At 66.5% G+C, this 56,821-nt stretch carries 50 protein-coding genes (1 of these 50 cut by a window edge); 33 read left to right on the top strand and 17 right to left on the bottom strand.

Annotated elements, in window-relative coordinates:
• Together AB4Y44_RS32910 and purN are read right to left on the bottom strand one after the other, a co-directional pair.
• Positions 1–319: the 5' end (the start) of an RsmB/NOP family class I SAM-dependent RNA methyltransferase gene (locus AB4Y44_RS32910; RefSeq protein WP_368701885.1), read on the bottom strand. The gene continues 1,073 nt to the left of window position 1, outside the view; 319 of the gene's 1,392 nt are visible here — the first part of the coding sequence; its start codon is at positions 317–319; its stop codon lies beyond the left edge, outside the window.
• Entirely contained in the window at positions 316–975 is a 660-nt protein-coding gene (gene purN, locus AB4Y44_RS32905; RefSeq protein ID WP_342921101.1) for a phosphoribosylglycinamide formyltransferase, read from the bottom strand. The genes AB4Y44_RS32910 and purN overlap by 4 nt, the downstream gene beginning before the upstream one ends.
• Positions 976–1,165: 190 nt before the next feature.
• On the opposite strand from purN, the gene AB4Y44_RS32900 reads away from it, so the two are divergent.
• The 6 genes from AB4Y44_RS32900 to dut all read left to right on the top strand — a co-directional run bounded on the left by AB4Y44_RS32900 (position 1,166) and on the right by dut (position 8,534).
• Positions 1,166–2,161: a bifunctional riboflavin kinase/FAD synthetase gene (locus tag AB4Y44_RS32900; RefSeq protein WP_342921102.1), complete on the top strand. Its 996-nt coding sequence runs from the start codon at positions 1,166–1,168 to the stop codon at positions 2,159–2,161.
• Positions 2,162–2,302: 141 nt separating this feature from the next.
• Entirely contained in the window at positions 2,303–5,152 is a 2,850-nt protein-coding gene (gene ileS / locus AB4Y44_RS32895) for an isoleucine--tRNA ligase (RefSeq protein WP_368701884.1), read from the top strand.
• Positions 5,152–5,667 carry a signal peptidase II gene (gene lspA, locus AB4Y44_RS32890; protein WP_342921104.1) on the top strand — a complete coding sequence of 172 codons (516 nt, stop codon included), beginning with the start codon at positions 5,152–5,154 and terminating at the stop codon, positions 5,665–5,667. Before ileS ends, lspA begins: the two co-directional genes overlap by 1 nt.
• An 86-nt stretch (positions 5,668–5,753) precedes the next feature.
• Positions 5,754–6,983, top strand: coding sequence for a bifunctional phosphopantothenoylcysteine decarboxylase/phosphopantothenate--cysteine ligase CoaBC (gene coaBC / locus AB4Y44_RS32885; protein WP_368701883.1), 1,230 nt, complete (start codon positions 5,754–5,756; stop codon positions 6,981–6,983).
• A 67-nt stretch (positions 6,984–7,050) separates the two neighbouring features.
• Positions 7,051–8,055 carry an LLM class flavin-dependent oxidoreductase gene (locus tag AB4Y44_RS32880; RefSeq protein WP_368701882.1) on the top strand — a complete coding sequence of 335 codons (1,005 nt, stop codon included), beginning with the start codon at positions 7,051–7,053 and terminating at the stop codon, positions 8,053–8,055.
• 32 nt (positions 8,056–8,087) lie between these two features.
• Complete coding sequence (gene dut, locus AB4Y44_RS32875; RefSeq protein ID WP_028205273.1) at positions 8,088–8,534, top strand: dUTP diphosphatase; 447 nt, start codon at positions 8,088–8,090, stop codon at positions 8,532–8,534.
• A gap of 54 nt (positions 8,535–8,588) precedes the next feature.
• Here the strand turns inward: dut and AB4Y44_RS32870 are convergent, their stop codons facing one another.
• The 3 genes from AB4Y44_RS32870 to clpS all read right to left on the bottom strand — a co-directional run bounded on the left by AB4Y44_RS32870 (position 8,589) and on the right by clpS (position 12,834).
• On the bottom strand, positions 8,589–10,004 hold the full coding sequence (locus tag AB4Y44_RS32870; RefSeq protein ID WP_368701881.1) for an amino acid permease: 1,416 nt from the start codon (positions 10,002–10,004) through the stop codon (positions 8,589–8,591).
• A 227-nt stretch (positions 10,005–10,231) separates the two neighbouring features.
• The gene (gene clpA / locus AB4Y44_RS32865) at positions 10,232–12,523 is read right to left on the bottom strand and encodes an ATP-dependent Clp protease ATP-binding subunit ClpA (protein ID WP_069262762.1); all 2,292 of its coding nucleotides are present in this window, start codon (positions 12,521–12,523) and stop codon (positions 10,232–10,234) included.
• Positions 12,520–12,834 carry an ATP-dependent Clp protease adapter ClpS gene (gene clpS, locus AB4Y44_RS32860; RefSeq protein ID WP_028213389.1) on the bottom strand — a complete coding sequence of 105 codons (315 nt, stop codon included), beginning with the start codon at positions 12,832–12,834 and terminating at the stop codon, positions 12,520–12,522. The genes clpA and clpS overlap by 4 nt, the downstream gene beginning before the upstream one ends.
• A 585-nt stretch (positions 12,835–13,419) precedes the next feature.
• Between clpS and cspD the strand changes: the two genes are divergently transcribed.
• Positions 13,420–13,626, top strand: a complete 207-nt coding sequence (gene cspD / locus AB4Y44_RS32855; RefSeq protein ID WP_017776809.1) for a cold shock domain-containing protein CspD — start codon at positions 13,420–13,422, stop codon at positions 13,624–13,626.
• 79 nt (positions 13,627–13,705) lie between these two features.
• Here the strand turns inward: cspD and AB4Y44_RS32850 are convergent, their stop codons facing one another.
• Positions 13,706–15,310, bottom strand: coding sequence for a multicopper oxidase family protein (locus AB4Y44_RS32850; RefSeq protein ID WP_368701880.1), 1,605 nt, complete (start codon positions 15,308–15,310; stop codon positions 13,706–13,708).
• A 278-nt stretch (positions 15,311–15,588) separates the two neighbouring features.
• On the opposite strand from AB4Y44_RS32850, the gene AB4Y44_RS32845 reads away from it, so the two are divergent.
• Complete coding sequence (locus AB4Y44_RS32845) at positions 15,589–15,792, top strand: hypothetical protein (RefSeq protein ID WP_368701879.1); 204 nt, start codon at positions 15,589–15,591, stop codon at positions 15,790–15,792.
• Positions 15,793–15,946: 154 nt separating this feature from the next.
• Here AB4Y44_RS32845 and icd read toward each other — a convergent pair whose 3' ends face one another.
• Positions 15,947–17,203, bottom strand: a complete 1,257-nt coding sequence (gene icd, locus AB4Y44_RS32840; protein ID WP_368701878.1) for an NADP-dependent isocitrate dehydrogenase — start codon at positions 17,201–17,203, stop codon at positions 15,947–15,949.
• Positions 17,204–17,609: 406 nt separating this feature from the next.
• Here icd and AB4Y44_RS32835 point away from each other — a divergent pair, with 406 nt between their 5' ends.
• From AB4Y44_RS32835 to AB4Y44_RS32785, 11 genes are all read left to right on the top strand, one after another.
• A complete protein-coding gene (locus AB4Y44_RS32835; protein WP_368701877.1) occupies positions 17,610–18,191 on the top strand; it encodes a pseudouridine synthase in 582 nt (193 codons plus the stop codon).
• Positions 18,192–18,535: 344 nt separating this feature from the next.
• A complete protein-coding gene (locus tag AB4Y44_RS32830) occupies positions 18,536–18,736 on the top strand; it encodes a hypothetical protein (RefSeq protein WP_028213393.1) in 201 nt (66 codons plus the stop codon).
• A 310-nt stretch (positions 18,737–19,046) separates the two neighbouring features.
• Positions 19,047–19,487, top strand: a complete 441-nt coding sequence (locus tag AB4Y44_RS32825) for a DUF192 domain-containing protein (protein ID WP_342921252.1) — start codon at positions 19,047–19,049, stop codon at positions 19,485–19,487.
• 304 nt (positions 19,488–19,791) lie between these two features.
• A complete protein-coding gene (fusA, locus tag AB4Y44_RS32820) occupies positions 19,792–21,900 on the top strand; it encodes an elongation factor G (protein WP_342921112.1) in 2,109 nt (702 codons plus the stop codon).
• 141 nt (positions 21,901–22,041) lie between these two features.
• A complete protein-coding gene (locus tag AB4Y44_RS32815) occupies positions 22,042–22,548 on the top strand; it encodes a cupin domain-containing protein (RefSeq protein WP_368701876.1) in 507 nt (168 codons plus the stop codon).
• Between the two features lie 58 nt (positions 22,549–22,606).
• Positions 22,607–23,623: a HoxN/HupN/NixA family nickel/cobalt transporter gene (locus AB4Y44_RS32810; RefSeq protein WP_342921114.1), complete on the top strand. Its 1,017-nt coding sequence runs from the start codon at positions 22,607–22,609 to the stop codon at positions 23,621–23,623.
• Positions 23,624–23,867: 244 nt separating this feature from the next.
• On the top strand, positions 23,868–25,544 hold the full coding sequence (locus AB4Y44_RS32805; RefSeq protein WP_368701875.1) for an ABC transporter substrate-binding protein: 1,677 nt from the start codon (positions 23,868–23,870) through the stop codon (positions 25,542–25,544).
• A 32-nt stretch (positions 25,545–25,576) separates the two neighbouring features.
• Entirely contained in the window at positions 25,577–26,599 is a 1,023-nt protein-coding gene (locus AB4Y44_RS32800) for an ABC transporter permease (protein ID WP_342921116.1), read from the top strand.
• Between the two features lie 5 nt (positions 26,600–26,604).
• A complete protein-coding gene (locus tag AB4Y44_RS32795) occupies positions 26,605–27,489 on the top strand; it encodes an ABC transporter permease (protein ID WP_368701887.1) in 885 nt (294 codons plus the stop codon).
• Positions 27,486–29,582 carry a dipeptide ABC transporter ATP-binding protein gene (locus tag AB4Y44_RS32790; protein WP_368701874.1) on the top strand — a complete coding sequence of 699 codons (2,097 nt, stop codon included), beginning with the start codon at positions 27,486–27,488 and terminating at the stop codon, positions 29,580–29,582. Before AB4Y44_RS32795 ends, AB4Y44_RS32790 begins: the two co-directional genes overlap by 4 nt.
• 540 nt (positions 29,583–30,122) lie before the next feature.
• Positions 30,123–31,001, top strand: coding sequence for a hypothetical protein (locus tag AB4Y44_RS32785; RefSeq protein ID WP_368701873.1), 879 nt, complete (start codon positions 30,123–30,125; stop codon positions 30,999–31,001).
• A 237-nt stretch (positions 31,002–31,238) separates the two neighbouring features.
• Here the strand turns inward: AB4Y44_RS32785 and AB4Y44_RS32780 are convergent, their stop codons facing one another.
• The gene (locus AB4Y44_RS32780; RefSeq protein ID WP_368701872.1) at positions 31,239–32,084 is read right to left on the bottom strand and encodes an aldo/keto reductase; all 846 of its coding nucleotides are present in this window, start codon (positions 32,082–32,084) and stop codon (positions 31,239–31,241) included.
• Positions 32,085–32,242: 158 nt separating this feature from the next.
• On the opposite strand from AB4Y44_RS32780, the gene AB4Y44_RS32775 reads away from it, so the two are divergent.
• Positions 32,243–32,989 (top strand): GntR family transcriptional regulator, encoded by a 747-nt coding sequence (locus AB4Y44_RS32775; RefSeq protein WP_342921120.1) that lies wholly within the window; start codon positions 32,243–32,245, stop codon positions 32,987–32,989.
• 21 nt (positions 32,990–33,010) lie between these two features.
• Here the strand turns inward: AB4Y44_RS32775 and AB4Y44_RS32770 are convergent, their stop codons facing one another.
• Positions 33,011–34,438 (bottom strand): CoA transferase, encoded by a 1,428-nt coding sequence (locus AB4Y44_RS32770; RefSeq protein WP_368701871.1) that lies wholly within the window; start codon positions 34,436–34,438, stop codon positions 33,011–33,013.
• A 144-nt stretch (positions 34,439–34,582) separates the two neighbouring features.
• On the opposite strand from AB4Y44_RS32770, the gene AB4Y44_RS32765 reads away from it, so the two are divergent.
• On the top strand, positions 34,583–35,833 hold the full coding sequence (locus AB4Y44_RS32765) for a citrate synthase family protein (protein ID WP_368701870.1): 1,251 nt from the start codon (positions 34,583–34,585) through the stop codon (positions 35,831–35,833).
• A gap of 24 nt (positions 35,834–35,857) precedes the next feature.
• On the opposite strand, the gene AB4Y44_RS32760 is transcribed toward AB4Y44_RS32765, so the two are convergent.
• The gene (locus tag AB4Y44_RS32760) at positions 35,858–36,238 is read right to left on the bottom strand and encodes a DUF2917 domain-containing protein (protein WP_368701869.1); all 381 of its coding nucleotides are present in this window, start codon (positions 36,236–36,238) and stop codon (positions 35,858–35,860) included.
• Positions 36,239–36,464: 226 nt separating this feature from the next.
• Between AB4Y44_RS32760 and AB4Y44_RS32755 the strand changes: the two genes are divergently transcribed.
• The 3 genes from AB4Y44_RS32755 (at position 36,465) to AB4Y44_RS32745 (ending at position 41,023) form a co-directional block, all read left to right on the top strand.
• Positions 36,465–37,922, top strand: coding sequence for a PLP-dependent aminotransferase family protein (locus AB4Y44_RS32755; RefSeq protein WP_368701868.1), 1,458 nt, complete (start codon positions 36,465–36,467; stop codon positions 37,920–37,922).
• A 97-nt stretch (positions 37,923–38,019) separates the two neighbouring features.
• Positions 38,020–39,495, top strand: coding sequence for a multidrug transporter subunit MdtD (gene mdtD, locus AB4Y44_RS32750; RefSeq protein WP_342921125.1), 1,476 nt, complete (start codon positions 38,020–38,022; stop codon positions 39,493–39,495).
• Positions 39,496–39,751: 256 nt separating this feature from the next.
• Positions 39,752–41,023 carry an EAL domain-containing protein gene (locus AB4Y44_RS32745; protein WP_368701867.1) on the top strand — a complete coding sequence of 424 codons (1,272 nt, stop codon included), beginning with the start codon at positions 39,752–39,754 and terminating at the stop codon, positions 41,021–41,023.
• 24 nt (positions 41,024–41,047) lie between these two features.
• Here the strand turns inward: AB4Y44_RS32745 and AB4Y44_RS32740 are convergent, their stop codons facing one another.
• Positions 41,048–42,160, bottom strand: coding sequence for a sigma-70 family RNA polymerase sigma factor (locus AB4Y44_RS32740; protein WP_368701866.1), 1,113 nt, complete (start codon positions 42,158–42,160; stop codon positions 41,048–41,050).
• Between the two features lie 175 nt (positions 42,161–42,335).
• Here AB4Y44_RS32740 and clpP point away from each other — a divergent pair, with 175 nt between their 5' ends.
• Positions 42,336–42,980 carry an ATP-dependent Clp endopeptidase proteolytic subunit ClpP gene (gene clpP / locus AB4Y44_RS32735; protein ID WP_368701865.1) on the top strand — a complete coding sequence of 215 codons (645 nt, stop codon included), beginning with the start codon at positions 42,336–42,338 and terminating at the stop codon, positions 42,978–42,980.
• A gap of 25 nt (positions 42,981–43,005) precedes the next feature.
• Here the strand turns inward: clpP and AB4Y44_RS32730 are convergent, their stop codons facing one another.
• On the bottom strand, positions 43,006–43,656 hold the full coding sequence (locus tag AB4Y44_RS32730; protein WP_368701864.1) for a TetR family transcriptional regulator: 651 nt from the start codon (positions 43,654–43,656) through the stop codon (positions 43,006–43,008).
• A gap of 63 nt (positions 43,657–43,719) precedes the next feature.
• On the opposite strand from AB4Y44_RS32730, the gene AB4Y44_RS32725 reads away from it, so the two are divergent.
• Positions 43,720–44,295: an isochorismatase family protein gene (locus AB4Y44_RS32725; RefSeq protein WP_342921129.1), complete on the top strand. Its 576-nt coding sequence runs from the start codon at positions 43,720–43,722 to the stop codon at positions 44,293–44,295.
• Positions 44,296–44,401: 106 nt separating this feature from the next.
• Here AB4Y44_RS32725 and sodB read toward each other — a convergent pair whose 3' ends face one another.
• Together sodB and xseA are read right to left on the bottom strand one after the other, a co-directional pair.
• Entirely contained in the window at positions 44,402–44,980 is a 579-nt protein-coding gene (gene sodB, locus AB4Y44_RS32720) for a superoxide dismutase [Fe] (RefSeq protein ID WP_368701863.1), read from the bottom strand.
• A gap of 399 nt (positions 44,981–45,379) precedes the next feature.
• Positions 45,380–46,756: an exodeoxyribonuclease VII large subunit gene (xseA, locus tag AB4Y44_RS32715; RefSeq protein ID WP_368701862.1), complete on the bottom strand. Its 1,377-nt coding sequence runs from the start codon at positions 46,754–46,756 to the stop codon at positions 45,380–45,382.
• A 558-nt stretch (positions 46,757–47,314) separates the two neighbouring features.
• Between xseA and lpxK the strand changes: the two genes are divergently transcribed.
• The 5 genes from lpxK to AB4Y44_RS32690 all read left to right on the top strand — a co-directional run bounded on the left by lpxK (position 47,315) and on the right by AB4Y44_RS32690 (position 51,443).
• Entirely contained in the window at positions 47,315–48,394 is a 1,080-nt protein-coding gene (gene lpxK, locus AB4Y44_RS32710; protein ID WP_342921131.1) for a tetraacyldisaccharide 4'-kinase, read from the top strand.
• Positions 48,375–48,578: a Trm112 family protein gene (locus tag AB4Y44_RS32705; RefSeq protein ID WP_042266182.1), complete on the top strand. Its 204-nt coding sequence runs from the start codon at positions 48,375–48,377 to the stop codon at positions 48,576–48,578. Before lpxK ends, AB4Y44_RS32705 begins: the two co-directional genes overlap by 20 nt.
• Positions 48,579–48,737: 159 nt before the next feature.
• Positions 48,738–49,541 carry a 3-deoxy-manno-octulosonate cytidylyltransferase gene (kdsB, locus tag AB4Y44_RS32700; RefSeq protein WP_368701861.1) on the top strand — a complete coding sequence of 268 codons (804 nt, stop codon included), beginning with the start codon at positions 48,738–48,740 and terminating at the stop codon, positions 49,539–49,541.
• A gap of 300 nt (positions 49,542–49,841) precedes the next feature.
• On the top strand, positions 49,842–50,504 hold the full coding sequence (gene adk / locus AB4Y44_RS32695; RefSeq protein WP_368701860.1) for an adenylate kinase: 663 nt from the start codon (positions 49,842–49,844) through the stop codon (positions 50,502–50,504).
• Between the two features lie 180 nt (positions 50,505–50,684).
• Positions 50,685–51,443: a 3-hydroxyacyl-CoA dehydrogenase gene (locus tag AB4Y44_RS32690; RefSeq protein WP_368701859.1), complete on the top strand. Its 759-nt coding sequence runs from the start codon at positions 50,685–50,687 to the stop codon at positions 51,441–51,443.
• Between the two features lie 77 nt (positions 51,444–51,520).
• Here AB4Y44_RS32690 and AB4Y44_RS32685 read toward each other — a convergent pair whose 3' ends face one another.
• Positions 51,521–52,360, bottom strand: coding sequence for a SirB1 family protein (locus tag AB4Y44_RS32685; RefSeq protein WP_035513442.1), 840 nt, complete (start codon positions 52,358–52,360; stop codon positions 51,521–51,523).
• A 5-nt stretch (positions 52,361–52,365) separates the two neighbouring features.
• Positions 52,366–53,916 carry a murein biosynthesis integral membrane protein MurJ gene (gene murJ, locus AB4Y44_RS32680; protein ID WP_368701858.1) on the bottom strand — a complete coding sequence of 517 codons (1,551 nt, stop codon included), beginning with the start codon at positions 53,914–53,916 and terminating at the stop codon, positions 52,366–52,368.
• A gap of 420 nt (positions 53,917–54,336) precedes the next feature.
• Here murJ and rpsT point away from each other — a divergent pair, with 420 nt between their 5' ends.
• Complete coding sequence (rpsT, locus tag AB4Y44_RS32675; RefSeq protein WP_069262794.1) at positions 54,337–54,609, top strand: 30S ribosomal protein S20; 273 nt, start codon at positions 54,337–54,339, stop codon at positions 54,607–54,609.
• Between the two features lie 141 nt (positions 54,610–54,750).
• Here the strand turns inward: rpsT and AB4Y44_RS32670 are convergent, their stop codons facing one another.
• Positions 54,751–55,098: a DUF3579 domain-containing protein gene (locus AB4Y44_RS32670; RefSeq protein ID WP_368701857.1), complete on the bottom strand. Its 348-nt coding sequence runs from the start codon at positions 55,096–55,098 to the stop codon at positions 54,751–54,753.
• Between the two features lie 625 nt (positions 55,099–55,723).
• Between AB4Y44_RS32670 and argF the strand changes: the two genes are divergently transcribed.
• Positions 55,724–56,653 (top strand): ornithine carbamoyltransferase, encoded by a 930-nt coding sequence (argF, locus tag AB4Y44_RS32665; protein WP_342921136.1) that lies wholly within the window; start codon positions 55,724–55,726, stop codon positions 56,651–56,653.
• Positions 56,654–56,821 lie beyond the last annotated feature (168 nt).

Raw genomic sequence — 56,821 nt, 5'->3', positions numbered from 1 at the left:
TCGCGACGTGCTCGAGCCAGGTCGTCTCGGCGTCCGAGACGAACGGACGGATCGCCGAGCGGCCCGCCGTTGCCATGAGGCCGAGCAGCGTGAGGCGGCGCGTCGGGCTGCCCGTGCCGCTTTCGGCCAGGTGCGCGAACTCCATGCGCCGGCGCAGCACGGCGAACACGGCTTCGGCGATCACCCCGCGCTCGGCGTGGCCGAGCTTCGGATGCTCGCGGAAGAAGCGGCTCGTCACGGCGTCGGCCGGGCCCGTGAATTTCAGGACGTCGGCGAGCAACGTTTCGGTCTGTCCAATCAGAAAACCATGCAGTCTCATGCGCCCTCCCCGGCGGCTTGCGAGTCGTCAAAGAAGAGCCACTGTGGCTCGGCCGGCGTGAGCGTCACGCGTTCGCCGTCGAGCGCGAGGCGCCCTTCGACGAACCAGCGCACCGCGCGCGGATACATCAGATGTTCGGTCTTGAGCACGCGCGCGGCGAGTGCCGCGGCGTCGTCGCCCGTGCGCACCGGAACCACCGACTGCGCGACGATCGGACCATGATCGAGTGTGGGCGTGACGAAATGCACCGTCGCGCCGTGCACGCGGCAGCCGGCGTCGAGCGCCTGCTGGTGCGTCTTGAGGCCCGGAAACATCGGCAGCAGCGAGGGATGGATATTGAACATCCGACCCGCATAATGGCCGACGAAGGATTCAGTCAGCACGCGCATGAAACCCGCCAGCACGACGAGGTCCGGCGCGTAGCCGTCGATGACTTGAGCGAGCGCCGCGTCGAAGCTGGCGCGATCGGGAAACTGGCGGTGGTCGACGACCGCCGTGGCAATGCCGTTCGAAGCCGCGAACGCGAGGCCCGCGGCGTCAGGACGGTTGGCAATCACGGCGGCGATGCGCGCGCCCCAAGCTTCCCGCGCGCAGGCGCGCACGATGGCTTCCATGTTGCTGCCCCGCCCCGAAATCAGGATGACGAGATTTTTCATCCGCGGATTTTATCATCGGGGGGCCGGCTCAACGCTCGTGCGGCGGCGATCGTCGCCTCGTGCGTTTATAATCTTCTGTTTCGTCGCGGTCCTTGGGGCCGCGAGTGGCCGGGTCAGTCGGCCAGCAGTCGATCATTGGCACGCGCGCTGCGCCAGCGCGCTTTTCGAGGTTCCACCAGGTTCCGCTATCGTGAGAGTCTTCCGCGGTCTTCCCAATGCCGAAAGCCGCGCGCCCTGCGCGCTGACCATCGGCAATTTCGACGGTGTCCACCGCGGGCATCAGGCATTGCTCGCGCGCGTGCGCGCGGCAGCCGACGCGCGCGGCCTGCCCGTCTGCGTGATGACCTTCGAGCCGCATCCGCGCGAGTTCTTCAACCCGGCCAGCGCCCCGCCGCGCATCGCCATGCTGCGCGACAAGCTCGAAGCGCTGCGCGAGAACGGCGTGGACCGCGTGGTGGTCGAGCATTTCAACCACACGTTCGCGAGCCAGTCGCCCGAGGCGTTCGTCGAGCGCATCATCGTGGGCGGGCTGCACGCGCGCTGGATGATGATCGGCGACGACTTCCGCTATGGCGCAAAGCGCGCGGGCGACTTCGCTTCGCTGCAGGCCGCGGGCGCGCAGCACGGCTTCGAAGTCGAGCAGATGGCGACCGTGGCCGACCCTTCGGGCGTGCGCATTTCCAGCTCCGCCGTGCGCGCGCAACTGCACGCGGGCGACCTCGACGCCGCGCGCGCCTCGCTTGGGCGCGGCTATCACATCAGCGCGCACGTCACGCACGGCCTGAAACTCGGGCGCGACCTGGGCTTCCCCACGATGAACCTGCTGATCGGCCACAAGCGGCCGGCGCTCAAGGGCATTTTCGTCGTGATGGTGCATGGCATCGCCGATCATCCGCTGCCGGGCGTCGCGAGCCTCGGCCTGCGCCCGACCGTGGACGACTCGGGCCGCGTGCTGCTCGAAGTGCATCTGCTCGACTGGCACGGCGACGCCTACGGCAAGCTCGTGCGCGTCGAATTTCTCAAGAAGCTGCGTGACGAGGAGAAGTTTCCCGACCTCGAAACGCTCACCGCCGCGATCGCTCGCGACGTGGCGAACACCCGCGCGTGGTTCGCCGCCGCGGGCGCAGGCGTGGCCGGCGGCGCTTCCACCGGCTTCGCCACCTCGGCCACCGACCGAATTAGGTGACCTGCGGCCCGCGTTCGCGGGCTGCCCCGCCCCCAGGCGCCGCGTGCCCAAAGCACGGCATGCAGCGCCCGAGGCGACGGTTGCGCGGCATCGGCCGCAATGCTGACGCCATGCATCCCCCGAATTCCACGTGATCTCACCATGAGCGACAAGAAAGCATCCTCCGGCAAGCCGCAGAAGTCCGAATCCAGATACCCCGTCAACCTGCTCGACACTCCGTTCCCGATGCGCGGCGACCTGCCGAAGCGCGAGCCGCAATGGGTCAAGGAATGGGAAGAAAATCAGGTCTACGAGAAGATCCGCGCGGCTTCGAAGGGCCGCAAGAAGTTCATCCTGCACGACGGCCCGCCGTATGCGAACGGCGACATCCACCTCGGCCACGCGGTGAACAAGATCCTCAAGGACATGATCGTCAAGGCGCGCAATCTCGCGGGCTTCGACGCGGTCTACGTGCCGGGCTGGGACTGCCACGGCATGCCGATCGAAATCCAGATCGAGAAGCAGTTCGGCAAGACACTGCCCGCTCAGGAAGTGATGCAGAAGGCGCGCGAGTACGCGGCCGGCCAGATCGAGACGCAAAAGAAGGGCTTCAAGCGCCTGGGCGTGCTCGGTGACTGGAACAACCCATACAAGACGATGAACTTCGCGAACGAGGCCGGCGAGATCCGCGCGCTCGCGAAGATCATCGAGAAGGGTTATGTGTTCCGGGGCCTCAAGCCCGTGAACTGGTGCTTCGACTGTGGCTCGGCGCTAGCCGAAGCCGAAGTCGAATACAAGGACAAGACCGACCCGACCATCGACGTGCTGTTCACGTTCGCGCAACCGGCCGAAACGGCGGCCGCATTCGGCCTGCCCGCGCTGCCGCGCGAGGAAGGCGGCATCGTGATCTGGACCACCACGCCCTGGACGATTCCGTCGAACCAGGCACTCAACGTGCACCCGGAGATCGACTACGCGCTCGTCGACACGCAACGCGGCCTGCTGATCCTCGCCGTCGAGCGCGTGCAAGCGTGCATGAAGGAGTTCGGCCTCGAGGGGAAGATCGTCGCCACGACGAAGGGCGAGAAGCTCTCGCTGCTGCGCTTCAATCACCCGCTCGCGTCGGCGCACCCGGGCTACAAGCGCACCTCGCCGATCTATCTCGGCGACTACGTCACGACCGACACCGGCACGGGCATCGTGCACTCGGCGCCCGCCTACGGCGTGGAAGACTTCGTGTCGTGCAAGGCGCACGGCATGGCCGACTCGGACATCATCAGCCCGGTGATGGGCGATGGCCGCTACATCGAATCGCTGCCGCTGTTCGGCGGCCTCTCGATCTGGGCCGCTAACCCGAAGATCGTCGACGCACTCGACGCCGCCGGCACGCTCCTGCGCAGCGAGAAGTACCTGCACAGCTACATGCACTGCTGGCGCCACAAAACGCCGATCATCTACCGCGCGACTTCGCAGTGGTTCGCGGGCATGGACGTTCTGCCTGCGGACGGCGGCAAGACGCTGCGCGAAACGGCGCTCGAAGGCATCGAGGCCACGGCGTTCTACCCCTCGTGGGGCAAGCAGCGCCTCTATTCGATGATCGCCAACCGCCCGGACTGGACGCTCTCGCGCCAGCGCCAATGGGGCGTGCCGATGGCGTTCTTCGTGCACAAGGAAACCGGCGAGCTGCATCCGCGCACGCTGGAGCTGCTCGAGCAGGTGGCGCAGCGCGTGGAGAAGGAAGGCATCGAAGCGTGGCAGACGCTCGACCCGCGCGAGCTGATCGGCGACGACGCCAACCTGTACGAAAAGAACCGCGACACGCTCGACGTGTGGTTCGACTCGGGCACGACGCACTGGCACGTGCTGCGCGGCTCGCACAAGGACGAACTGCAGTTCCCGGCCGACCTCTACCTGGAAGGCTCGGACCAGCACCGCGGCTGGTTCCACTCGTCGCTGCTCACGGCGTCGATGCTCGACGGCCGCCCGCCCTACAACGCGCTGCTCACGCACGGCTTCACCGTCGACGGCGAAGGCCGCAAGATGTCGAAGTCGCTCGGCAACGGCGTCGATCCGCATGAAGTGGCGAACCGTCTGGGCGCGGAAATCATTCGTCTGTGGATCGCCTCGACCGACTACTCGGGCGAGCTGGCCATCTCGGAAGAAATTCTCAAGCGCGTGACGGAAGGCTATCGCCGTATCCGCAACACGCTGCGCTTCCTGCTCTCGAACCTCTCGGACTTCGACTTCGAGACGCACGCGCTGCCCGCGAGCGACTGGCTCGAGATCGACCGCTATGCCGTCGCGCTCACGCATACGCTGCAAAACGACGTACTCGCCCACTACGACCGCTACGAGTTCCACCCGGTCGTGGCCAAGCTCCAGACGTTCTGCTCGGAAGACCTGGGCGGCTTCTACCTCGACGTGCTGAAGGACCGCCTCTACACGAGCGCAGCGGACTCGAAGGCTCGCCGCGGCGCGCAAACGGCGCTGCATCACATCACGCACAGCCTGCTGCGCATCCTCGCGCCGTTCCTGTCGTTCACGGCCGAAGAAGCGTGGAAGGTGTTCCAGCCGCAAAGCGAAACCATCTTCACCGAAACCTTCCACGCCTTCCCGGACGTCGAAGGCGCACCGGAGCTGATCGCGAAGTGGACGCTGCTGCGCGAAGTGCGCGGCAACGTGACGAAGGCGCTCGAAGAGGCGCGTGTGGCGAACCAGATCGGCTCGTCGCTGCAGGCCGAAGTGCGCATTCTCGCGAGCGGCGCGCGCTACGACGCGCTCGCCTCGCTCGGCGACGACCTGAAATTCGTGCTGATCACCTCAGCGGCGGAAATCGTGAAGGTCGATAGCGAAGCCGAGGAAGGCGTCGAAGTGGTCACCTCGAAGTACCTCAAGTGCGAGCGCTGCTGGCACTACCGCGAGGACGTCGGCGCGAACGCGGAGCACCCGGGCCTGTGCGGCCGCTGTGTCGTGAATCTGTTCGGCGACGGTGAAAAACGGAGCGCGGCATAATGGCAAAAACCCTGCCGAAGCAGTCCAGGTCGAATGGCGCGGGCGGCACGCTAGCGCCGTGGCTGGGGGTCGCGGTGATCGTGATCCTTGCCGACCAGCTCACGAAAATCGCCATCAACAAGGTGTTCAGCTACGGCGAAGGCCGCGCGATCACGCCGTTCTTCAACCTCGTGCTGGTCTACAACAAGGGCGCGGCATTCAGCTTCCTGTCGGCCGCGGGCGGCTGGCAGCGCTGGGCGTTCACGCTGCTCGGCGTGGTGGCGGCGCTCGTGATCTGCTATCTGCTCAAGCGCCACGCCACGCAGAAGCTCTTCTGCACGGCGCTCGCGCTCATCATGGGCGGCGCGCTCGGCAATGTGATCGACCGCCTGCTGTACGGCCACGTGATCGACTTTCTCGATTTCCACGTGGGCGGCTGGCACTGGCCGGCGTTCAACCTCGCCGATAGCGCGATCTGCATCGGCGCGGCGCTGCTGGTGTTCGACGAATTGCGGCGCGTGCGCGGCGCGCGCTGAGTGTGCGGGCTGCACACGCAACTTCGTGACATGGGACCGGAGTCAGGCGCTAACGCGCCAGCTCTGGTCGACATAGGAGCTGTGACTTGAACACGTCCGCTGCAAACCCAGGCGAACTGGCCGGCCGCCACCTCGTGCTCGGCATGACGGGCGGCATTGCCTGCTACAAGATCGCCGAGCTCACGCGCCTGCTGACCAAGGCCGGCGCGACTGTGCAGGTCGTGATGACCGAGGCGGCCACGCAGTTCATCACGCCGGTCACCATGCAGGCGCTCTCGGGCCGCCCCGTCTACACGAGCCAGTGGGACGGCCGCGTGCCCAACAACATGGCGCACATCGATCTCTCGCGCGAGGCCGACGCCATCGTCATCGCGCCCGCCTCGACCGACTTCCTCGCCAAACTCGCCCACGGTTTCGCCGACGACCTGCTCTCCACGCTGTGCGTGGCGCGCGACTGTCCGCTGCTGGTCGTGCCCGCGATGAACCGGCAGATGTGGCAAAACCCGGCCACGCAGCGCAACGTCGCGCAACTGCGCGCGGACGGCATCGAAACGCTCGGCCCCGATTCCGGCCCGCAGGCGTGCGGCGAGATCGGCGACGGGCGCATGCTCGAACCCGAGGCCGTGTACGAGGCGATCGTCTCGTTCTTCGCGCCGAAGGTGCTCGCGGGCCGCAAGCTCCTGATCACCGCCGGCCCGACCTTCGAGCCGCTCGATCCCGTGCGCGGCATCACCAACCGCTCGAGCGGCAAGATGGGTTTCGCACTCGCGCGCGCCGCGCAGCAGGCAGGCGCCGAGGTGCATCTGGTCGCGGGCCCGGTCGCGCTGGAAACGCCGTGGGGCGTGTATCGCGAAGACGTGCAAACCGCCCGGCAGATGTACGACGCGGTCATGCGCGCCGCGACCGACGCCGATGTCTTCATCGGGGTGGCGGCCGTGGCCGACTGGCGCGTCGATCATGTCGCCGAGCACAAGATCAAGAAGACGGCCGAGCACCGCATGCCGACGTTCGCGTTCGTCGAGAACCCGGACATCCTCGCCTCGGTCGCGGCCTTGCCGAATCCGCCGTACTGCGTGGGCTTCGCCGCCGAAAGCGGCGACCTCGACGTGCATGGCGAAGAAAAGCGCGCGCGCAAGAAGGTGCCGCTGTTGATCGGCAATCTCGGCCCGCTCACCTTCGGTCAGGACGACAATGAAGTCGTGCTGTTCGAGGCGGGCGGCCGCAAGCCGCTGCCGCGCGCGGCCAAGCAGGCGCTCGCGCAGACGCTCGTCGCCGAAATCGCGCGGCGTCTGCCGGACCCGAGCATCATCTCGTGACGCGCGCGCCGGCGCATCCGCGTGCCGGCGTGCGGCGCCGCGAACCCAGGCAAGGAGCAGTACTGCCATGACACTGCTTTCGGTACTCGACCAGTCGCCCGTCATCGCCGGGCACAGCGCGGCGGACGCCGTCGCCGCCACCATCGAGCTTGCACAGCTCGCCGACGACCTCGGCTACACGCGCTACTGGTGCGCCGAGCATCACGGCCTGCTGGGCGTGTGCAACCCGTGCCCCGAAGTCATGCTCGCGCGCCTCGGCAGCGTCACGAAGCGCATCCGCATCGGCTCGGGCGGCATCATGCTGCCCTATTACAGCCCCTTCAAGGCCGCCGAGCAGTTCATGATGCTCGAAGCGCTCTTTCCGGGGCGCATCGATCTCGGTGTCGGGCGCGCGCCGGGCGGCGACATGCGCACTGCACAGGCCGTCGCCGCGGGCACGTACAACCGCGGCGACCTGTTCGCGCAGCAGGTGCAGGATCTCGTCGGCCTGATGGATGGCACGCTCCCCGCCGATCATCTCGCGAGCGGCGTCGTGCTGCAGCCGCAGATCCAGACGCGCCCGCAGCTCTGGGTGCTCGGTTCGAGCGACTTCGGCGGCAACCTCGCCGCGCAGCTCGGGCTGCGCTTCTCGTTCGCGCACTTCATCAACGCGCACTTCGGGCATCTGGTGGCCGAGGCGTATCTCGACCGCTTCAAGCCGGGCCACGAAGCGAAGCCGTATCTCGCCTGCGCCGTGTTCGCGATCTGCGCCGACACCGAAGCCGAGGCCGCCGACCTCGAAAAGGCCGTCGACCTGCGCCGTGTGCAGATGGCCTACGGCCTGAACGCGCCGATCCCGAGCCTCGAACAAGGACGCGCGCAGGAGTACGGCGAGCGCGAGCAGATCGTGATCGACCGCGAGAAGCCGCGCAGCGTCATCGGCACGCCCGAGAGCGTCACCGAGCGCCTTCTCGCCACCAAGAACAACTTTCGCGCCGACGAACTGATCGTGCTGACCGTTGCGGGCAGCTACAAGGCTCGTCTGCGCTCTTATGAACTGCTCGCCGAGGCGTTCCAGCTGCCTCGCGCCTGAGCGATCCACCACCGCCCCCTCACCCTGACTTCATGAAAATCGACATCAAGATCCTGAACGAGCGCATGCGCGACCAGCTGCCCCACTACGCCACGCCGGGCAGCGCCGGCCTCGACCTGCGCGCGTGCCTCGACGCGCCGATCACGCTCGAACCGGGCGAAACGAAGCTCGTGCCGACGGGCCTCGCCATCCACGTGGCCGACCCCGGCTACGCGGCGCTGATCCTGCCGCGCTCGGGCCTCGGCCACAAGCACGGCATCGTGCTCGGCAATCTGGTCGGCCTGATCGACTCGGACTACCAGGGCGAACTGATGATTTCGACCTGGAACCGCGGCCACACCACCTTCACGCTCAACCCGCTGGAGCGCCTCGCGCAGCTGGTGATCGTGCCGGTCGTGCAGGCGCAGTTCAACATCGTCGACGACTTCGAGGCGAGCGAGCGCGGCGCGGGCGGCTTCGGCAGCACGGGCAAGCACTGACCCGGGCGGTTGCGCCGGCAACAAAAAAGCACGCCTCGGCGTGCTTTTTTGCAGTTAGACGGAAGCTTCGGTTTGCTGCGCCGCGCCGGGACGCCGGCGATACCAGAGCGCGTACACCACCACGAGCACCGCGAGAAACGCGAGGCCGTAGGCCAGCGTCATGCGGAATTCGCGCGTGAAGGCCGTGCCGGCCAGAATGCCGAGCATCAGCAGCGCGCCCAGCACGCTCGTGAACGGGAAGCCCCACATGCGGAACGCGAGCGGCGCGCCGCCTTCGCGCGCCTGGCGCACGCGGAAAAAGATCTGCGTGACGAAGATCATGAACCACGTGAACATCGCGCCGAACATGGCGATCGACATCATCAGCGTGAATGCTGCCTGCGGCCAGAGCGCGTTGAGCACGGCCGCCACCGCAATGCCGATGGTGGACAGCGAAAGCGCCGCCGTCGGCACGCCGTGACGCGTGAGACGCCCGAACGTCGCCGGCGCGTAACCCGCGCGCGCGAGGCTGAACATCATGCGCGTGGTGATGTAGAGCTGGCTGTTCATGGCCGAGAGCGCCGCCACGAGCACGATGAAGTTGATCGCACCCGCCGCGTAGGGCACGCCGGTTGCGGCCATGACCTTCACGAACGGGCTCTCGTTGCCGCCCGCCTGGGTCCACGGCACGATGGCGAGCATGAGCGCGAGCGTGAGCAGGTAGAACAGCACGAGGCGCAGCACGGTCGCGCGAAACGCTCGCGTGACGGCGCGCTGCGGGTCCTGCGCCTCGGCAGCCGCCACGGCGATCGTCTCCACGCCCAGGTAGCTGAAGAGCGAGACGATCGTCCCCACCCACACGCCCCACCAGCCTCGCGGCAGCAGGCCGCCGTGCGACGTGTAGTTCGCGAAGCCCACCCCGGAGCCGGCTGGCGCGCGCCATACGAACCATGCCCCCAGCACGATGAACGCGACGATGGCCGCGATCTTGAGGCTCGAAAACAGATATTCGATGGTGCCGTACGCGCGCACACTCATTGCGTTCACAACGATCAGCGCTGCTGAAAATCCGACGATCCAGTAGAGCCCCGGCACGTGGGGAAACCAGAATTTCATGTAGACGGCGATTGCCGCAACCTCGGTGCCCACGGCCAGCACATACGCCGACCAGTACGCATAGCGCACGACGAAGCCGGCGAGCGGCCCGATGTAGTGCTCGGCATACGCGCCGAACGAGCCCGATACGGGATGCGCAACGGTCATCTCGGCGAGCGCGCCCATCAGCAGCAAGGCGATCAGCGCGCCGATCGCGTAGGAAATGAGTACGCCGGGACCGGCGAACGAAATCGCGAAACCGCTGCCGAGAAAGAGCCCGGTGCCGACTGCGCCGCCGATGGCGATCATCGTCATCTGCCCGGCGGACAAGCCCTGACGCAGCCCTTGTTCGCGCTCGACGATGGCTTCGAACGCGCCCGATTTACGTGGTACCACTGTTACACCCCTGCTTTGCGCGAGACGCTGCTCAGCGCCGCGCATCGAGAAAAATCGCCCCGGCGGGACAAACGCGCATTTTACCGGCTGATTGCCGGCAGCCCGCTGGCGCGCCCGCGCGTCACGGCGCAACATGTGGACCCGCCGGCACAAAAGAAAAACGGCGCAGCCCTTTCGGACTACGCCGTCTTGCCTGAAGGCTGTGAGCGCCGTGGCGCTGCCGCCGCTTACTCCACTTCCACCGCTTCCGGATTGCGCGGCGCCGGCTGCTCGTCGAACGTGAGCTGGACCTTGTCTTCCGCGTCCACGTCCACGGTCACGCGGCCGCCGTTCATGAGCTTGCCGAACAGCAGTTCGTCGGCGAGCGCACGGCGGATCGTGTCCTGGATCAGGCGCTGCATCGGCCGCGCGCCCATGAGCGGGTCGAAGCCGTGCTTGGCCAGATGCTTGCGCAGCGCGTCGGTGAAGACCGCGTCGACCTTCTTCTCGTGCAGTTGGTCTTCCAGTTGCATGAGGAACTTGTCGACCACGCGCATGATGATTTCCTCATCGAGCGCACGGAAGCTGATCGTCTGATCGAGCCGGTTGCGGAACTCGGGCGTGAACAGGCGCTTGATATCGGCCAGCTCGTCGCCCTGCTCGCGCCGGGTCGTGAAGCCGATCGTCGACTTGTTCATTGCCTCGGCGCCCGCATTCGTCGTCATGATGATGATGACGTTGCGGAAATCCGCCTTGCGGCCGTTGTTGTCGGTCAGCGTGCCGTGGTCCATCACCTGCAGCAGCACGTTGAAGATGTCCGGGTGCGCTTTCTCGATTTCGTCGAGCAGCAGCACGCAGTGCGGCTTCTTCGTGACGGCTTCGGTGAGCAGACCGCCCTGGTCGAACCCGACGTAGCCCGGCGGCGCGCCGATCAGACGGCTCACCGCATGGCGTTCCATGTACTCCGACATGTCGAAGCGGATCAGCTCGATGCCGAGCGTGAACGCGAGCTGGCGCGCCACTTCGGTCTTGCCGACGCCGGTCGGGCCCGAGAACAGGAACGAGCCGATCGGCTTGTCCGTCTTGCCGAGACCCGCGCGCGCCATCTTGATCGAAGCCGAAAGCGCGTCGATGGCCGGATCCTGGCCGAACACCACGGCCTTGAGATCGCGGTCGAGCGTTTGCAGCTTGCTGCGATCGTCCTGCGACACGCTTTGCGCCGGCACGCGCGCGATCTTCGAGATGATTTCCTCGATCTCGCTCTTGCCGATGGTCTTCTTCTGCTTCGACTTCGGCAGGATGCGCTGGGCCGCGCCCGCTTCGTCGATCACGTCGATTGCCTTATCGGGCAAGTGACGGTCGGTGATGAAGCGCGCCGACAGTTCAGCGGCCGCGTTCAGCGCGCCCGACGAATACTTCACGCCGTGGTGCTCTTCGAAGCGCGACTTCAGACCGCGCAGGATCGCCACGGTTTGCTCGACGGTCGGCTCGACCACGTCGACCTTCTGGAAGCGCCGCGACAGCGCCGCGTCCTTCTCGAAGATGCCGCGATATTCCGTGAACGTCGTCGCGCCGATGCACTTGAGCGTGCCCGACGAGAGCGCCGGCTTGAGCAGGTTCGACGCATCGAGCGTGCCGCCCGACGCGGCGCCCGCGCCGATCAGCGTATGAATTTCGTCGATGAACAGAATGGCGTGCGGACGCTCTTTCAGTTCTTTCAGCACCGTTTTGAGGCGTTGCTCGAAGTCGCCGCGATATTTCGTGCCCGCCAGCAGCGCGCCCATGTCGAGCGAGTAGACCTGGGCATCCGCGAGAATGTCCGGGACTTCGCCGCGCGTGATGCGCCAGGCGAGCCCTTCCGCGATCGCGGTCTTGCCGACACCGGCCTCGCCCACGAGCAGCGGATTGTTCTTGCGGCGGCGGCACAGCACCTGCACCACGCGCTCCACTTCCAGTTCGCGACCGATGAGCGGATCGATCCGGCCGTCCTTCGCCATCTGGTTCAGGTTCTGCGTGAACTGGGCGAGCGGGGTTTCCTTCTGGCCGGCGGCGTCTTCGGCTTCGGCATTCGCGTCGCTGGCCTTGGCGGCTTCGCCGCTGCCCGTCTTCGCGATACCGTGCGAAATGAAATTCACGACATCCAGACGCGTGACGCCCTGCTGCTGCAGGTAGTACACCGCGTGCGAGTCCTTCTCGCCGAAGATGGCGACCAGCACGTTCGCGCCCGTCACTTCCTTCTTGCCGTTGGAAGTGGACTGAACGTGCATGATCGCGCGCTGGATCACGCGCTGGAACCCAAGCGTCGGCTGCGTATCGACGTCATCCGTGCCGGGAACCGTAGGGGTATTGTCGTGAATGAAGTTGCGCAGGTTTTGTCGCAGGTCTTCGATATTGGCGGCACACGCGCGCAGCACTTCCGCAGCTGTTGGATTGTCCAACAGCGCCAGCAGCAGATGCTCGACCGTTATGAACTCGTGCCGCGCCTGACGTGCTTCCATGAACGCCATGTGCAGGCTGACTTCCAGTTCCTGGGCAATCATGCTTCCTCCATCACACACTGCAGCGGATGCCCGGCCTGCCGTGCGTGGGTAACGACTTGCTCAACCTTGGTCGACGCGATGTCCCGCGTATAGACCCCACAAACACCCCTGCCCTCGCGATGGACCTTCAACATGATCTGCGTTGCGGTCTCGCGGTCCTTATTGAAATATTCCTGCACGACCATCACGACGAATTCCATCGGCGTGTAGTCGTCATTCATTAGCACGACCTTGTACATGGAGGGCGGTTTGACCTTTTGCTCCTGCCGCTCCAGTACGGTTGAATCCTGCTTGTCCGGGATAATCGCCATACACCCATTCTAAACAACTCGGACAGGCCCGCAATCCTGCCGTAACCTGACCGGCCGGCCGGTGAACCCGGCGCTCCCGACCTGCGACCCGCTGCAAGCAATTCATGCGCCCTGGCCCGGCCCCGATCCCTTGGACCGGCTGCGGGGCCGGTACACAATCCTGCTCTCAGCAGCTTTCACGCCACCGTTGAATCGAGTATCGCACAACCTTGACGTTGCCGTGGGAAGCGACTGTAGGCGCCCGCACGCTCAGTGTCAGATTCCATGGTGCGGTGCATCGCATATGCGTCACCTGCGCGATTTTTCAAGACGCTCTCCTGCACCTGCTTTATGCACCGGTGCTCAGCGTCGGCGAAAAGCAGGAAAAACCCTGGAAATGCGCTCTTTACAACGTGTCAAGGAGCGTCTCAAAATATTCTTGACAGCAGATTAAAGACCCTCAACAATCAAGCTGGCACTTTTTTCAACCGCCTTAAATTCGAAAAAATGCCGTTGGTGAGCTTGTGAGGAGGGGGCGATCGCACCGCGATCGTTTAGCTTTTCGAACTGCTCGTGGTAGTGACATGAGTTACAGGGGAAGTTGGTATGGCAACCGGTACGGTCAAGTGGTTCAACGACGCGAAGGGTTTCGGGTTCATTACGCCGGATGAAGGCGGTGAGGACCTGTTCGCTCACTTTTCGGCTATTCAAATGAATGGCTTCAAGACCCTCAAAGAAGGGCAGAAGGTGAGCTTCGAGGTCGTGCAAGGCCCGAAGGGTAAACAGGCATCGAACATTCAGGCAGCAGCCTGATCTGTTCGGTACCCGTACCTTGGAAACCCGGCTTCGGCCGGGTTTCTTTTTGGCGTCATGGTTTTTTAACGTTCGCGTGCTAGCTCACGCGCAACGTACCCATCATGCCGAGATCCTCGTGCTCGAGGATATGGCAATGAAACATGCGATCGCCCGCCTCGTGCTGGACAGTGGCGATGTGTACCGTTTCGCCGGGCCGCACGTTCACCGTGTCGCGCCATGCCAGCAGATCCTCCTCCTTGCGCACACCGCCGCGCTCGCGCGCCAGCACCTGAAATTGCGTACCGTGCAGATGAAACGGATGATCCATGTCCGTGCCGTTTGCAATCGTCCAGTGCTCGACTTCGCCGCGCCGGCTTGTCAGCGTCACGCGCGCCGGATCGAAAACCGCTCCGTTCACCATGAACTGCATGCCGCGCGGCATGGGCTGCGTGGACGCGCCCGGCGCGTGCATCGCTTTCATGTCCATGGCCTCGCTGAACAGCACGCTTTGTTTCGGAACCGTTAGAGGACCTGAAGAAATGAGCGGCGCAATCTCGCGCAGGCGCGCCGGCAGCGCCGTTTGTGTCGCGCCTGCCGGTGTGAAGCCAACCCTCGCCAGGATCTGCGATGGCCCCGCAGGCAAGCTGCCGTGCGTCATCGCCATCTTGTGACGATCGTATTGCGCGGCAATCAGCGACGCACGCGAGGCGCCCTGCCCCACGCGCACGATCAGCTCCGCGCGTTCGCCCGGCGCGAGCAACAGCGAGGTCACGCCCTCGCGCGGCGCGCCCAGCAGCCCGCCGTCGGTGCCCACCTGCGTGAACGTGCGGCCGTCGTCGAAGGCGAGTTGCAGATAGCGCGCGTTACAGCCATTCCAGACGCGCCAGCGCTCGTCGCGCACGACGTCGATGTGCGGCTGACGCGCGCCGTTGACGAGCACGTACTGACCTTCGCGGCCGTTCATCCAGTCCATCATGCCGTTCGCGGGAATCGTGCCGTCCGCCGCGAGCTTCAGGTCGGACACGAACAGATGCCGCTCGGGCCACGCCGCGAGTGGATCGTCGGCGGCACGCACGACGAAGGGCCCCGCCAGCCCGCGGAACACCTGCTCCGAACTCAGCATGTGCGGATGCGGGTGATACCAGTAGGTGCCCGCGCTCCCCGGCGGCAGCGTGAAGCGATAAACATGCTGCGCGCCTGGCGCGACGGGTTTCGATGGATTGCCGTCCTGATCGGGCGGCACGGGCAGGCCGTGCCAGTGAATCGTCGAAGGCTGGGGCAGCCGGTTCACGAAGGTGATTTCGACGGTGTCGCCCTCGCGTACGTCGATCATCGGGCCGATGACCGGGCCATCGTTTGCGGCCGCTGCGAGTGCATCGTATTGCCAGAAGACCGTTTGCGGCTGTCCGGGCAGCAGCGCCCGCGCAGCGGGTTGCGCGACGAGCGTCGCGCGAAACTTGCCCGGCTCGCGACCCTGGTTGGCGAGCGTGCGCAGCGCGGCAAGCGGCGCGCCGGCGGGTAACGCATCGGCGGGCGCAAGCGGCCCTTGCGCGTGCATCATGCCGCCCGACATCGCCGGCATGTCCGTCATGCCGTGCATGGCGTGCATGGCATCGCCCGCGTCTTGCGCGAGTGCATGGCGCGCGAACAGGGTCGTGGTGGCGGCGCTCAACGCGCCGGATAGAAATGCTCTTCGTTTCATCGATGAAATCCTCATACCTCGTTCATGCCTGAGCACGCGGCGCGCGACAACACGCACGCCGTGCGCGCGGAATTCGTTGCGCTCGCGCAAAGCGCGAGCGCCACTGTTCAGGCGATTGGAGGAGGCAAAGGAGGCGCGTGTGTAATGCCGGCGCGCAAGGCTGCGGGAAGCACGGTAAGTGCGGAACCAGCGCCGGTTTGCGCATCGAATGCGGTCACGACGGAAGGCACGCTGCAATGCGCGCAGCCAGCGACGCAGCAACTCGTGCCGCAAGGGGAATGCGAACCGTGATCGTGGGTGCCCGTCCCGGCGCAACGAACGCCGGCGGCGACGACAACGTGCGGCGTGATTGCAGCGTGCGCCGCCAGCGCATCGTGCTGCGCTTGCTCGCACGCCATCGCGCCGCGCATGGAAAGCAGCGCGAGCAGGCAGACGAGAAGGAAGCGATAGACGACTGGCACGTTGAACGAAGCTGCGGATGAATTCGATTGACCGCTGCCATGATAGCGCACGGGCTGACCGAAGTCGGCCAGGCCGTCCATTCGAGACGGACTGACGGCGCGTCGGATAAAAAAACCGGCAGATCTTTCGGTCTGCCGTTTTTTTCCATCAGAACGGCGATGAGCCTTCTTGCGCCTACATATTCTCGATCATCACCTGCCCGAAGCCCGAGCACGACACCTGCGTCGCCCCTTCCATCAAACGCGCGAAGTCATAGGTCACGCGCTTCTGCAGAATCGACTTCTCCATCGAGGCAATGATGAGGTTCGCCGCTTCGAACCAGCCGAGATGGCGCAGCATCATTTCCGCCGAAAGAATTTCGGAGCCCGGATTCACATAGTCCTTTCCCGCATACTTGGGGGCCGTGCCGTGAGTCGCCTCGAACATCGCCACGGAGTCCGAAAGATTCGCGCCCGGTGCGATACCGATGCCGCCCACCTGTGCCGCCAGCGCATCGGAAATGTAATCGCCGTTCAGGTTCAGCGTGGCGATCACGTCGTATTCGGCCGGGCGCAGCAGGATCTGCTGCAGGAAGGCATCGGCGATCACGTCCTTGATCACGATGTCGCTGCCCGTCTTCGGATTCTTGATCTTCATCCACGGGCCGCCGTCTATCAGTTCCGCTGCGAACTCCTTCTGCGCGAGCGCATAGCCGTAGTCGCGGAACGCGCCTTCGGTGTACTTCATGATGTTGCCCTTGTGCACGAGCGTGACCGAGCGGCGCTCGTTGTCGATCGCATACTGGATCGCCTTGCACACGAGACGCTCCGTGCCCTCGCGCGATACTGGCTTGACGCCGACGCCGGAACTGTCCGGGAAGCGGATCTTCGCCACGCCCATCTCTTCGCGCAGGAACCTGATGAGCTTCTTCGCACCTTCGGACTCCGCGGGCCATTCGATGCCCGCATAGATGTCCTCCGAGTTCTCGCGGAAGATGACCATGTTGACCTTCTCCGGCGCGCGCACCGGCGAGGGCACCCCCTTGAAGTACTGCACGGGGCGCAGGCACACGTACAGATCGAGCTGCTGGCGCAGCGCGACGTTGAGCGAGCGGATACCGCCGCCCACCGGCGTCGTGAGCGGCCCCTTGATCGACACCACGTATTCCTTCACGACGTCGAGCGTTTCTTCGGGCAGCCACACGTCGGGACCGTAGACCCGCGTCGCCTTCTCGCCCGCGTAGATTTCCATCCAGTGAATCTTGCGCTTGCCGTCATAGGCCTTTTCGACTGCCGCATCGACCACTTTCAGCATGACCGGCGTAATGTCCACGCCCGTGCCATCGCCTTCGATGTACGGGATGATCGGCTGGTCGGAAACGTTGAGCGAAAAGTCCGGATTGACGGTGATCTTTTCACCGCCGGTCGGAACCACGATGTGCTGATACGGCATGATCGACTCCAGTAAGTGCAAGGCTGTGGTAGCGGGTGTGACGCGGCGCTCGGCGCCTCGCGGCGGCGGCGAAGCCTGTTCGCCCGGCGAGAGCGGGCGGCTTGCCTGGCGGCGCGAACAGCCCGTCGGCGTGAGGGTCTGGCGGCTATTCTAGCCCACGCCTCGCGCATGCGTGCCGCGCCCTTCACACGAACGTCGGCGCAAGGCAAGCCGTTTGCGGTGCTGCGGCGCGACATGGCGAACACGTCCGCGCCCGCGGCGTCCTCGCATGGTTGTCGTCGCTACTGTGGGGTGAACCGGTCCGCTCGTATCTTATGTCTTATATAAGATGTAGAAATCGACGAAACGTAATATGCATTAAGATCTCGGCGCCAGCCAGTCATCCATTCGTACCCGTCGCCCAGTCATGCGCTTGATCGCTCTCAATAAACCGTTCGGCACGATCTGTCAGTTTTCGCCGCACGAAACGCGTCAGTCTCTCGCGGACTGGGTGAAGGTGCCGGGCGTCTATCCCGCCGGCCGGCTCGACTCCGATAGCGAAGGTCTCCTGCTCCTCACCGACGACGGCGCCTTGCAGGCGCGCATTGCCGAACCGAAACGCAAGCTCGTGAAGCGCTATTGGGCGCAAGTGGAAGGCGAACCCGGTGCGGGAGCGCTTGCCGCGCTCGAACGCGGCGTCGATCTCGGTGACTTCGTGACGCAGCCGTGTCGAACAAGAATCATTGTCGAGCCCGAAAATATGTGGCCGCGTCATCCGCCGATTCGTTATCGCGCGTCGATACCCACCACGTGGGTCGAGATTGCGATCAGCGAAGGCAAGAACCGGCAAGTGCGACGCATGACCGCGGCAGTGGGCTATCCAACGTTGCGGCTCGTACGCGTGGCGATCGGCGCGCTCGATATTTTTTCGCTTGGCCTCTCGCCCGGCGAAAGCATCGACGTGCCCACCAATGCGCCGTGGCAGACCACGCCTCACAGACACAAGTGATTGTTGTGCAAGCACTTTTCACGTGCTGATCGATTTTTTTCGGATTACGCGGCACGTCCTTCGCCTTTCTGTTGCGTCTCGTTACGAAGCAAATAAAAAGTTTGCGTCAACCGTCTCGCGAGACCATGCGTTATTCGACGCAGATGCCGCCAGAAGCTATCCGGCATTCAGCCTTCAGGGTCCTCGCAGCAATGTGCGGTCCCGACCGCTGGCAGACGCAGAAATCAAATTCACGTGAATTTGTCGAAAGCGACTGTCAACCGAAAGGTGGATGGCACGTTTACCGACCTGACTCCAAAAACCGGGTCACTTGGTTAATCAACTCAAGCTTGAGGATTCACAACATGAACAAACTGATCGCTGCTCTGGTCGCTGGTCTCTTCGCATCGGCTGCATTCGCACAAGCTTCGGCTCCGGAAGCTGCTTCGGCTGCTCCGGCTGCTGCTGCTTCGGCTGCTCACAAGTCGTCGCACAAGAAGGCACACAAGAAGTCGTCGCACAAGAAGGCAGCGAAGGCTGAAGCCGCTTCGGCAGCTTCGGAGTAAGCTTGTTGTAAGACGCATGAAGCCGCGGCATTCGTTGCCGCTCTTCAGCGCGACGAAAGGCAGAGCGCCGCAAGGCGTTCTGCCTTTTTGTTTGGCTGCCTGATTTTCAGCCATTGTTTTGTCACGCACGCTCGCCGCATCACGTCGATGACGTGAAACGCGCCGCGCATTTTGACCCGCTCTGACCTGGTCGCGTAACATGCGCGGATTACCCTACAGCAAGGAGTCTCTCGTGCGATTTTCCCTGCGCTCGTTCTTCGTGCGCTGCGCGCTTGTCGTCGCATTGCCATTGGCCGCTTGCGCGGCGCTCATGTTCACCGCGACGGCCACGTCGAGCATCGCGCAGGCGCAGCAGATCCCGCCGGGCGCCAAACAGCCAGGCGACTTTCCGCGCGTGAAGCTCACAGCAGGCATGTTCGTGATCGACGCAGCGGTCGCCGCCAACGACGCGGACCGTGAACAAGGCCTCATGTACCGCTCGCAGCTCGGGCCCAATGAAGGCATGCTGTTCGTGTTCGGCGAAAACGCCGTGCACTGCTTCTGGATGAAGAACACGCTGATCCCGCTGTCGATCGCGTTCATTCGCGCCGACGGTACGATCACCGACATCGACGAGATGCAGGCCGAAACGACCAACAACCACTGCCCGCGTAACAACGGCGTCTTCGCACTCGAAATGCCGAAGGGCTGGTTCACGGCGAAGGGCATCAAGCCCGGCATGAAGATTCAGGGACTGCCGCCGCTGCAGTAAGCGCGCGGCGACCCAGCGCGCGCCATGCGCGCGCCGCGCAAAAACGCAAGCCGGCCCCGCACGTACGCGGCGCCGGCTTTTTTTGCGCCCGCCGGCGCGCCGCCTGGCGCCCCTGCGCAGCGCCGTCGCCGCTTCCCGCGCCGCGGCATACGCCCTGCAAAACCGGCGCGCAAGCGCTATCCTATAAATCCCCCGCATGGCGCGTGCCACCAACGCGTGCGCCATGCGGCGCATCGGGCCGCGCGCTGGCCGCGCCGCGTGCCGCCCGGCAGCTTCCATGGCGCGTCATTCCAAGGAGATCACCGTGCCTCGCAAGACCCCCATCGAGCGCTATCGCAACATCGGGATCAGCGCTCACATCGACGCCGGCAAAACCACGACGACCGAGCGCATCCTTTTCTACACCGGCGTGAATCACAAGCTCGGCGAGGTTCACGACGGCGCGGCGACTATGGACTGGATGGAGCAGGAACAGGAACGCGGCATCACGATCACCTCGGCCGCGACCACCGCGTTCTGGAAGGGCATGGCCGGCAATTACCCCGAACACCGCATCAACATCATCGACACCCCGGGGCACGTGGACTTCACGATCGAAGTCGAGCGCTCCATGCGCGTGCTCGACGGCGCGTGCATGGTGTACGACTCCGTGGGCGGCGTGCAGCCGCAGTCGGAAACCGTGTGGCGTCAGGCGAACAAGTACAAGGTGCCGCGCATCGCGTTCGTCAACAAGATGGACCGCGTGGGCGCGGACTTCTTCCGCGTGCAGCGGCAGATCGGCGAGCGTCTGAAGGGCGTGGCCGTGCCGATCCAGATTCCGGTGGGCGCGGAAGATCACTTCCAGGGCGTGGTCGATCTCGTGAAGATGAAGGCGATCGTCTGGGACGACGAGAGCCAGGGCGTGAAGTTCGAGTACGAGGACATCCCCGCGAATCTCGTCGAGCTCGCGCACGAGTGGCGCGAGAAGATGGTCGAAGCCGCCGCCGAAGCCGACGAAACGCTGCTCGAAAAGTATCTTCACGATCACGAAAGCCTGACCGAAGAGGAAATCAAGGGCGGCCTGCGCAAGCGCACGATCGCCAACGAGATCGTGCCGATGCTGTGTGGCAGCGCGTTCAAGAACAAGGGCGTGCAGGCCATGCTCGACGCCGTGATCGACTACCTGCCCTCGCCGGTGGACGTGCCCGCGATTCTCGGCCACGACCTCCACGACAAGGAAATCGAGCGCCACCCGAGCGACGACGAGCCGTTCTCCGCACTCGCCTTCAAGATCATGACCGACCCGTTCGTCGGCCAGCTGATCTTCTTCCGCGTCTATTCGGGCGTGGTGAATTCGGGCGACACGGTGCTCAACGCGACCAAGGACAAGAAGGAGCGCCTGGGCCGCATCCTGCAGATGCACGCGAACGAGCGCAAGGAAATCAAGGAAGTGCGCGCGGGCGACATCGCGGCCGCGGTGGGCCTGAAGGAAGCGACGACGGGCGACACGCTCTGCGATCCGGCGCATGCCATCGTGCTCGAAAGGATGATCTTCCCCGAGCCCGTGATCTCGCAGGCCGTCGAGCCGAAGACCAAGGCCGACCAGGAGAAGATGGGCATCGCGCTCAATCGCCTCGCGCAGGAAGACCCGTCGTTCCGCGTGCAGACCGATGAAGAGTCCGGCCAGACCATCATCTCGGGCATGGGCGAGCTGCACCTCGAAATTCTCGTCGACCGCATGAAACGCGAGTTCGGCGTGGAGGCGACCGTCGGCAAGCCGCAAGTCGCGTATCGCGAGACCGTGAAGAACAAGGTCGAAGATGTGGAAGGCAAGTTCGTCAAGCAGTCGGGCGGGCGCGGCCAGTACGGCCACGCGGTCATCACACTCGAGCCGCAGACGCCGGGCAAGGGCTACGAGTTCGTCGACGCCATCAAGGGCGGCGTGATTCCGCGCGAGTTCATCCCCGCGGTCGACAAGGGCATCCAGGAAACGCTCAAGGCAGGGGTGCTCGCGGGCTACCCGGTGGTCGACACGAAGGTCACGCTCACGTTCGGCTCCTACCACGACGTCGACTCAAACGAAAACGCCTTCCGCATGGCCGGTTCGATGGCCTTCAAGGAAGCGATGCGCAAGGCCAAACCGATCCTGCTCGAACCGATGATGGCCGTGGAAGTGGAGACGCCCGAGGACTTCATGGGCAACGTGATGGGCGATCTGTCGAGCCGTCGCGGCATCGTGCAGGGCATGGAGGACATCGCGGGCGGCGGCGGCAAGATCGTGCGCGCCGAAGTGCCGCTCTCGGAGATGTTCGGCTACTCCACCTCGCTGCGCTCGCTCACGCAAGGCCGCGCCACCTACACGATGGAGTTCAAGCACTACGCGGAAACGCCGCAGAACGTGGCAGAAGCGGTCATCAACGCGAAGAAGGCCTAAGCCAGGCGACGTGCAGTCGTTGCTGTGCACGCGAAAGCCCGTCCCCTGCGGACGGGCTTTTTTGCATGCGCGCAGCGCAATTTTGACCATGCCACAATGCGGCGATGACGCTGCGAGGCCCACAGTCAAGGAGACACGACGATGAGTCACGAACACGACCATGAGCATCCTCACGACGACTCACCCATCGACTGGCGCGAAAACGGCGTCAAGGTGATACGCGGCGACCAGCTCGACACGAACACGGCGCAAACGCCCGGCATGAACCGCGCGGCCGCGATCAACGCGGCGCGCGTGGGTGCACAAAAGATCTGGGCGGGCACGGTGACGATCCATCCGAACGCGAAGACCGGCGCGCATCATCACGGCGCGCTTGAGAGTGTGATCTACGTCGTGCGCGGTCACGCGCGCATGCGCTGGGGCGAGCATCTGGAATTCACCGCCGAGGCGGGCCCGGGCGACTTCATCTTCGTGCCGCCCTACGTCCCGCACCAGGAGATCAACGCGAGCACCGACGATCCGCTCGAATGCGTGCTCGTGCGCAGCGACAACGAGGCCGTCGTGGTGAACCTGAACATCGACGCCGTCGAAGCCCCGGAAACCGTGTACTGGGTCGATCCCATCCACCGTCATCCGCACGACCATTGAGGGGCCGGCAGCCCATTCCGCCTTCCACGACGCAATCACGCTATGACGCAATGACGTTATGACGACGCCCGCCGCCTCGCTCCGCGCCCGCCTGATTCCGCTCTACGCCGCGCTCGTCGCCGCCAATCTCGGCGCGTGGGCGTGGGCGCTGATCGCGTTTCGTCACTATCCGCTGCTGCTCGGTACGGCGGCGCTCGCCTACGGCTTCGGCCTGCGCCACGCGGTGGACGCCGACCATATCGCCGCCATCGACGCCGTCACGCGCAAGCTCATGCAGCAGGGGCAACGCCCGCTCGGCGTGGGACTCGCGTTCTCGCTCGGCCATTCGACGGTCGTGATCGTCGCCACGCTCGGCATCGCGCTCACCGCGCTCTCGTTGCATGGCCGCTTCGAGCAGTTCCACGAGATCGGCTCGACCATCGGCACGCTCGTCTCGTCGACGTTCCTGCTCGTGCTCGCGGGCGTGAACCTCGTGATTCTGCGCGACGTATGGATGCGTTACCGCCGCGCACAGCGAGGCGACGACGCAGCACTCTCCGCCGACGCGCCCGCGCCCGCCGGCCTCTTCTCGCGCGCGCTCAGGCCGCTCTTTGCGCTCGTTACGAAGAGCTGGCACCTGTACCCCGTTGGCGTGCTGTTCGGCCTCGGCTTCGACACGGCCACCGAAATCGGCCTGCTCGCCATTGCCGCCGCCGAAGCGGGCAAGGGCCTGCCGATCTATTCGATTCTCGTGTTCCCCGCGCTTTTCACGGCGGGCATGACACTCGTCGATTCGACCGACAACGTGCTGATGGTCCACGCCTACGGCTGGGCGATGGACGATCCCAGGCGCAAGCTCTACTACAACGCGAGCATCACGTTCGTCTCGGCGCTCGTGGCGATCGTGATCGGCGGCGTGGAAGCGCTCGGGCTCCTCGCCGACAAGCTCGGCGCGCGCGGCGGCGCATGGACGCTCATCGCGGGTCTCAACGAGCGCTTCGGCGAGTTGGGCTACGGCATCGTCGCGGCATTCATCGCCTGCTGGATCGGCTCGGTGCTGTTCCATCGCTGGCGCCGGCCCGCCGCGGCCCGCTAAAGCACTCGCACGACTGCACGGCGCGCCATGCGCGCGCAACCCCGCGAAACCCCTACCCTTCGCCTCGTTTGCCGAAAGCGCGTAAACTAGGCCCAGCTATTGCGCGCCTGCCGTGCTCGATAGCCCCGTCAATCGTTTCACCTTGCTGAACCCATTCGTCGTCTGCCGTACCGCATGCCGCCGTCGCGCAACGCCCCCGGGCCTCGCGCGTCCCCTGAACGGAATCGCACGGAAACCCGCACCGATGAAACGACCGCAGTCCCGCCGTCCGCTCCTCCCCAGCCTCGAAGCGCTGCGCCCTCAGGCAGGCGATCACGGCAACCACGCCCTCGACGAATTCGCTGCCGGCCGCCTCACGCGCCGCGAGCTGCTGCGCTATGCCAGCGCGGTAGGCCTTACGGCACTGCCTGCGTTTGCGGGCCTCGCCGTGCCGCGCGGCGCACACGCCCAGGGCGCGTCGAAACCCGGCGATCAGACGATCCGCGTGGCGCACCTGATGCCCGCGGGCGCCGTCGATCCGCTCACCGTGACCGATGCGGGCGCGCTGTGTCTGCTGAACCAAACGGGCGAATTCCTCGCCAACGACGACGCGCAAGGCCATCTGCAACCCGCCCTCGCGCTCTCCTGGCAAGCGAACGCCAAAGCAGACGTCTGGACGTTCAAGCTGCGCCCCAACGTGAAATTCCACGACGGCCAGCCATTCGGCGCGAAGGACGTGGTGGCGACCTTCGATCGCCTCGCCGACCCCGCAACCGGCTCGGCGGCGCTCTCGGTGCTCAAGGGCGTGCTCTCGAAAGGCGGCGCGAAGGCCGTCGACGATCACACGGTCGAGTTCCACCTCGACGCGCCCAACGGCAACTTCGCCTACTACGTTTCTTCGGACAACTACAACGCCGTGATGCTGCCCGCCAACTATGCGGGCAATTACGAAAAGAGCTTTATCGGCACCGGGCCGTTCAAGCTCGACAAATTCGAAGCGCGGCGCGGCGCGAGCTTCGTGCGCAATCCCGACTATTGGGGCGAAAAGGCGATGCCCGCGCGCGTGGAATTCGCCTTCTACGCCGACGAGCAGGCGCAATTGCTCGCGCTGCAAGGCCACCAGGCCGACGTGATGGGCACCTTCACCGTGCAGGGCGGCATCGGCATCCTGAACAATCCCGACTTCAAGGTGATCGGCGTGCGCTCGAGCGCGCACCGCCAGATCCACATGCGTAACGACTCGCCCACCTTCAAGGACAAGCGCGTACGCAAGGCGCTCGCGCTGGCGCTCGATCGCGACGTACTCGTGCGCGGGCTGTTCAAGGGTCGCGCCGTGGTGGGCAACGACAGCCCGTTCGCGCCCATCTTCCCGTCCACGGCGACCGACGTGCCCCAGCGCAAGATCGATGTCGCGAAGGCACGCCAGTTGCTCGCGCAGGCGGGCGTGGCCAACGGCTTCGACGTGTCGCTCACCTCCGAGAAGTACATGGAAATACCGGACCTCGCCGTGGTCGTGCAGAACGCTGCGAAGGCGGTCGGCATCCGCATCGCGCTCAAGGTGGAGAGCCAGTCGCAGTACTACGGCGCGGGCACGTTCGGCAAATCGGACTGGCTCGACTCGCCGCTCGGCATTACCGACTATGGGCACCGCGGCGTGCCGAACGTGTTTCTCAACGCGCCGCTCACCTCGGGCGGCACGTGGAATGCTGCCCACTTTCGCAACGCGCAGTACGACAAGCTGGTCGCGCAGTTCGCGGCGACGCTCGACGTGGCGGCCCAGAAGCAGGTGGCGAGGCAGATCCAGACGCTGCTGCTCGACGAGACGCCCGTGATCATCCCGTACTTCTACGACCAGTTGATCGCACAGCGCGCCGTGCTTTCGGGCGTGCGCTTCACGGCGCTCGCCCAGCTCTATTTCGACCGCGCGACGCTCGCCGCCTGAACCGGCCCTGGCGCACCCGAAACGGAGGTCCGATGGCTACTCCGCTCCCGCCCATGTCGAATCCGGCCGGCACCGCGCGCGCCTTCGTCCCGCGCGCGGGCGTCGTGCGCTTTCTCGGCCGGCGCGCCGCCTGGGCGATCTTCACGCTCTGGCTGCTCTCGGTGCTCGTGTTCGCGGGCGGCCAACTGCTGCCCGGCGATATCGGCCGCGCCGTGCTGGGCCCGCTCGCCGACGCGCGCGCGGTTGCCGCGCTCAATCACGAGCTGGGCGCGGACCGGCCGGTGCTCGACCAGTACGTTTCGTGGATCACGCATGCGCTGCGCGGCGACTTCGGCATGTCGTGGAGCTACAAGCAGCCCGTCGCGCCGTTCGTCGGCGACGCGCTCCTGCAGTCGGCCAGGCTCGGACTGCTTGCGTTCGTGGTGGTGGTGCCGCTCGGCATTGCGGGTGGCGTATGGGCGGCGCTTCACGAAGGCCGCCTGATCGACCGCGCGATCAGCACGGGCGGCCTGTGCGCGAGCGCCGTGCCGGAATTCGTCTCGTCGATCGTGCTGATCCTCATCTTCGGCGTGTGGCTGCGCTGGCTGCCCATCGAGGCCACCGCGCCCAGCGGCGCGGGCGTGCTCGAACAATTGCGGCACCTCGTGCTGCCCGTGCTGCCGCTCGTGCTCGTGTTCTTCGGCTATCTCGCGCGCATCGCGCGTGCGGGCACGATCACGGCGCTCGACGCCGACTACACGCGCACCGCGATTCTCAAGGGGCTGCCGAGCCATGTCGTGATCATGCGGCACGTGCTGCGCAATGCGCTGCTGCCCAGCGTGACGGTGGCGGCCACGCAGCTCGGTTATCTGATCGGCGGGCTCGTCGTGGTCGAATCGCTGTTCCGCTATCCGGGCGTAGGCTCCCTCATCTTCAACGCCGCGAAGGCCAAGGACTTCCCGTTGCTCGAAGCCGGTGTACTCGCGGTGGGCGCGGTCTATACACTCGCCAATCTCGCCGCCGACGCCCTGCACGCATTGCTCGACCCGCGCCTGCGCGCGCCGGGAGGCGCATGAACGATATGGTATCCGAACCAATTTCTCCGGGCGGCGAACCGGGCGAAGAAGCGCTCGCCGACACGCGTCTGCGCGACACGCTGCATCTGCTGCTGCGCTCGCCCTCGTTCGTCGCGGGCGCGCTGATCCTCGTTTGGTGGATCGTCTGCGGGCTCGCGGGCCAGTGGTTCGCACCGCACGACGCCTACGCGTCCGATCCGCTCAGCTCGCTCCTGCCGCCCGACCATACGCACTGGTGCGGCACCGATCAGCTCGGCCGCGACATCTGCTCGCGCGTGATCGTGGGCGCGCGCGACATCCTCACGATCGCGCCGCTCGCCACGCTCGTCGGCACGCTCGCGGGCGCGGCGCTCGGGCTCGTCACGGGCTATTTCGAAGGCGCGTTCGGCACGTTCGTCGCGCGTACGCTCGACGCGGTGCTCGCGCTGCCGCTCGTGATCGTCGCGCTGCTCGTGCTCGCGGCCGTAGGCGCCTCGAATCTCGCCGTGGTGCTCGTGATCGGCATTACCTTTGCGCCGCTCGTCGCACGCACGGTGCGCGCGGCGGTGCTCGCCGAGCGTCATCTCGACTACGTGGCGGCGGCTCGCTTGCGCGGCGCGAATGCGCTCGCCGTGATGTTCACGGAGATCCTGCCGAACGTCTGGCCGCCCATCGTCGTCGAGGCGACGGTGCGCCTCGGCTATGCGATCTTCGCGGTCGCGACGCTCTCGTTCCTCGGCTTCGGCATCCAGCCGCCGTCCGCCGACTGGGGACTCGCGCTCGCCGAGTCGTACACGCTTCTCGCGGGCGGCGCATGGTGGACCGTGGCGTTCGATGCGCTTGCCATCGCCTCGCTCGTGGTGGCCGTGAACCTGATCGCCGACAGCCTGCGCGAGGTGCTCCAATCGTGAACCGCCCCGCTTCTTCACGCCCCGCTCTCGCCACCTTCAGCGTGCCGCGCGACGACGACGCGCTCGCGCTCGTCGGCCTCACCGTCGCTTACCGCGTGCGCGGGCGCGACCGCGACGTGCTCACCGACGTCTCGCTGCGCATCCGGCGCGGTGAAGCGTATGGGCTCGTAGGCGAATCGGGCTGCGGCAAGTCGACGGTCGCGCTCGCCGCGCTGCGCTATCTGCCGCGCAACGGCCGCGTGAAAGCCGGGCGCATCGCAATCGCGGGCGACGACGTGCTCGCGCTCGACGTCGACGGCCTGCGCACGCTGCGCGCCAACGCCGTGTCGATGGTCTATCAGGACCCCGCCAGCGCGCTCAATCCCACGCTTACCATCGCCCGCCAGCTGAACGAAGCGTTCGAAGCCGCGGGCGCCGACGCGAGCATGGCCCGCTCGCGCTCGCACGCGATGCTCGAGCGCGTGCGCATTGCCGATCCGGGCCGCGTGCTGGCGAGCTATCCGCACCAGCTCTCGGGCGGCATGCAGCAGCGCGTCGTGATTGCGATGGCACTCGCGTCGAACCCCACGCTCCTGATTCTCGACGAACCGACCACCGGCCTCGACGCCACCGTCGAGGCCGAGGTGCTCGACCTCATCGCGAAGCTGCGTGCGGAGCTGGGCATGGCGGTGCTGCTCATCAGCCACGACCTCGCGGTGATCGGGCGCATGTGCGAACGCGTGGGCGTGCTCTACGCGGGACGGCTCGTGGAGGAAGGCGCCACGCGCGACGTGTTCGAGCGCGCGCGCCATCCGTACACGGTCGGCCTGCTGCGCTGCCTGCCGGCGCAGGGCCGCAACAAGCATGCGGGCGCGCTCGACACGATACCGGGCGAGTTGCCGGCGCCTGGCGTGAGTGCGCCCGGCTGCATCTACGCACCGCGCTGCCGCCTCGCCGACGCGCGTTGCCGCGTGGAAGCGCCGCCGCCGCATCGCATGACCGCGCCGCACGGCGAGCAGATGTCGCGCTGTCACTATCACGAACGCGCGATGGAATTGCCGTTCGGGAACCTGATCGGAGGCGGCGACGGTTCGCAGACTTCGGGCGATGGTCCGTCGAATGGCGAAGCCGAACCGCGCGTCATATTGCGCGCACTCGACGTCTCGCGCACCTTCGGACACGGCGCGCAAGCCGTGCGCGCACTTGACGGCGTGTCGATCGAGCTGCATGCGGGCGAGACGCTCGGCGTCGTGGGCGAATCGGGCAGCGGCAAGACGACGCTCGCGCGCATGCTGCTCGGCCTGCATGCTCCCGATGCGGGCGGCGCCGTCGAACTGGACGGCAAACGCCTGCACGCCCACGTCGCGCGGCGCCGCGCCGACGAGCGCGCGGCGCTGCGCGTCGTGTTCCAGCATCCGGACGCCTCGCTCAATCGTGCGCTGCCCGTGAAACGGTTGATCGAGCGCGCGCTTTCCCGGCCGCACGACGCCACGCCGGCAGCTCACCAGGCCTCAGACGAATCGCGCATCGCGGGACTGCTCGAAGCCGTGCGCGTGCCGGCGCGCTATCTCGTGGCGCGCGCGCGGCAACTTTCGGGCGGGCTCAAGCAGCGCGTGGCGATCGCCCAGGCGTTCGCGGGCGAGCCGCGCATCGTGATCTGCGACGAGCCCACCTCGGCGCTCGACGTCTCCGTGCAGGCGGCGATTCTCAACCTGCTCGCGCGCCTGCAGCGCGAACGCGGCGTGAGCTACCTGTTCATTTCGCACGACCTCGATGTCGTGCGCTATCTCGCCGATCGCATCGTCGTGCTCTACGCGGGCCGCGTCGTGGAAAGCGGTCCGGCCGGCGCGGTGTTCGACGGCCCGTGGCATCCGTATACAGAAACGCTGCTGGCCGCGCGCGCGCTCGGTGCGGCAACGGCCAACGATACGAACGCCGCGGCGCGCGGCTGCATTTTCAGCGCGCACTGCCCGCGCAAGCTCGGCGCGATTTGCGACGAAGCGCCCCCACCGCTCGCCGAAGCGGGCGGCGGCCATCGCATTCTCTGCCACATTCCCGTAGACGAATTGCGCGCACAACAGAGCGCCACCACGGACACACAAGCGGCGACCTGACGGTGCGATAGCACGCATATCGCACCCGGCTTCGTTGCGCTGTCCGCTTTCGCAACGCGAATCGCGCCATTGAGCGCGCGCGTTTCATCGCCGTAACGTTTTCCGCGTTTTTTCTGCCACGCGGGCGACACATGAATTGTCAAGTCCACCCCGCAAGCCCCTCCCCGGCCGATGGCACAAAACTGGCTATATCGGCATCAGGCATCCGGCCGCCGCAATCCGGTGCAATGCACCCCGACACGCGCGGGGCGTCGCACCGGGCGGACGAATGACTGGCCGCTCGACGCGCTTGTAATCTGCCGACCCACACCATGGGCTCCGACAATCCACAAGGAGTCCTGCGCAAACCGGTCATCCTGCGCGCGGCCTGACCGGGTGCCGTGTTTGGCGAGTACCGCAGAAGCCGGATCGAACCCGATACGCCGGCGCGAAGCGGGTTGCGAGCCTGACGGAGTCGGCGCACGCGCACAAGGCGTGCGGCCGGCACGGGGGCATGGGCGACGACAGCGCATCACGCTGCCGCCTTGCGGGGAGAACAAGATGAAAAAGACCAACATTCATCAGTACTGCTATTGGATAAGATGGGGAGCAGGCATGTGTGCGGTGGGCGCGGGCGTTTTGTTCCCCGCGATCTCTGCGCATGCCGCAGGCGACGTCATCAATCCGGTGATCCTGCTCGCCGACGCACCTCTGCCGGCGAGCGGGGCAGAGGGCTTCGGAGCGTTCAGCGCGCCGGTTGCTGCGGATTCGCCTGCCGCCAGCATCTCGTCGAAAACTGATTCGGAGTCCGATTCGGCTACGCTGGCGAGCGACGTTTCTACGGTGTTCGCGCCGAACGATTGCATTAGCCGTACGGGCAGCGCGTGTTTCCGGGGCAATGGCGGCGGCGGCCATGGCGGCTCGGGTGCGTCGAGCGGCAGCAACGGAAGCAGCGGCGGCGCTGCGGGTGCCGCGACGGCCAGCACGGGAGGGCTTGGCCGCAGCGGCAGCTCTAGCGTGGGAGGGACGGGACCGAGCGGTTCGGGAGGCGGTTCCAGCAACTCCGGCGGCGGCGAAGGCGGTGGTGGGAAAGGAGGCGGCGGTAACAACGGCGGTAACAACGGCGGTGGCAACAACGGTGGCAACAACGGTGGCAACAACGGTGGCAACAACGGTGGCAACAACGGTGGCGGCAATAACGGTGGCGGAAGCAGCAGCGGCAGTTCAGGCGGCTGTGGCTGCGGCAGCCACGGCGGATCGGCAAGCGGCCCTTCGGGCGGCCCCGCAGGCGGATTCGGCGGCGGCTTTGGCGGGGGTTTCGGGGGTTTCGGCGGATTCGGCGGTGGCTTCGGAGGTGGATTCGGCAAAGGTGGACCGTCGGGCGGCCCGGGCGGCGGGTACGGCGGCGGACACGGTGGCGGCCATGGCAGCGGTCATTGAACCTGTACGGCGGTGCAGGCAGAGCGCTGCAGCCACTCCGATCTGGCGCGACGGCCAGGCGCGCCAGTCCTGGCGTCGGCGGCGGCGTCCCGGTCCCCCGGCCGGGCACCGCCGCCGCGGGCCGGTCGCCGGATGCGCGATGCGCGTGGCGTTCCCGGGCGACCACAGCGGCTGTCTGCTCGCCATACGCCGGCGCAAACCATGACCGCGCGCGCAAGCGCGCACCCCACTCGCGCCCTACAGCATCTCCAGCGGACGCTTGCTGCGCGGCGGCTTGAAATATGCGTCGAGCGCCGCGTGCTCTTGCGCACCGAGCACGAGATCGAGCGCCGCGCGGTTGTCGCGCACGTGCTCCACGCGCCCCGCCTTCGGAATCGCACAGACCCCGCTTTGACCCAGCACCCACGCCATCGCCACGCGATAGACCGACACCCCGTGTGCGTGAGCGATGTCGTCGAGCGGCGAGCGCCTCGGCAAGCGCGCGTGATCGACGGGGCTATACGCCATCACCGGCATACGATGCGCGGCGCTCCACGGCAGCAGGTCGAATTCCGCGCCGCGCCTTGCGATGTTGTAGAGAATCTGGTTGATCGCGCACGCGTCGCCGCCGGGCGTGGCGAACAGCTCTTCCATGTCGTCGGTGTCGAAATTGCTCACGCCCCAGTGACGGATCTTGCCCGCGCGCACGAGCGCCTCGAACCCGTCGACCGTCTCTTCGAGCGGCACCCCGCCGCGCCAGTGCAGCAGATAGAGATCGAGCCGGTCGGTGCCGAGGCGTTTCAGGCTCGCCTCGCACGCACGCGCGACGCCGCTGCGGCTCGCGTTGTGCGGATACACCTTGCTCACGAGAAACACCTCGTCGCGCAGGCCCTGCAAGGCCTCGCCGACGAGCCGCTCGGTCGCGCCGTCGCCGTACATCTCGGCGGTGTCGATGAGCGTCATGCCGAGCGCCACGCCTTCGCGCAGCGCGGCGATTTCCGCCGCGCGATGTGCGCTGCGCTCGCCCAATTCCCACGTGCCCTGCCCGAGCTTCGGAATGCGTTCGCCGTCCGGCAATGCGACGCTTGCGATATCGGTCGTCATGATCTCCTTTTGCGCGCTGCAACGGCGCCCACTGGCAAAGAACGGCCAGTGTATCGCCTCGCGCGCAATGCGGTCATACGCACTCTCGCAAGCCGTTCATTTCCGCGATTGCGCATCGATGACATAAAATTGCCGTTCGCCTTTCATGCCTGCCTCCCATGAACGCACCCACGGAAGACCGCTGGCGCGACCTGCGCCCGGACCCGGACAACGACACGCCGCTCTATTTGCAGCTCGCGCGCAAGCTGAGCCTTGCGATTCACGACAATCGCTGGAACGCGGGCGAAGCCCTGCCCTCCGAGCGCGTACTCGCGGAGTCGCTCGGCGTTTCGCGCATCACCGCGCGCAAGGCGATCGCCCTGCTCGTCGAGCAGGGCCTGATTCGCCGCACGCAAGGCGCGGGCAGCTTCATCACGCCGCGCATCGAAGACCCGCTCTCGCGCCTCACGAGCTTCAGCGAGATGCTGCGCCAGCGCGGCTTCACGCCGAGCTCGCGCTGGCTCTCACGCGAAATCCAGCCCGCGAGCCGCGACGAGGTAATCCAGCTCGGGCTCTCGCCGGCGGCGGCCGTCACGCGCCTGAAGCGCCTGCGTCTGGCCGACGGCATCGTCATGGCCGTCGAGAACTCCACCTTCCCCGCCGCGCTGATTCCCGACCCAAACGCGATCGGCGACTCGCTCTACAGCTTTCTCGAACAGCGCGGGCTTTCGATCGTGCGCGCACTGCAACACTTTCGCGCCGTGAACGCGAGCGAGGAAATCGCGCGACAGATGAGCATCGCGCCCAACGAGGCGCTGCTGCTCATCACGCGTGTGGGCTATACCGCCGATCAGCGCGCCATCGAACTCACCGATACCTACTGCCGCAACGATTATTACGATTTCGTCGCGGAACTACGCAAGTAGCGCGCGAAAACGCGCCGGCGTCTAGTCGTTCCATGCCGGCGCATCGCTGCCGATCGGCACCGGCGGGCGCGCATGAAACGCAGGTGTAAGTTCGAGCCGCTCGGCGGGCGCCACCGCGCGCACGCGCCCGAACGGCGAAGCCATTTCCTCCAGACAATCGGCGAGATCGGCGGCGCCCACCTCGGGTGCCTGCTGGCCGTCTTCGAGGGTGCCCATCGTCTGCAGCCAGCGGCCCGTTTGCGCGAGCGAAAGGCGCACGTGCCAGCTGCCGCCTTCGCGCATGCGCCGCGCGAGCGCGACCATCGCGCCGAACGCGGCCAGATAGCCCGTGGCGTGATCGAGCGCCTGGCACGGCAGCGGGCGAGCCGTAGTGAACGGCGGCGCGCCTGCTGCGGCGCTGCCGTGTCTTGCTGCAGCGACGCTCTCGGCCCACACGATGCCGCTCGCCGACTGCACGAGGCTGTCGAAGCCGCGCCGCTCGCGCCACGGCCCACGATGCCCATACGCACTGATCGACACGCACACGATGCCGGGCCGCACCTGCGCGAGCGCCTCGGGCGCGAAGCCGCGCGCGGCGAGCGCACCTGGCCGGTAGCCTTGCACGAACACGTCGGCGTCGCGCGCGAGTGCGCGTAGCTGCTCGCACGCAGCTGCGTCGCGCAGGTCGAGCGTGGCGGAGCGCTTGCTGCGGCCGTTGTCGATCACGAGCGGCGCGATGTTCGGCAGATGCGGGCCGTTGATGAGCAGCACGTCCGCGCCGTGTTGACCGAGCGTGCGCCCCGCCACCGGCCCAGCGATGATGCGCGTGAGGTCGAGCGCGCGCACGCCTTCCAGAGGACGCGCGCCGGCGCCCGCCCGCGGCGCCTCGGCGGGCGCGTCGCCGATGCGCTCGATCTCGAACAGCGGCAGGCTCGCCACCGCCTTCGCTTGCTCGTGCGCGGCCCATTCGCGCGGCGCGCGTACGAGCGCGGCGCACAGGCCCGCTTGCGCGAGCGCGTCGTCGAGCGCCGCGCCTTCCCAGCCAAGGATCGCGCGCGCCACGGCGTCGCGCTCGTCCGCGCATTCGAGCACACGCAGGATGCCCGCGAGGTGATGCGGGAAGTTCGCGTGCAGCTGGACCCAGCGACCGTCGCCGGTCGGGAAGTGACCCGTCACCGGATGACGCAGATCCATGGGCGGCTGGCCGTCCACGCTCAAATAGCGCTCGCTGCGAAACGCGGCGAGCGCGCGGCGCACGTCGATCGCCACGCGCTGCGTCCGGGCCGTGCGCAGCGCGTGCAGTTGCGCGGCGGCGAGCCCCGCCGCGCCGATGCTCGCCGCCGCAAGCGTGCCCACGCGAAAGATCGAGGGCAGGCCCGGCTCGACGCCTTCGACGTCGAGCCAGTCGAGCGCGGAAGGGTCGCAGCCCGCCAGCATCCAGAGGTATTCGAGCGCGTCGCGTGGCGTCATGGCGTGCAGTCCTTCTGCAAGGGAAGCGAAGAGAAAACGAGCCGCAGTGATGTCACGCATCGTCGCGCCGCTCGAATCCCGGATCAATCTTGATTATCATGATCAACATAGATTGATTTCTCCGGTTCCTGGAGACGAACCACCATGTCCAGCTATATGACCGCGGAGCAAGCCGCCGCCGAACTCGGCATCAGTCGCGCCACGCTCTACGCCTATGTGAGCCGCGGACTCATCGCCTCGGCGCCCTCGCCCCATGGCCGCCACAACCGCTATGACGCCGCCGAGGTGCGCCGCCTCGCGCGCCGCAAGGCCGACGGCAAGCGCGCGGGCAAGGTCGCGCAGAAGGTGCTCGACTGGGGCGTGCCCGTGCTCGAATCGTCGATCACGCTGATCGCCGACGGCATGCTCTTCTATCGCGGCGAGGACGCCATCGCGCTCGCGCGTCAGGCCTCGCTCGAGGAGGTCGCGGCGCTGCTGTGGCAATGCGCGCCACGCCGTGTGCTACAGGCGCCGCAGGCGCCCATCGCGGCCGCGCAATGGTCGGCATGGCTGAAGATCTGGAGCGGGCACACGCCGCTGGAGCGCGCGCTCGTGCTGTTGCCGGCCGCCGCCGCGCAAATGCCGCGCATCTGGGCGCAGGGCCGCGACGCGCAAATCGACACCGGTGCGATGCTCATGCGCCTGCTCGCGGCGGCGCTCGTGTCCGCCGCGCCGTCGAACGAGCCGCTGCATCGTCAACTAGGCGAGGCGTGGGGAGTGCGCTCGCGCGCGCAAACCGACCTGCTGCGCGCCGCGCTCGTGCTGTGCGCCGACCATGAGCTGAACGCCTCGACGTTCACGGTACGCTGCATCACCTCCACCGGTACGCATCTGTTCGGCGCGGCGACGGGCGGCCTGGCCGCCCTGGCCGGGCCGCGCCACGGCGGCGAGACCACGCGCGTCGCCGCGCTCTTCGACGAAGCCGCGCGCGCCGACGATCTGCATCGCTATCTTGCCGACCGTCTCGCGCCCGACGAACTCGGCACGGCTGTGCCGCTCTCCGGCTTCGGCCACCCGCTCTATCCCGCTGGCGACCCGCGCGCGCGCCTGCTGCTGGACCTGCTCGCACAACGCGCGCCGGCGCGCTCGCCGATGGACGAAGTCGATGCGCTCGCCCAGGCCGTGGCCGAGACGAGCGGCGCGCGCCCGACGCTCGACTACGCGCTCGCGGCCATCGAGCGCGTGCTGGGGCTGCCGCGCGGCGCCGCGTTCACGCTGTTCGCCGCGGGGCGCGTGACGGGCTGGATCGCACATGCGCTCGAACAGACCGCCGATGGCCGGCTGATCCGTCCGCGCGCACGCTACGTGGGGGAAATGGCAGGCAATACGACGCAAGCCGCTCGGCACATCGCGTAGCACGAACAACAAGGTCAACCCGGCTCAACCCGCCGCCCGCACACCCCACTGCCCGCGCTGCGCCCAGCCACGCAACGTTTCGCCGATGCGCGCCGCCACACCGCTCGCGCCCGCCGCGCGCACGCGTTCCACGTCGACCGGCGCCACCGTCCAAGCTGGCGCGGCGGCGCTTGCGCCGCCCAGCGCCAGCACGAAACGCGCCCCTTCGTGGCCCGCGCTCACGTGCACGCGCACGCCCGCGGCGAGCCCGATCGACTCGCCGGCGCGCAGCCAGTAGTCGCCGGCGTCGCCCGCGATCGTGAGCCAGAGTTCGCCTTCGCTCACATGCAATTGCATTGCCTGCGCGAGCCGCCAGGTTTCGACGGGCTCGCCGTGTTCCAGTTCGAATATTCGGATTTCGCGCATTGCCATGCTCCTTGCAGACTGGCCGCCGAGTCCCCCTCGGACGGCCACCGGAAGGCTGGCTGACGAGGACTTGAAGCGCCTTCCCGGTAGGAGCATTATTGCGATCAGTGACGTATGATCCCATGTACAGTTCCGAACAGTTCATCTGGAACTGTGCAGTCAAAAAACCGAACAGTCACTGCCGTTTCAAACCGCAGCCTCAAGCGCCCTACCCAGCGAGACCCAGATGAAACTCGAACTCGACCGCGCGAGCGATGTGCCGCTCACCGAACAGATCGTCAGCGGCGTGCAGACGTGGATCCGCTCGCGCGCCGCGCACCCGGGCTCACGTCTGCCGTCGATCCGCCAGTTCGCCGCCGACTATGCGATAAGCCGCTTTCCGGTGATCGAGGCCTATGACCGGCTCGTCTCGCTCGGCTATCTCGACTCGCGCCACGGCTCGGGCTTCTACGTGAGCGAGCGCGCGCGCGCGGGACTCTCCGGCATGGGCACCTGCGACCTCTCGAACGCCGCCGACGAATCGGGCCACCTGCTCAGCCAGCTCGAACGCGCGGGCGAGCTGCTGCAGCTCGACAGCGGCTCGATCCCGCAGGCGTGGCGCGACATCGACGCGCTCGGCCAGGCGATCCGCCATGTGTCGCGCAGCGACCCGGCGAGCCTCGTCGACTACGGCACGCCAACGGGCGACGCCACGCTGCGCGAGCATCTGTGCAACCGGCTCGCGCCGCTTGGCATCGTCGCCGAGACGCAGCAGATCCTCATTACGGAGGGCGCGAGCGAAGGCCTCGACCTGCTCATGCGCTACATGCTCAAGCCCGGCGACACGGTATTCGTCGAAGATCCCGGCTACTACAACCTGTACGGCCTGCTCAAACTGCACGGCGTGCGCCTCGTGGGCATCCGCCGCACGGCAAGCGGGCCCGACCTCGACCATTTGCACGCGATGCTCGCCGAGCACCATCCGCGCGCGTTCTTCGTCAACACCGTGTTCCACAACCCGACCGGCTCGACGATCTCGCCGCCTGTCGCGTTCCGCCTGCTGCAGCTCGCGCGCGAGCACCGCTTCACCATCGTGGAGGACGACATCTACGCCGATTTCCAGGCCGACCCCACCGACCGGCTCGCGGCGCTCGACCAGTTCGAGCACGTCGTCTATGTAGGCGGGCTTTCGAAGACGCTCTCCTCGGCGCTGCGCGTGGGCTACGTGGTGGCCAACCCGGCGATCGTGCGCGATCTCGCGGCCATCAAGGCGCTCACCAGCATCAGCGGCTCGCGCTTTTCGCAGGCCGTGGCCGCCACGCTGCTCGAGCGCGGCGCGTACCGCAAATACCTCGAACGGCTGCGCCGGCGCATCGCCGAGGCGCAAGGGTCGGCCACGCGCACACTCGAAGCGCACGGGTGGGAGCTGTTCGGCAGCGCGGCGTCGGCCACCGCGGCCACCGCGGCGAGCGCGGCGCGCGGCTATGCGCAAACGGGCGGCAAGTTCGTCTGGGCACGCGTGCCGCACGTGGACGATTCCACCCGCCTCGCCGCCTGCGGCGAGCCGCTCGGCGTGGCGGTCTCGCCGGGCAGCCACTTCCGCCCGCAAGGCGAGCCGAGCCCGTGGATTCGCATCAACGTGGCGCTCACGCTCGACCCGCGCGCCCAGGCCTTTTTCGCGGCGGCGGCGCGCCTCGACGGATAAACGCGCGAGGCGCGGCACGCCCCGGCGCTCACGCCGCCTGCGCCACATCAGCGGCAACGGGCCCGGCCGTCTGCGTGGGAACGCCGTTTTCCCTACAATGGCGCTTGCCTGCGCGCCCCTCTCCTCGCCCATGTCCGAATCCACCGCTGCGTCCAGCACCGCTGTGTCGCCCCGCTCGTTGTCCGTGATGCTGTGGCTCGTCGCCACCGGCTTCTTCATGCAGACCCTCGATTCGACCATCGTCAACACGGCATTGCCGGCGATGGCGAGGAGTCTCGGCGAACTACCGTTGCGCATGCAATCAGTCGTGATCGCGTATTCGCTCACGATGGCGGTGATGATCCCCGTCTCGGGCTGGCTCGCGGACAAGCTCGGCACACGGCGCGTGTTCCTCGGCGCGATCTTCGTGTTCACGGTCGGCTCGCTCCTGTGCGCGAGCGCGCATACGCTGAACCAGCTCGTGGTCTCGCGCATCGCGCAGGGCGTGGGCGGCGCGATGCTGCTGCCGGTCGGCCGGCTTGCCGTGCTGCGCACGTTTCCCGCCGAACGCTATCTGCCCGCGCTCTCGTTCGTGGCGATTCCGGGGCTGATCGGCCCGCTCATCGGCCCGACGCTCGGCGGCTGGCTCGTGCAGATCGCCTCGTGGCACTGGATCTTTCTGATCAACGTGCCGGTGGGCGTGGTGGGCTGCATCGCCACCTTCATCTTCATGCCCGACAGCCGCAACCCCGACACGCCGCGCTTCGACCTGCCGGGCTACCTGCTGCTCGTGATCGGCATGCTCGCGATTTCGTTCGCGCTCGACGGGCGCAGCGAGTTCGGCATCCAGCACGCCACGGTGCTCGTGCTCTTCATCCTTTCGCTCGCCGCGTTCGTGGCCTACGGTCTGCATGCGGTGCGCACGCCACGGCCGATCTTTTCGCTCGATCTCTTCAAGATCCACACCTTCAGCGTGGGCCTGCTCGGCAACCTGTTCGCGCGCATCGGCAGCGGCGCGATGCCGTATCTGATTCCGCTGCTGCTTCAGGTGGCGCTCGGCTACACGGCCTTCGAGGCCGGCCTCATGATGCTGCCCACGGCCGCCGCGGGCATGTTCTCCAAACGCCTCGTGACGAGTCTCATCATGCGCTACGGCTACCGCAGCGTGCTGGTCTCGAACACGGTGCTCGTGGGCCTCATGATGGCGAGCTTCGCGCTTTCCACGCCCCACGAGCCGCTGTGGATGCGCATCGCGCAACTGGCGATCTTCGGCGCCGTGAACTCGATGCAGTTCACGGCGATGAACACGCTCACGCTCAAGGATCTCGGCACGGGCGGCGCGAGCAGCGGCAACAGCCTCTTCTCGCTCGTGCAAATGCTCTCGATGAGCCTTGGCGTGACCGTCGCGGGCGCGCTGCTCACCACCTTCACGGGCATCATGGGTCACAAGACAGGCGAGAACGTGATTCCGGCGTTCCACGCGACCTTCATTTGCGTGGGCATCATCACGGCGGGTTCGTCGTGGATCTTCGCGCAGCTCTCGCCGGACCTGCGCCGCACCGCCAGGAAGACCGATCCGTCCGAGCGGACCTGACAAGCCGGGGCCTCGGTCGTTGCGGTCGCATCTTCGCCGCTGGCGCACGCACCGCAAAGGTGCGGCACGCCTCGTGGCCGTGCGGCGCCCGGGTTCGCGCACCAACCCGCATACCATCCCGAAACGGCGCGTGCGCCTTCGCACGGGCCTATGGCCACGGGACCAGGCACTCGCATACTTTTTGCTGCCCTATCCTGTAAACTTGACGCTCACGCGTCCCGCCCGTCACGTCCGTCCCGCGCGCCATCGAAACGAAATGACCAGCATGATCGACATCGATCCCCCCGGCTTCCAGTCTCGCCCCATCGCTGGCGAAGAAGGCGCCCGTCGCACCGTGCTGTACGGCGGCTACACCGTCTTCAGCGTGTTCCAGCCCGTGTTTTCGGTCGCGCACCGGCGCGCGATCGGCTATCACGCGTCGCTGCGCGCGCACGACGAGCAAGGCCAGCAGGCGCCCTCGCAGGAGGTGTTCACGCAGGCGGCGCGCCGCGGCGACCTGCTCGAACTGGGGCGTCTCGCGGAATCGCTGCATCTGGGCAACTTCAACGCGTTCGATTCGCATGACGAATGGCTCTTTCTGAGCCTGCACCCTGCCGCGCTCATGGACACGAGCTACGGCGACGCCCTGCTCGCCGGCCTCAAGGCGCTCGGCCTGCAGCCGCAGCGCGTGGTGCTGGAAGTGTCGGAACAGGCGGGCGGCGAGAATTCGCGCTTCGCGGAGATCATCGACGGATTGCGCAAGGCGGGCTTCGTGATCGCGCTGGATGGCTTCGGCGCGAAGCATTCGAACATCGACCGCGTGTGGCAGGTGCGGCCCGACATCGTCACGCTCGACCGCAGCCTGCTCGCCCAGGCGAGCCGCCACGCGCATATCGAGCGCGTGCTGCCGGGGCTCGTCTCGATGCTGCACGAGTCGGGCCAGCTCGTACTCGTGGGCGGCCTTTCGACCGAGCGCGACGCGCTGATCGCGCTGGAAAGCAACGCCGACTTCGTGCAGGGCGCGTATTTCGCGCGGCCCGACGTCGAGCCGGTGCCGCCGGCCAAGGCCGCGCAGCTCATGGACGATCTTTCGTCACGCCTGCGCGAGCGCGTGGCCGCGCGCGAGCGTTCGCAGTCGGCGCGCCTCGCGCCGTACGTGAGCGCCATCGAAGCGGCGGCAAAGCAGCTTGCCGAGGGCGCGAACATGAGCGACGCCACGCTGCCGCTGCTCGGCCTCGACGACACGGCGCGCTGCTTCCTGCTCGACGCGTCGGGCCGCCAGATCGGCGACAACGTGCTGCCCGACGGCCGCACGTCGCAGCGCGCCAAGCGCTTCCGGCCGCTGCTGCATTCCGAGGGCGCAAGCTGGGAACGGCGGCCTTACTTCATCGGTGCCATGAAGGCGCCGGGCCGCGTGCAGTTCACACCGCCCTATCTGTCGATCAACGAGGCGCACCTGTGCGTCACGGCCTCGGTCGCCGTGCAGACGGAGCACGGCGTGCAGGTGCTGTGCGTCGATATCAACTGGGACGCCGCCTTGCGCGGTTAGCGTGCGTTCAGGCTGAGGCTGGGTTCACGCGAGGACGAGCGGCTGCGTGTGTAGCGTCGCGCAGCCGTGTGTGGTGGACGCGCGAGCGGTGACGCTGAGCGTGGACACGCACGCCGCGCCGTCGCTCGAAGCGAGCCGGGCCAGCATCTTGCGCACCGCCTCGCCACCGAAAGCCCGGTTGGCCGCCTGGAGCCGGTTGGCCGGTCCCGCACTCCCTTCTTCCATCGCCGTGACACAAACGACCGGCTCGGGCAGCCCGTCGCGGTCGTCGCGCACATGCAGCCAGGCGGCGAGCGCGCCGTCCTGCGCGACGAGCGCCACGCCCGGCTCGCCGTCCAGCGCCAGCGCTTCGGCACGCAGAACGTGCGCAGCGGGCGCCTCCTGGGGGACATGGCCGTGAGCCGCTTCGGCCACGCTCGCCGCGACCAGCGCGTTTGCCGTCACCCCCAGCAGATCCATCAATCCCACGCGATCCTGTGCATGCAGTACGTCACGCAAACGCTCGACCGTGCGCGCGTGCTGCACCTTGTCTGCTGGCGCCGCCTGCGGCGCGGCCTCGCGGGCGAGCCGAACGCGGGCACGCCGCACGATCTGCCGGCAATGCTCGTTCGTGCAGCCAGTGAGCGCGCCGATCTGCGCGTAGTCGCAGTCGAAGGCCACGCGCAGCACGAACACCGCCTGCTCGAGCGGTCCCAGCCTTTCGAGCAGGAGCAGCAGAGCGTCCGAGAACCGCCGCGCGCGCAAGCCCGCCTCTTCCGCGGAAGGCGCCGCGTCGTCGAGCCACGCGGCCTCGTGTTCGCCCGCTTGCTCGCGACGCAAACGCCGCAGCCGGTCGATCGCAAGGCGCACGGTGACCGTGGCGAGCCACGCCTGCGGCACGCGCAGGGCTTGTGCGTCGGCGTCGCGCCAGCGAAACCACGCGTCCTGCACGACGTCCTCGGCCTCCGCACGGCTACCCAGCACGCGTGCGGCCAGCGCAATGAGCCGCCCGCGCGCCTCGCCGAAGGCGGCAGCGCGGCGCGCGTCGCTCCACGCTGCGGCGCCAGGTCCGGCTTCGTCGCTCACTGGGGTCGCAGCCTCATTGCGCCCAGCGCCCTCCAGACTCGTTCCTGCGATTGTGTCGATCGCCTGCGTCATTCGCTTCGCTCCTTCGCCATGCGTGCTCGCTCCCGCCCGTTTCCCTCATGACGTCCGGCACGCGGCCGGCGTGACAGCCCCACGCAAAAATATTTTCGTCACGCGCGGGCCGCGCCGGGCGTCATGGCAGCAGCGGCGCAATCGCGCCGTCAACGGAAAAACTACGAGGCCCGTCATGCCATCCTTTGTACTGAATCATGCAGCATTGCCGCCGAGCGCGCTCAATCTCGTCCCGACCGTGATCGAAACCTCGGGGCGCGGCGAGCGCGCCTACGACATCTACTCGCGCCTCTTGCGCGAGCGCATCGTGTTCCTCGTCGGACCGGTGACCGAACAAAGCGCGAGCCTCGTGGTCGCACAACTGCTCTTTCTGGAAGCTGAGAACGCGGACAAGGACATCAGCTTCTATATCAACTCGCCGGGCGGTTCGGTCTACGACGGACTCGCCATTTACGACACGATGCAATTCATCAAGCCCGATGTCTCGACGCTGTGCACGGGTTTCGCCGCCAGCATGGGATCGTTTTTGCTCGCCGCGGGAGCAAAGGGAAAACGCTTCGCACTACCGAACGCTCGCATCATGATCCATCAACCTTCGGGGGGCGGCCAGGGCACCGCCGCCGATGTCGAGCTGCAGGCGCGCGAGATCCTGTACCTGCGCGAGCGCCTGAACGCGATACTCGCCGCGCGTACCGGACGCGGCATCGAGCAGATCGCGCACGACAGCGACCGCGACAACTTCATGTCGGCCCACGCGGCCGCCGAGTACGGCCTGATCGACCGCGTGCTCGAGTCGCGCGACGACCCGTTACTGCGCTAGCGCGCGGTGTCCGCGGCTCGCGGGCTCACGCGAGCCGCACGGCGAGCCACGCCGCCAGCACGCCCTTGTACTCGGCGACCAGCAGCTTGCGCTCTTTCGGTTTCGCCGCGGCGTATAGTGGGTTGAGGCTTTTGATGACCTGCAGCATGACTTCGGCCACGCGATACGCCTCATCGGACGCAAGCGCCGGCTGATAACGCAGGAAGAGCGACGTGAAACGCTGGCGCAGCAGATTGCGCACGGCGGCATCGCGCTTGAAGCCGAGCGGCACGGAAAGCAGGGGCAAATACGCGGGATAGTCGTGCATCAGATCGACCATCAGGTCGAACAGACGCTCGACCAGCTGCGCGAGCGGCAGCTTGCCTGCATCGTCGTGCGCGGCGATGAGCGCGCTCCAGCGCGCGTCCATTTCGTCGCCATAGCGCTTGCGCAGCGCGAGGGCCAGTGCCTCCTTGTTCGGAAAGTACTGATACGCCGCGCCCACCGACACGCCCGCCTGCTGCGCGATCTGCGTCATCGTCGCCGCTTCGAAGCCGCGCTCGGCGAAGGCTTCGCCCGCGGCCTCGAGCAGCGCGTCGACCGTGCGCGCCGCGCGTTCCTGGCGCGGCACGCGCCGGGCGTTTTCGCGTGCCGCTTCCTTTTGCGCCTCCTTGCGCGCGAGCGGGTCTGCCGCCATATCTGAAGCCCCCTTCACATTCGTGTATGATTATGTGAAGCCATCCTCACATATAGGTGAACCATGACGCAAGCACTTTCGCTGAACGCGCGCACCACGGCGCTCGTGATGATCGACCTTCAGCACGGCATCGTAGGCCGTCAGATCGCGCCCTATAGCGGCGCGCAGGTCGTGGCCAACGCCAAACCGCTCGCCGACGCGCTGCGCGCCAAGGGCGGCACCGTCGTCTGGGTGCACGTGCTCCTGAACGAGTTGCTCGCGCTGCCCGCCGACGCGCCCGGCCGCACGCCCGACACCCCGCCCGCACCGGCCGAAGCCTCGGAACTCGTGCCCGGGATCGGCGCGCAACCCGAGGACGTGATCGTCGCGAAGCGCCAATGGGGCGCGTTCTACGGCACCAACCTCGAGCAGCAGCTGCGCCGCCGCGGCATCGACACCATCGTCATCGGCGGCATCGCCACGAACTTCGGCGTCGAATCCACCGCGCGCGCGGCGTTCGATCTCGGCTTCAAGCTCGTGTTCGTCGAAGACGCCACCTCGGGCCTGAACGAAGAGATGCATCACTTCTCGTTCGAGAAGCTGTTCCGCCACATGGGCCACGTGCGCTCGACGCAGGAAACCATCGCCGCGTTTGTGTAAATCCGTTTGTGTAAAACGCTTCGCGCAAAACAAAAAGCCCTCGATTCGCATCGAGGGCTTTTTGCATGTGCCGCAGCCAGTGCGGCGCATTCAGCAGGGCTTCGTATTACGCGAAGTTCTGTGCTGCGAAGTTCCAGTTCACGATGTTCCAGAACGCTTCGACGAACTTCGGACGCGCGTTGCGGTAGTCGATGTAGTAAGCGTGTTCCCACACGTCGATCGTGAGGAGCGCCTTGGCGTCGGTCGTGAGCGGCGTGGCGGCGTTGCTGGTCGACACGATGTCGAGCGAGCCGTCCGCCCTCTTCACGAGCCACGTCCAACCCGAACCGAAGTTGCCCACGGCAGCCTTCGTGAAGGCTTCCTTGAACGCATCGTAGGAGCCCCACTTCGCGTTGATCGCGTCGCCGAGCGCGCCCGACGGTGCGCCGCCGCCTTGCGGCGAGAGGCTGTTCCAGAAGAACGTGTGATTCCAGATCTGCGCCGAGTTGTTGAACACGCCACCCGACGACTTCTTGACGATCTCTTCGAGCGAGAGCTTTTCGAACTCGGTGCCCGGAATCAGGTTGTTCAGATTCGTGACGTAAGCCTGGTGGTGCTTGCCGTAGTGGAACTCGAGCGTCTCTTCCGACATGTGCGGAGCGAGGGCGTTCTTCGCGAACGGCAGCGGCGGGAGCGTAAATGACATGATGCGGTTCCTTCGTCGTGTTATGGGGAGTTCTGCGTGAAGTTCTACATATTCGCCGGCATGGAGCACTCGATTGTAGGCGAGTTGGAATAACCCCGCAAACGAGCGGCCTTTATGCCGGATATCGTTTGCGCGGGGCTTTTCCGAATCAACCGCGATGCGGTTTTTCGCCGATGCAACGACGCTCGAACAACGCTTTCCATGCCGGACTTGCACGCAGGCAAGACGGCTGCAATCGCGTTGCAATCTCCGCGCAACTGGCGTGCAAACTTCCTGCAACGAGACTGCAACAATCGCTCGTCGCCACGATTGTTGGTCGAGGCGAAGCGATCGGGCGATGGCGCCGGTGCCTCGCTGAGCAGCAAGCAACGGGCCCGATATGCCGACTGCGAACCCGGGTCAGAAACCGTCGGCGAGGCGCGGCTGGACATCGGCGAGCGCGACGTCGGCGCTGCCCTGGGCGAGATGCACGGTGAGGCGCTTGCCCGGTTTGAGCGTGGCGGGCGAGCGCACGGCCGCGCCGCTTTGCGCGTCGAGCAGCGCCGCGTAGCCGCGCTCGAACGTGCGCTGCGGGCTCAGCACTTCGAGCCGCGCCGTGAGTTCCGAAACGCGCGCCGCTTCGCGCTCGCGCTGGCGCGCGAAGGCGCCGTCCAGACGCCGGCCGAGCGACTCCAGCTGGACGCGCTGCGCGGCGGCGTCGGGCCGCGCGCGCTGCCAGCGCATCTGCACGACGTTCAGGCGCGCACGCGCCTCGGCGCTAGCACGCGAGCCCGCCGAGGCGAGCCGTATCGTCAGCTGGCGCAAGTGGGTGCGCTGCTGCGCAAGCCGCTCGACGGGCGAAACGAGCCGGCGCGCCAGCCAGTCGAGCTGCTGCGCGCGGCGCTCGAGCAGACGGCCGAAATCGCGTGCCAGCGCGGCATGGCGCTGGTCGAGGTCGCGCAGGAGCAGCGTGCGCTGCGGACTGACGAGCTCGGCCGCGCCAGTGGGCGTCGGCGCGCGCACGTCGGCGGCGAAATCGGCGATCGTGAAATCGGTTTCGTGCCCGACGCCGCTCACCACGGGAATGGCGCTGGCCGCGATCGCGCGGGCAAGCGCCTCGTCGTTGAACGACCACAGGTCCTCGATCGAGCCGCCGCCGCGGCACAGCACGAGCACGTCCACCTCGTTGCGCGCGTTCGCGGTCGCCAGCATCGCCGTCAGCTTCTCTGCCGAGCCCGCGCCCTGCACCGGCGCGGGATAGACGATCACCGGCACGTGCGGCGCGCGGCGGCACAGCGTGGTGAGCACGTCGCGCAGCGCGGCGGCCTGCATCGACGTAATCACGCCGATCGCGCGCGGATGAGAGGGCAGCGGGCGTTTGCGCTCAGGGTCGAAGAGCCCTTCGGCCTCGAGTTGCGCCTTCAGCCGCAGGAAGGCTTCGTAGAGGCGGCCCTGGCCGGTGCGCCGCACGGCCTCGACGTTCAACTGAAGTTCGCCACGCGGCTCGTACATCGTGACGAGCGCGCGTACTTCGATGCGGTCGCCTTCGCGCGGCGTGAATTCGGCGTACTGCGCGCGGCCGCGGAACATCACGCAGCGAATCTGCGCCTGGGCGTCCTTGATCGAGAAGTACCAGTGTCCACTCGCGGCGCGCGTAAAGTTGGAAACTTCGCCGGAAATCCATGCCAGCGGGAACGTGCGCTCGAGCATCGAGGCGATCGCCCGGTTGAGCGCCGAGACCGGCACGACGACGTCGCCCGAAGGCGCGGAGGAAGCGGAAAAACGGTCGGATAGCATGCGTAAGGGTGCGGAGAAACCTTGGCCGGACAGACGATAGACCGTTCGGGGGGCGGTAGTCCAGCACGAATGAGACCCGGCCCGCAAGCCTCGCGAAGTGTCCACATCGGCGCTGTCATGCGGCATGATGGCTGCGGCTAGCGCGCAAACGCTGAAAAACACCTCATCCCGTTGATTTTTATACGTTTTTTATCAATATGACATCCTTACAGGCCGATGGAGAGGCCGAAGAATGGGCCTTTGCGCCTTCCCGGGACCTACTTCTCCACAAAGTTATCCACAGGCGGCGAATTTTTGGGCGTTGCGCGCGGCTTGCAGGCAACCGACAGTTGCGTACGGCCCGGCAACTTGCCGCGTAACGCCTACCCGCGCTAGAGTGCCGGGTTCACGAGCGCCTGTGCCGCGTCACGCGAAGCGCCGGTTGCTCGACTGCGCAGGTCATTCGTCTGCCGTCTTGTTTGTCGCTCAGCTCACCTGGAACCGGAGAACCGACCCGATGTCCGCCCTGCCTGTCTGCTTCCCGCATGCCGCGTGCGGCGCTTCGCGCGCAAAATGCCGATGAGCGGCCCCGTCTCCAGTCTCAAGGAACGCCTCGAAGCGCAGTTTGCGCACGCCTGGCAACGCCGCGGCGCGCTCGCCTGGGCACTCACGCCGCTCGCCGCCGTGTTCGCCGCCGTGAGCGGTGCGCGCCGCGCCGCCTTTGCGGCGGGCTGGCTCAAGCGCGAGCGCGTGGGCGTGCCCGTGGTGGTGGTCGGCAACGTGACCGTGGGCGGCACGGGCAAGACGCCCACCGTGATCGCGCTCGTCGAGGCGCTGCGCGCCGCCGGCTTCTCGCCGGGCGTGGTCTCGCGCGGGTACGGCGCGAAAATCGCCCGCCCCACGCCCGTCACGGCGGATACGCCCGCGCGCCTGTGCGGCGACGAACCCCTGCTGATCGCCCGCCGCACGGGCGTGCCCGTCTGGGTCTCGCCCGATCGCGTGGCGGCGGCCACGTCGCTGTGCGGCGCCCACAGCGACGTCGACGTGATCGTGAGCGACGACGGCTTGCAGCACTATCGCCTCGCGCGCGACGTCGAGGTCGTGGTGTTCGACCATCGCCTGGGCGGCAATGGCTTTCTGCTGCCGGCGGGCCCGCTGCGCGAGCCGCTCTCGCGCCGGCGCGACGCCACGCTGGTGAACAATCCGTTCGAGCGTACGCTGCCGGCGTGGCCCAATACGTTCGCGCTCAAGCTCGAACCCGGCGACGCCTGGCATCTCGCCAATCCGGCGCTGCGCCGTCCGCTCGCGCAGTTTGCCGCGGGCGCGGCCGCAGCGGGGCAAGGCGCAGGCACACAGGAATCGCAGGGCGCGCTGCGCATCGTGGCGGCGGCCGGCATCGGTTCGCCGGAGCGCTTTTTCGCGACGCTGCGCGCGGCCGGCCTCGCGCCGCAAACCCTGCCGCTGCCCGACCACTACGCCTACGCCAGCAACCCGTTCGCCGACGTCACCGCCGACGCGATCCTGGTCACCGAAAAGGATGCAGTAAAATTGGGGGCCTGGAACGATGCGCGCATCTGGGTCGTCCCCGTTGAAGCCGCGCTCGATCATCGCCTCATTACCCTGGTTGTGGAGAAACTTCGTGGACGCTCGTCTGCTTGAAATCCTGGTCTGCCCGATCTGCAAGGGCCCGCTCAGCTATGACCGCGCCGCGCAGGAGCTGATCTGCAACGCCGACAAGCTCGCCTACCCGATCCGCGACGGCATTCCTGTCATGCTCGTCGACGAAGCGCGTCAAACCGTGGAAGGCACGCCGGTCGATCCGCACGGGCCGAGCGCCGCGTAAGGCGTGCGGGCGGCGCCGCGCGCGCCGCTTACTCCGCTCATCTCGTCTTACCGGCTCGAAACCGGATCACGCGCGCCGCCCCCGGCGCGCAGTCGTCTCCCAAGGCGGTTTCCCGAACCGGTTTCCCAATCCCCTTTCCTGTCCTAGCTCCAACTGGCCATGACCGCTCCCGTGCAACCCTTCATCGCCGTCGTCCCGGCGCGTCTCGCGTCCACGCGGCTGCCGAACAAACCGCTCGCCGACATCGGCGGCAAGCCCATGGTGGTGCGCGTGGCCGAGCGCGCGCGCGATTCCGGCGCTCAGCAGGTGCTGATCGCTTCTGACGCCCAGAGCGTGCTCGACGCGGCCCGTGGCCACGGTTTCGAGGCCGTGCTCACGCGCGCCGACCACCCGTCGGGCACCGACCGCCTCGCCGAAGTCGCCGAGCACTACGGCTGGAGCGACGAGACGATCGTGGTCAACGTGCAGGGCGACGAGCCGCTGATCGACCCCGCGCTCGTGTGCGACGTTGCGTCGCACCTCGCCGCGCACCCCGAATGCGCGATCGCCACCGCCGCGCATCCCATCACGGCGCCCGAAGAAATCTTCAGCCCGAACGTCGTGAAGGTCGTGCTGGACGCACGCGGCGTTGCACTCTACTTCTCGCGCGCGCCGATTCCCTGGGCCCGCGACGCCTGGCAGCCGCACTGGTCGCCGGCGCGCCTCGATCTCGGCGCAATGCCCGCCCCGCCGGCTCCCGCGACCGTTTATCGCCACATCGGGCTGTACGCGTACCGCGCGAAATTCCTGCGCAGCTACCCCTTGCTCGCGCATTCGCCGATCGAGCAGGTCGAGGCGTTGGAACAGCTTCGCGCGATGTGGCACGGCGAGCGCATCGCCGTGCTCGTGACGACCGAGGCACCCGCGCCGGGCGTCGACACCCCCGCCGACCTCGCCCGTGTGCAGGCGTTATACCGGCCTTAATTCCGTCCGTGGGGCAAAAATCCCATGGCATAATCAATTGTTTGCGCGAGCCGTCTAAAGCCTTTGTGCGTCGGGGTTTCCCCGCTTTTCGGCACCGTCTTGCAGCGCTGCCCCGTGTCCAGTGCAGGTCATGAACACCGGGCGAAAGCCGCGTGGGACGTGCCGTCGCCCCCGCCAGCGCTGCCTCGACGGCCGTGAGCGAACGGGCGAGGAGACGCACGACGCTGACGATGCCGCCCCACCGCGCGTGCGGGGCAGCCGCCGCGCCGCAAGAATTCACACAGATCGGAGATTGTTCACATGCGTTTGATCCTGTTGGGCGCCCCGGGCGCGGGCAAGGGAACCCAGGCAACCTTCATCAAGGAAAAGTTCGGCATTCCGCAAATCTCGACGGGCGACATGCTGCGCGCGGCCGTCAAGGCCGGTACGCCGCTTGGCCTCGAAGCGAAGCGATTCATGGACGCCGGCGAGCTCGTGACTGACGAGCTCATCATCAATCTCGTGAAGGAGCGCCTTCAGGAGCCCGACTGCAAGAACGGCTACCTGTTCGACGGCTTCCCGCGCACGCTGCCGCAAGCCGAAGCGATGAAGCAGGCGGGCGTCGCGATCGATTACGTGCTCGAGATCGACGTGCCGTTCGACGAAATCATCACGCGCATGAGCGGCCGCCGCATGCACCCGGGTTCGGGCCGCACGTATCACGTCAAGTTCAATCCGCCGAAGGTGGACATGACGGACGACGTGACGGGCGAACCGCTCGTCCAGCGCGACGACGACAAGGAAGAAACGGTGCGCAAGCGTCTGGACGTGTACGTCGCCCAGACCAAGCCGCTCATCGCCTACTACAGCGACTGGGCGAAGCGCGGTGAGGAAAACGGCCTGCAGGCGCCGCAGTATCGCGCCATCTCGGGCCTCGGCAGCGTCGACGAAATTCGCGAGCGCGCGTTCGAAGCGCTCAAGTAAGCGGGTCAAACGACCCGAGGCCGGTTTCGGCACACTTGCTGGTTTGCCTGCGGGCCGGCTGGCGCCGCACTCCCGAGGTGGTTCGGGACGCGACGCCAGCCGGCCCGTTTTGTTTTTGGTGAGTCTCGCGCGTTGCCTCTCTACGCGGGACAGCATGGCCACAACAACAGGAGACGAAAGATGCAGATCCGCGGCAACGTATTTCTCATCACCGGCGGCGCGTCGGGGCTCGGCGCGGCCAGCGCGCGTCTGATCGCGGCCGAAGGCGGCAAGGTCGTCATCGCCGACCTCAATGAGGACGCCGGCAACGCGTTCGCGAAGGAACTGGGCGGCGCGTTCGTCAAGTGCAACGTGGCGGACGAGGACGACGGCGCGCGCGCGGTGGCCGCGGCCACCGCGCTCGGCACGCTGCGCGGCCTCGTGAACTGCGCGGGCATCGCGCCCGCCGTGAAGACCGTGGGCAAGGACGGCCCGCATCCGCTCGATACGTTCTCGAAGACGATCTCGGTCAATCTGATCGGCACCTTCAACATGATCCGCCTCGCGGCGGCCGCCATCGCCCAGACCCCACCTGGCGAGGGCGGCGAGCGCGGCGTGATCGTCAACACGGCGTCGGTGGCCGCTTACGACGGCCAGATCGGCCAGGCGGCCTACGCTGCGTCGAAGGGCGGCGTCGTCGCAATGACGCTGCCGATCGCGCGCGACCTGTCGCGCAGCGGCATCCGCGTGATGACGATCGCGCCCGGCATCTTCGAAACGCCGATGCTGCTCGGCATGCCCAAGGAGGTACAGGACGCGCTCGGCGCGATGGTCCCGTTTCCTCCGCGCCTCGGCAAGCCGGATGAATACGCGATGCTCGTCAAACAGATCGTCGAGAATCCGATGCTCAACGGCGAGGTGATCCGTCTGGACGGCGCGATCCGCATGCAGCCGAAGTAACGGCGCGCCCTCCCCCGCGCAATAAAAAAGCCCGCGACGACAATCGCGGGCTTTTTTCTGCGGCCAGGCTGCGGGCTTCAGTCGTTATCGAGCGTGCGCTGGCGCAACTCGTGCAACTGCGACTCGACGACGGTCGCGTCTTCCGCATCGGGGCGCTCGTCGAGATAGTGTTCGAGGTCTTCGAGCGCCGGGCGCAGATAGTCGAGCCGCGCATAAGCGAACCCGCGGTCGCGTACTTCCTCGATGTTCTCCGGCAGCAGGATCACGAGCCGCTGCTGAATGGCCAGCAGGCGCTGCCAGCGTTCGGTCTGCAGATAGACCGACTTGAGGTTGCGCAGCATGCGCGCGACGATCTCGCGCCGGGTGGCCGGCTCGAGCAGCATGCGCAGCGCGCGCGCCACGGAATCGCCGGCGTTGGCCACGAACGGTTCGAGCATCTCCACCATGTCGGATTCGGTGAGCGTGCGGCCCGTGGTGGGATCGAGCATCTCGTCGCCTTCGGGCAACGCCACGCGCAGCAGAAAATGCCCCGGAAACGACACGCCCTTCACCGGCAGGCCGAGCTGGGTCGCCATTTCCAGATACAGCACCGCCAGCGAAATGGGGATGCCGCGCCGGCGTTTGAGCACGGCGTTCAGATGGCTGTTTTCAGGGTCGAGAAAGTCGTTGAGGTTGGCCGCGAAACCCATCTCGCGAAAGAAGCAGCGGTTGAGCACGGCAACCTGCTGGCGCACGTCCGCCCCTTCGGGCATGCGGCGGCGCACACGCAGCGCGAGTTCGTCGATCTCGGCAAGCGTGCCTTGCAGATCGAGATCGGGATAAGCGTCCTGCGCGATCGCAAGTGCCGCCTCGGTGAGCGGCAGGCTCTCGTCGTCGGCAACGAGCGCGCTGAAATAATCCAGAACCCGCGTAGTCATCGTCGTCACTTCGCCCGCCTCTTGAAGTACGCGTATTTGAAGCCCATCAGCCAAAGCATACCGAAATATAGCGCCGCGAACAGGACGAGGCACGCACCGAGCAACGCGATGCGTTCGAGCGGCGCATGACGCAGTGCGATCCAGTCGTAGCTGATGGCGCACCAATGCATCGCCCCGGCCAGCACGAGGCATGCCCCGAGCAACTGCACGAAGAACGTCGCCCAGCCGGAGGACGGCATATAGATGCCGCGGCGGCGCAGCCCGATGAACAGCAGCAGCGCGTTCATGCAGGCGCCGAGGCCGACCGAGAGCGTCAAGCCCGCGTGCGAGAAGATCGGCACGAAGAGGTAGTTGCTGATCTGCGTGGCGATGAGCACGCCCACACCGATCTTGACCGGCGTCTTGATGTCCTGGCGCGCGTAGAAGCCGGGCGCGAGGATCTTGATGAGGATGAGGCCGACGAGCCCCACGCCGTACGCCGCGAGCGCTCGGCCCGTCATGATGACGGACGTGGCGTCGAACTTGCCGTAGTGAAAGAGCGTGGCGGTGAGCGGCTCGGCGAAGAAAAAGAGCGCGACGGCCGAAGGCGCGGCCAGCAGGAACGTCACGCGCAGGCCCCAGTCGAGCAACGCCGAGTACTCGTGCGGATCGGCATCGACGTGCGCCTTCGAGAGGCTGGGCAGGAGGATCGTGCCGAGCGCCACGCCGAGCAGCGCGGTCGGGAACTCCATCAGGCGGTCGGCGTAGTTGATCCACGACACCGCGCCGGGCCCGAGACGCGATGCGATATTGGTGTTGATGATGAGGCTGATCTGCGCGACCGAGACGGCGAACATGGCGGGCACCATCTTCGCGAGTACCCGCTTCACGCCTTTGTGCGCGAGCGCCTTGAGCGGGTTCAGGCCGATGCGCGGCATCATGTCGATACGCTTCAAGCCCGGCAGTTGCACGATGAACTGCAGCACGCCGCCCACGATCACGGCCCACGCGAGCGCGTAGACCGGCTGCTTCATGTGCGGCGCGAAGGCCACGGCCGCCGTGATGAACGAGACGTTGAGCAGCACGGGCGCAAACGCGGGCAGCGAGAACTGCTTGTACGTGTTGAGCACGCCGGACGCGAGCGACGTCAGCGAGATAAACACGATATAGGGAAACATGATGCGCGTCATCGTGACGGCGAGCGGAAACGCTTGCCCGTCGCTCTTCAGGCCCGAAGCGACCACGATCACGACGAACGTCGCGCCGAAAATGCCGAGCAGCGAGAGGATCGCGAGCGCCCAGGCGAGCACGGTCGAGGTGGCATCGACGAGCGCGCGCGTGGCGTCGTGCCCCTTCTGGTTCTTGAACTCCGCGAGAATCGGCACGAACGCCTGCGAAAAGGCGCCTTCCGCCGAGATGCGGCGCAGCAGGTTGGGAATACGAAACGCGACGTAGAAAGCGTCGGTGTACTGGCTCGCACCGAAGGCGCGCGCAATCAGCGTTTCTCGGGCCAGACCGGTCACGCGCGACAGCAGCGTGAAGCCGCTGACTGTCAGCAGGGCTCGGAATAGATTCATGGGGCGGTCATTATACGGGCGTCGTCCGCTCCATCGCGGATGCGCAGCGCAAAGGTCGGCGCACAACCCCGCGCGACGCCGCAGGCGAGCGGGTGCAAAGACAAAGCGCGCTGATTGTGACCGTGACGCGTGAAAGGCGTTCACGTCCCGCAGCGTCTGGCTTCGCTATCGCGTCGCGATTGCCACTCTCATGATTCTGTTGCTATAATCATCGATTCGAGTTCTCCCGGAGGGCTCGAAACGCGTCTTGGAAAGGGGGCAGAAAAGAGGTAGAACCCGCTCTGGCACAAAAGGCGCGGCTGGTTGAGCAAAACTCGGCCGGCAAATACCGTTTTGAGCGTCTGAGGCAACACTGCCGGTCGTTCAAATCCAGGCAAAGAGCGTCGGTCGCACCACGCTCCGCAATCACAAGGAATCGCAATGGCAAACTCCGCACAAGCACGCAAGCGCGCCCGTCAGGCCGCGAAGGCAAACTCGCACAACTCGGCACTGCGCTCGAAGTTCCGCACCGCCATCAAGGCTGTTCGCAAGGCAATCGACGCCGGCGACCAGGCTAAGGCCGCTGAAGTTCTGAAGGCATCGGGCAAGACGCTCGACATCATCGCCGACAAGAAGATCGTTCACAAGAACAAGGCCGCTCGCCATAAGAGCCGCCTGGCTGCTGCCGTCAAGGCAATGCAAGCCGCGCAGTAAAGAGATCCGGATTGCCGGCTATGGCTGGCAGCGCCCTCTTCGAGCTGCATCACAAAAAACCCGCTTCGGCGGGTTTTTTTGTTTCTACCGGGCGCAAAAAAACCCGCCGAGGCGGGTCCGTCCGTGGCCGTCGCCGCGCTGTCAGCGCAGGTTGGCTTGCTCCGTGGCGTGGTCGTGAGGCAGTTCGCACGCCTCGGTCACGACGAGGTCGTTGTCCTTCGCGAAGTTCATCACGAAATTGAAGGCCATCGGCTCGACGTCCTTCAGGCGCGAGTCCAGCACGACGACCTTGAGGTCGCCGATCATCGTCGGGCGCACATAGAGCGAGTAGCGCAGATAGGCGTTCGGGCCGCGAGCATTGGCCGACGCTTTCGGACCAAAGCTCGACATCACCCCGGCGAGGCGCTCCGACCAGTCACTCGGACGAAACTTCTTCCCCGCGCTGGTGATCCCTTGAATGAAGTATTCGGTTGGAGCTTCGTCGGCCATGCAGGAGTACCTGTGTGTGTAGCTGCTGGGTGCGTTTGCAGCGTGTAACGGCGGCACGAGCGCTGCGCCCGCGCGGGTACCGCGGAACACCGGCCGCGGGGATCGCCCGCTGCCACACGCATGGACAGTCCGATGGATAGGGAACGGCTGCCGCGCACCCCGCCTGGCGTGAAGTCTCGAAAATCGCCGCCGATGCGTGTCACAAGCAGGTCTCGCAACGGGATCGACAGGACGATTTCGCGGCGCACTGCCAGTCAGCGCACAGGCCGCTCCCGCGGGCTTGCCTGGCGCGGCCGCGACGTGTTGCCACCTTGCCGTCACACACGTTCAGGGCCCGTTTGTCGTGCCTAAGAAATCTCTGGGATTATAGCGCACTGACCGTTTTGACGCAGTGCACACAAGGCACTTGAAAGGCTGCATCCGGGCCCGCGAGCTGCCCGCAAAACAGACACGAAAGCCGTCGCGAAAGCGCCGCCCATCGTGCGCCAGGGCGCACTGCCTAAATTTTGTGCAACTCGTCAAAATGCGCAAAATCCTTTATGCTGCTTTGACTTACCACCAACCGCAGCGGCGTCGCCGGCCCAATCCTGCAGTTCGAGGCCGGATCGGGCGCCGTTTTTGTTTCATGACCTCCCGGACCATACGCCATTACCTGCAGTTCAAGGATTTCTCCCTTGACGAATATGAATATGTGCTGGAGCGCGCGCGCATCCTGAAGCGCAAGTTCAAGAACTACGAGACCTATCACCCGCTGCACGACCGCACGCTGGCGATGATCTTCGAGAAGAGCTCCACGCGCACGCGCCTCTCGTTCGAAGCGGGTATCTTCCAGCTGGGCGGCCACGCGGTGTTCATGAACACGCGCGACACGCAGCTCGGCCGCGGCGAGCCGATCGAAGATTCGGCGCAGGTCATCTCGCGCATGGTCGACATCATCATGATCCGCACGTTCGGCCAGGACATCCTGCAGCGCTTCGCCGAAAGCTCGCGCGTGCCGGTCATCAACGGTCTCACGAACGAGTACCACCCCTGCCAGGTGCTGGCCGACATCTTCACGTACTACGAGCACCGCGGTCCGATCCGCGGCAAGACCGTGGCGTGGGTCGGCGACGCCAACAACATGCTCTACACGTGGATCGAAGCCGCGCAGATTCTCGGCTTCAAGCTGCGCATCTCCACGCCGCCGGGTTATCCGCTCGATCCGGCGCTGGTCGCGCCGGAAAGCAAGCCGTTCTACGAAGTGCTCGAGGACCCGCACGACGCCTGCGACGGCGCCGACCTCGTCACGACCGACGTCTGGACCAGCATGGGCTTCGAGGCCGAAAACGAAGCGCGCAAGCAGGCCTTCGCCGACTGGTGCGTGGACGCGCCGATGATGGCCCGCGCCAACGCCGATGCGCTGTTCATGCACTGCCTGCCCGCGCACCGCGGCGAGGAAGTGAGCGCCGAGGTGATCGACGGCCCGCAGAGCGTAGTCTGGGACGAGGCGGAAAACCGCCTGCACGTGCAGAAGGCGCTCATGGAGTTCCTGCTGCTCGGCCGCCTGAACCACTGAGCCTGGCGTACGTCATCATGAAAAAAGCCGACCCGAAGGTCGTAATGCCGTTCAGTTAAGCCTGAACGGCATTGTTGTTTTGATGGCGAGAAGGTGTTGTAAACGACGCGCCGAGCTGTTAACTTTTCGGCGCGATGCTTTCCAGTCACCTGACCTTTCTGCTCGAAG

The organism is Paraburkholderia sp. BR10937, from assembly GCF_040965695.1.
Taxonomy (GTDB): Bacteria; Pseudomonadota; Gammaproteobacteria; order Burkholderiales; family Burkholderiaceae; genus Paraburkholderia.
Note: the sequence above shows the minus strand (reverse complement) of the source record. Positions and strands in the feature narration are given on the sequence as shown.

Excerpts from the sequence above, each read along its gene's own strand:
- purN (WP_342921101.1), bottom strand. The coding sequence starts at position 975 with ATGAAAAATCTCGTCATCCTGATTTCGGGGCGGGGCAGCAACATGGAA.
- ileS (WP_368701884.1), top strand. The coding sequence starts at position 2,303 with ATGAGCGACAAGAAAGCATCCTCCGGCAAGCCGCAGAAGTCCGAATCC.
- lspA (WP_342921104.1), top strand. The coding sequence starts at position 5,152 with ATGGCAAAAACCCTGCCGAAGCAGTCCAGGTCGAATGGCGCGGGCGGC.
- AB4Y44_RS32880 (WP_368701882.1), top strand. The coding sequence starts at position 7,051 with ATGACACTGCTTTCGGTACTCGACCAGTCGCCCGTCATCGCCGGGCAC.
- dut (WP_028205273.1), top strand. The coding sequence starts at position 8,088 with ATGAAAATCGACATCAAGATCCTGAACGAGCGCATGCGCGACCAGCTG.
- clpA (WP_069262762.1), bottom strand. The coding sequence starts at position 12,523 with ATGATTGCCCAGGAACTGGAAGTCAGCCTGCACATGGCGTTCATGGAA.
- clpS (WP_028213389.1), bottom strand. The coding sequence starts at position 12,834 with ATGGCGATTATCCCGGACAAGCAGGATTCAACCGTACTGGAGCGGCAG.
- cspD (WP_017776809.1), top strand. The coding sequence starts at position 13,420 with ATGGCAACCGGTACGGTCAAGTGGTTCAACGACGCGAAGGGTTTCGGG.
- AB4Y44_RS32850 (WP_368701880.1), bottom strand. The coding sequence starts at position 15,310 with ATGAAACGAAGAGCATTTCTATCCGGCGCGTTGAGCGCCGCCACCACG.
- AB4Y44_RS32845 (WP_368701879.1), top strand. The coding sequence starts at position 15,589 with ATGCGAACCGTGATCGTGGGTGCCCGTCCCGGCGCAACGAACGCCGGC.
- icd (WP_368701878.1), bottom strand. The coding sequence starts at position 17,203 with ATGCCGTATCAGCACATCGTGGTTCCGACCGGCGGTGAAAAGATCACC.
- AB4Y44_RS32835 (WP_368701877.1), top strand. The coding sequence starts at position 17,610 with ATGCGCTTGATCGCTCTCAATAAACCGTTCGGCACGATCTGTCAGTTT.
- AB4Y44_RS32830 (WP_028213393.1), top strand. The coding sequence starts at position 18,536 with ATGAACAAACTGATCGCTGCTCTGGTCGCTGGTCTCTTCGCATCGGCT.
- AB4Y44_RS32825 (WP_342921252.1), top strand. The coding sequence starts at position 19,047 with ATGTTCACCGCGACGGCCACGTCGAGCATCGCGCAGGCGCAGCAGATC.
- AB4Y44_RS32815 (WP_368701876.1), top strand. The coding sequence starts at position 22,042 with ATGAGTCACGAACACGACCATGAGCATCCTCACGACGACTCACCCATC.
- AB4Y44_RS32810 (WP_342921114.1), top strand. The coding sequence starts at position 22,607 with ATGACGACGCCCGCCGCCTCGCTCCGCGCCCGCCTGATTCCGCTCTAC.
- AB4Y44_RS32805 (WP_368701875.1), top strand. The coding sequence starts at position 23,868 with ATGAAACGACCGCAGTCCCGCCGTCCGCTCCTCCCCAGCCTCGAAGCG.
- AB4Y44_RS32800 (WP_342921116.1), top strand. The coding sequence starts at position 25,577 with ATGGCTACTCCGCTCCCGCCCATGTCGAATCCGGCCGGCACCGCGCGC.
- AB4Y44_RS32795 (WP_368701887.1), top strand. The coding sequence starts at position 26,605 with ATGGTATCCGAACCAATTTCTCCGGGCGGCGAACCGGGCGAAGAAGCG.
- AB4Y44_RS32785 (WP_368701873.1), top strand. The coding sequence starts at position 30,123 with ATGAAAAAGACCAACATTCATCAGTACTGCTATTGGATAAGATGGGGA.
- AB4Y44_RS32780 (WP_368701872.1), bottom strand. The coding sequence starts at position 32,084 with ATGACGACCGATATCGCAAGCGTCGCATTGCCGGACGGCGAACGCATT.
- AB4Y44_RS32775 (WP_342921120.1), top strand. The coding sequence starts at position 32,243 with ATGAACGCACCCACGGAAGACCGCTGGCGCGACCTGCGCCCGGACCCG.
- AB4Y44_RS32770 (WP_368701871.1), bottom strand. The coding sequence starts at position 34,438 with ATGACGCCACGCGACGCGCTCGAATACCTCTGGATGCTGGCGGGCTGC.
- AB4Y44_RS32765 (WP_368701870.1), top strand. The coding sequence starts at position 34,583 with ATGTCCAGCTATATGACCGCGGAGCAAGCCGCCGCCGAACTCGGCATC.
- AB4Y44_RS32760 (WP_368701869.1), bottom strand. The coding sequence starts at position 36,238 with ATGCGCGAAATCCGAATATTCGAACTGGAACACGGCGAGCCCGTCGAA.
- AB4Y44_RS32755 (WP_368701868.1), top strand. The coding sequence starts at position 36,465 with ATGAAACTCGAACTCGACCGCGCGAGCGATGTGCCGCTCACCGAACAG.
- mdtD (WP_342921125.1), top strand. The coding sequence starts at position 38,020 with ATGGCGCTTGCCTGCGCGCCCCTCTCCTCGCCCATGTCCGAATCCACC.
- AB4Y44_RS32745 (WP_368701867.1), top strand. The coding sequence starts at position 39,752 with ATGACCAGCATGATCGACATCGATCCCCCCGGCTTCCAGTCTCGCCCC.
- AB4Y44_RS32740 (WP_368701866.1), bottom strand. The coding sequence starts at position 42,160 with ATGACGCAGGCGATCGACACAATCGCAGGAACGAGTCTGGAGGGCGCT.
- clpP (WP_368701865.1), top strand. The coding sequence starts at position 42,336 with ATGCCATCCTTTGTACTGAATCATGCAGCATTGCCGCCGAGCGCGCTC.
- AB4Y44_RS32730 (WP_368701864.1), bottom strand. The coding sequence starts at position 43,656 with ATGGCGGCAGACCCGCTCGCGCGCAAGGAGGCGCAAAAGGAAGCGGCA.
- AB4Y44_RS32725 (WP_342921129.1), top strand. The coding sequence starts at position 43,720 with ATGACGCAAGCACTTTCGCTGAACGCGCGCACCACGGCGCTCGTGATG.
- sodB (WP_368701863.1), bottom strand. The coding sequence starts at position 44,980 with ATGTCATTTACGCTCCCGCCGCTGCCGTTCGCGAAGAACGCCCTCGCT.
- xseA (WP_368701862.1), bottom strand. The coding sequence starts at position 46,756 with ATGCTATCCGACCGTTTTTCCGCTTCCTCCGCGCCTTCGGGCGACGTC.
- lpxK (WP_342921131.1), top strand. The coding sequence starts at position 47,315 with ATGAGCGGCCCCGTCTCCAGTCTCAAGGAACGCCTCGAAGCGCAGTTT.
- kdsB (WP_368701861.1), top strand. The coding sequence starts at position 48,738 with ATGACCGCTCCCGTGCAACCCTTCATCGCCGTCGTCCCGGCGCGTCTC.
- adk (WP_368701860.1), top strand. The coding sequence starts at position 49,842 with ATGCGTTTGATCCTGTTGGGCGCCCCGGGCGCGGGCAAGGGAACCCAG.
- AB4Y44_RS32690 (WP_368701859.1), top strand. The coding sequence starts at position 50,685 with ATGCAGATCCGCGGCAACGTATTTCTCATCACCGGCGGCGCGTCGGGG.
- AB4Y44_RS32685 (WP_035513442.1), bottom strand. The coding sequence starts at position 52,360 with ATGACTACGCGGGTTCTGGATTATTTCAGCGCGCTCGTTGCCGACGAC.
- murJ (WP_368701858.1), bottom strand. The coding sequence starts at position 53,916 with ATGAATCTATTCCGAGCCCTGCTGACAGTCAGCGGCTTCACGCTGCTG.
- rpsT (WP_069262794.1), top strand. The coding sequence starts at position 54,337 with ATGGCAAACTCCGCACAAGCACGCAAGCGCGCCCGTCAGGCCGCGAAG.
- AB4Y44_RS32670 (WP_368701857.1), bottom strand. The coding sequence starts at position 55,098 with ATGGCCGACGAAGCTCCAACCGAATACTTCATTCAAGGGATCACCAGC.
- argF (WP_342921136.1), top strand. The coding sequence starts at position 55,724 with ATGACCTCCCGGACCATACGCCATTACCTGCAGTTCAAGGATTTCTCC.